This window comes from Streptomyces sp. NPDC055749 (assembly GCF_053617235.1).
On the sequence record NZ_JBSHFH010000015.1, the window covers coordinates 2,990 to 59,025 of the forward strand.

General features: G+C 71.6%; 52 protein-coding genes (1 of these 52 cut by a window edge). 23 read left to right on the top strand and 29 right to left on the bottom strand.

The genetic code is table 11. The features are described from left to right. Nucleotides 1–161 precede the first annotated feature (161 nt). The 3 genes from ACWGO0_RS13855 to ACWGO0_RS13865 form a co-directional block, all read right to left on the bottom strand. Nucleotides 162–1,013, bottom strand: a complete 852-nt coding sequence (locus tag ACWGO0_RS13855; protein WP_453532986.1) for a glutamate ABC transporter substrate-binding protein — start codon at nt 1,011–1,013, stop codon at nt 162–164. Between the two features lie 65 nt (nt 1,014–1,078). Then, on the bottom strand, nt 1,079–1,861 hold the full coding sequence (locus tag ACWGO0_RS13860) for an amino acid ABC transporter ATP-binding protein (RefSeq protein ID WP_453532989.1): 783 nt from the start codon (nt 1,859–1,861) through the stop codon (nt 1,079–1,081). 76 nt (nt 1,862–1,937) lie between these two features. Further along, nucleotides 1,938–2,915 carry a GlxA family transcriptional regulator gene (locus tag ACWGO0_RS13865; RefSeq protein WP_453533333.1) on the bottom strand — a complete coding sequence of 326 codons (978 nt, stop codon included), beginning with the start codon at nt 2,913–2,915 and terminating at the stop codon, nt 1,938–1,940. Between the two features lie 103 nt (nt 2,916–3,018). On the opposite strand from ACWGO0_RS13865, the gene ACWGO0_RS13870 reads away from it, so the two are divergent. Further along, nucleotides 3,019–3,951, top strand: coding sequence for an NADP-dependent oxidoreductase (locus ACWGO0_RS13870; RefSeq protein ID WP_453532992.1), 933 nt, complete (start codon nt 3,019–3,021; stop codon nt 3,949–3,951). A 24-nt stretch (nt 3,952–3,975) separates the two neighbouring features. On the opposite strand, the gene ACWGO0_RS13875 is transcribed toward ACWGO0_RS13870, so the two are convergent. From ACWGO0_RS13875 to ACWGO0_RS13930, 12 genes are all read right to left on the bottom strand, one after another. Next, nucleotides 3,976–4,272: a hypothetical protein gene (locus ACWGO0_RS13875; protein WP_453532995.1), complete on the bottom strand. Its 297-nt coding sequence runs from the start codon at nt 4,270–4,272 to the stop codon at nt 3,976–3,978. Between the two features lie 147 nt (nt 4,273–4,419). After that, nucleotides 4,420–6,174 carry an ABC transporter ATP-binding protein gene (locus ACWGO0_RS13880; RefSeq protein ID WP_453532998.1) on the bottom strand — a complete coding sequence of 585 codons (1,755 nt, stop codon included), beginning with the start codon at nt 6,172–6,174 and terminating at the stop codon, nt 4,420–4,422. Beyond that, a complete protein-coding gene (locus ACWGO0_RS13885; RefSeq protein ID WP_453533001.1) occupies nt 6,171–7,910 on the bottom strand; it encodes an ABC transporter ATP-binding protein/permease in 1,740 nt (579 codons plus the stop codon). Before ACWGO0_RS13885 ends, ACWGO0_RS13880 begins: the two co-directional genes overlap by 4 nt. After that, entirely contained in the window at nt 7,907–9,223 is a 1,317-nt protein-coding gene (locus tag ACWGO0_RS13890; protein ID WP_453533004.1) for a nitroreductase family protein, read from the bottom strand. The genes ACWGO0_RS13885 and ACWGO0_RS13890 overlap by 4 nt, the downstream gene beginning before the upstream one ends. Before the next feature lie 13 nt (nt 9,224–9,236). After that, nucleotides 9,237–10,628 (bottom strand): YcaO-like family protein, encoded by a 1,392-nt coding sequence (locus tag ACWGO0_RS13895; protein WP_453533336.1) that lies wholly within the window; start codon nt 10,626–10,628, stop codon nt 9,237–9,239. Beyond that, nucleotides 10,619–12,130 (bottom strand): CocE/NonD family hydrolase, encoded by a 1,512-nt coding sequence (locus ACWGO0_RS13900; RefSeq protein ID WP_453533007.1) that lies wholly within the window; start codon nt 12,128–12,130, stop codon nt 10,619–10,621. The genes ACWGO0_RS13895 and ACWGO0_RS13900 overlap by 10 nt, the downstream gene beginning before the upstream one ends. Then, on the bottom strand, nt 12,127–12,978 hold the full coding sequence (locus ACWGO0_RS13905) for a hypothetical protein (protein ID WP_453533010.1): 852 nt from the start codon (nt 12,976–12,978) through the stop codon (nt 12,127–12,129). Before ACWGO0_RS13905 ends, ACWGO0_RS13900 begins: the two co-directional genes overlap by 4 nt. 79 nt (nt 12,979–13,057) lie before the next feature. Next, nucleotides 13,058–13,195 carry a streptamidine family RiPP gene (gene amiA, locus ACWGO0_RS13910; protein ID WP_453533013.1) on the bottom strand — a complete coding sequence of 46 codons (138 nt, stop codon included), beginning with the start codon at nt 13,193–13,195 and terminating at the stop codon, nt 13,058–13,060. A 58-nt stretch (nt 13,196–13,253) separates the two neighbouring features. Next, on the bottom strand, nt 13,254–14,153 hold the full coding sequence (locus ACWGO0_RS13915) for an ABC transporter ATP-binding protein (RefSeq protein ID WP_453533016.1): 900 nt from the start codon (nt 14,151–14,153) through the stop codon (nt 13,254–13,256). 80 nt (nt 14,154–14,233) lie between these two features. After that, nucleotides 14,234–15,247, bottom strand: coding sequence for a FecCD family ABC transporter permease (locus ACWGO0_RS13920; protein ID WP_453533339.1), 1,014 nt, complete (start codon nt 15,245–15,247; stop codon nt 14,234–14,236). Between the two features lie 56 nt (nt 15,248–15,303). Continuing rightward, entirely contained in the window at nt 15,304–16,335 is a 1,032-nt protein-coding gene (locus ACWGO0_RS13925) for a FecCD family ABC transporter permease (RefSeq protein ID WP_453533342.1), read from the bottom strand. Next, entirely contained in the window at nt 16,335–17,315 is a 981-nt protein-coding gene (locus tag ACWGO0_RS13930; protein WP_453533018.1) for an ABC transporter substrate-binding protein, read from the bottom strand. Before ACWGO0_RS13930 ends, ACWGO0_RS13925 begins: the two co-directional genes overlap by 1 nt. A 150-nt stretch (nt 17,316–17,465) precedes the next feature. Here ACWGO0_RS13930 and ACWGO0_RS13935 point away from each other — a divergent pair, with 150 nt between their 5' ends. Next, nucleotides 17,466–18,713: a hypothetical protein gene (locus tag ACWGO0_RS13935; RefSeq protein WP_453533021.1), complete on the top strand. Its 1,248-nt coding sequence runs from the start codon at nt 17,466–17,468 to the stop codon at nt 18,711–18,713. A gap of 54 nt (nt 18,714–18,767) precedes the next feature. Here the strand turns inward: ACWGO0_RS13935 and rpsN are convergent, their stop codons facing one another. Then, nucleotides 18,768–19,073 (bottom strand): 30S ribosomal protein S14, encoded by a 306-nt coding sequence (rpsN, locus tag ACWGO0_RS13940; protein WP_453533024.1) that lies wholly within the window; start codon nt 19,071–19,073, stop codon nt 18,768–18,770. Continuing rightward, on the bottom strand, nt 19,073–19,309 hold the full coding sequence (gene rpmB, locus ACWGO0_RS13945; protein ID WP_453533026.1) for a 50S ribosomal protein L28: 237 nt from the start codon (nt 19,307–19,309) through the stop codon (nt 19,073–19,075). Before rpmB ends, rpsN begins: the two co-directional genes overlap by 1 nt. A 67-nt stretch (nt 19,310–19,376) precedes the next feature. Here rpmB and rpmG point away from each other — a divergent pair, with 67 nt between their 5' ends. The 9 genes from rpmG (at nt 19,377) to ACWGO0_RS13990 (ending at nt 27,274) form a co-directional block, all read left to right on the top strand. Further along, on the top strand, nt 19,377–19,541 hold the full coding sequence (gene rpmG, locus ACWGO0_RS13950; protein ID WP_453533029.1) for a 50S ribosomal protein L33: 165 nt from the start codon (nt 19,377–19,379) through the stop codon (nt 19,539–19,541). Between the two features lie 30 nt (nt 19,542–19,571). Then, nucleotides 19,572–19,829: a type B 50S ribosomal protein L31 gene (locus ACWGO0_RS13955; RefSeq protein ID WP_453533032.1), complete on the top strand. Its 258-nt coding sequence runs from the start codon at nt 19,572–19,574 to the stop codon at nt 19,827–19,829. Next, nucleotides 19,826–20,980 (top strand): CobW family GTP-binding protein, encoded by a 1,155-nt coding sequence (locus ACWGO0_RS13960; protein WP_453533035.1) that lies wholly within the window; start codon nt 19,826–19,828, stop codon nt 20,978–20,980. Before ACWGO0_RS13955 ends, ACWGO0_RS13960 begins: the two co-directional genes overlap by 4 nt. Before the next feature lie 11 nt (nt 20,981–20,991). Beyond that, entirely contained in the window at nt 20,992–21,228 is a 237-nt protein-coding gene (rpsR, locus tag ACWGO0_RS13965; RefSeq protein ID WP_453533038.1) for a 30S ribosomal protein S18, read from the top strand. A gap of 101 nt (nt 21,229–21,329) precedes the next feature. Then, nucleotides 21,330–22,226: a hypothetical protein gene (locus tag ACWGO0_RS13970; protein WP_453533041.1), complete on the top strand. Its 897-nt coding sequence runs from the start codon at nt 21,330–21,332 to the stop codon at nt 22,224–22,226. Nucleotides 22,227–22,306: 80 nt separating this feature from the next. After that, entirely contained in the window at nt 22,307–22,972 is a 666-nt protein-coding gene (locus ACWGO0_RS13975) for a response regulator transcription factor (RefSeq protein ID WP_453533345.1), read from the top strand. Nucleotides 22,973–23,001: 29 nt separating this feature from the next. Next, a complete protein-coding gene (locus ACWGO0_RS13980; protein ID WP_453533044.1) occupies nt 23,002–24,288 on the top strand; it encodes a sensor histidine kinase in 1,287 nt (428 codons plus the stop codon). A 107-nt stretch (nt 24,289–24,395) separates the two neighbouring features. Beyond that, the gene (locus tag ACWGO0_RS13985; RefSeq protein WP_453533047.1) at nt 24,396–26,087 is read left to right on the top strand and encodes an alpha/beta hydrolase; all 1,692 of its coding nucleotides are present in this window, start codon (nt 24,396–24,398) and stop codon (nt 26,085–26,087) included. 11 nt (nt 26,088–26,098) lie between these two features. Next, entirely contained in the window at nt 26,099–27,274 is a 1,176-nt protein-coding gene (locus ACWGO0_RS13990; RefSeq protein WP_453533050.1) for a metalloprotease, read from the top strand. A gap of 39 nt (nt 27,275–27,313) precedes the next feature. Here the strand turns inward: ACWGO0_RS13990 and ACWGO0_RS13995 are convergent, their stop codons facing one another. Then, nucleotides 27,314–27,910, bottom strand: coding sequence for a TetR/AcrR family transcriptional regulator (locus ACWGO0_RS13995; RefSeq protein WP_453533053.1), 597 nt, complete (start codon nt 27,908–27,910; stop codon nt 27,314–27,316). 48 nt (nt 27,911–27,958) lie between these two features. Here ACWGO0_RS13995 and ACWGO0_RS14000 point away from each other — a divergent pair, with 48 nt between their 5' ends. Next, on the top strand, nt 27,959–28,960 hold the full coding sequence (locus ACWGO0_RS14000; protein ID WP_453533056.1) for a GNAT family N-acetyltransferase: 1,002 nt from the start codon (nt 27,959–27,961) through the stop codon (nt 28,958–28,960). 10 nt (nt 28,961–28,970) lie between these two features. On the opposite strand, the gene ACWGO0_RS14005 is transcribed toward ACWGO0_RS14000, so the two are convergent. From ACWGO0_RS14005 to ACWGO0_RS14025, 5 genes are all read right to left on the bottom strand, one after another. Next, nucleotides 28,971–30,374: an alkaline phosphatase PhoX gene (locus ACWGO0_RS14005; RefSeq protein ID WP_453533060.1), complete on the bottom strand. Its 1,404-nt coding sequence runs from the start codon at nt 30,372–30,374 to the stop codon at nt 28,971–28,973. A 130-nt stretch (nt 30,375–30,504) separates the two neighbouring features. Next, a complete protein-coding gene (locus ACWGO0_RS14010; RefSeq protein ID WP_453533063.1) occupies nt 30,505–32,565 on the bottom strand; it encodes a SpoIIE family protein phosphatase in 2,061 nt (686 codons plus the stop codon). Between the two features lie 122 nt (nt 32,566–32,687). Then, entirely contained in the window at nt 32,688–34,112 is a 1,425-nt protein-coding gene (locus tag ACWGO0_RS14015; protein ID WP_453533066.1) for a S28 family serine protease, read from the bottom strand. 93 nt (nt 34,113–34,205) lie between these two features. After that, nucleotides 34,206–35,390 carry a sensor histidine kinase gene (locus ACWGO0_RS14020; protein ID WP_453533069.1) on the bottom strand — a complete coding sequence of 395 codons (1,185 nt, stop codon included), beginning with the start codon at nt 35,388–35,390 and terminating at the stop codon, nt 34,206–34,208. An 11-nt stretch (nt 35,391–35,401) separates the two neighbouring features. After that, nucleotides 35,402–36,148, bottom strand: coding sequence for a response regulator (locus ACWGO0_RS14025; protein WP_453533072.1), 747 nt, complete (start codon nt 36,146–36,148; stop codon nt 35,402–35,404). A gap of 471 nt (nt 36,149–36,619) precedes the next feature. Between ACWGO0_RS14025 and ACWGO0_RS14030 the strand changes: the two genes are divergently transcribed. The 4 genes from ACWGO0_RS14030 to ACWGO0_RS14045 all read left to right on the top strand — a co-directional run bounded on the left by ACWGO0_RS14030 (nt 36,620) and on the right by ACWGO0_RS14045 (nt 40,203). Beyond that, a complete protein-coding gene (locus ACWGO0_RS14030; RefSeq protein WP_453533075.1) occupies nt 36,620–37,510 on the top strand; it encodes a S1 family peptidase in 891 nt (296 codons plus the stop codon). Nucleotides 37,511–37,714: 204 nt separating this feature from the next. After that, nucleotides 37,715–38,482 (top strand): S1 family peptidase, encoded by a 768-nt coding sequence (locus ACWGO0_RS14035; protein WP_453533078.1) that lies wholly within the window; start codon nt 37,715–37,717, stop codon nt 38,480–38,482. Between the two features lie 207 nt (nt 38,483–38,689). Then, nucleotides 38,690–39,469, top strand: coding sequence for a helix-turn-helix domain-containing protein (locus ACWGO0_RS14040; RefSeq protein ID WP_453533081.1), 780 nt, complete (start codon nt 38,690–38,692; stop codon nt 39,467–39,469). 185 nt (nt 39,470–39,654) lie between these two features. Continuing rightward, on the top strand, nt 39,655–40,203 hold the full coding sequence (locus ACWGO0_RS14045) for a hypothetical protein (RefSeq protein WP_453533084.1): 549 nt from the start codon (nt 39,655–39,657) through the stop codon (nt 40,201–40,203). Nucleotides 40,204–40,478: 275 nt separating this feature from the next. Here ACWGO0_RS14045 and ACWGO0_RS14050 read toward each other — a convergent pair whose 3' ends face one another. After that, nucleotides 40,479–40,994 (bottom strand): MarR family winged helix-turn-helix transcriptional regulator, encoded by a 516-nt coding sequence (locus ACWGO0_RS14050; protein WP_453533087.1) that lies wholly within the window; start codon nt 40,992–40,994, stop codon nt 40,479–40,481. Between the two features lie 45 nt (nt 40,995–41,039). Here ACWGO0_RS14050 and ACWGO0_RS14055 point away from each other — a divergent pair, with 45 nt between their 5' ends. Continuing rightward, on the top strand, nt 41,040–42,329 hold the full coding sequence (locus ACWGO0_RS14055; protein ID WP_453533089.1) for a multidrug effflux MFS transporter: 1,290 nt from the start codon (nt 41,040–41,042) through the stop codon (nt 42,327–42,329). A gap of 45 nt (nt 42,330–42,374) precedes the next feature. On the opposite strand, the gene ACWGO0_RS14060 is transcribed toward ACWGO0_RS14055, so the two are convergent. Continuing rightward, nucleotides 42,375–43,088 carry a helix-turn-helix domain-containing protein gene (locus ACWGO0_RS14060; RefSeq protein ID WP_453533092.1) on the bottom strand — a complete coding sequence of 238 codons (714 nt, stop codon included), beginning with the start codon at nt 43,086–43,088 and terminating at the stop codon, nt 42,375–42,377. Between the two features lie 117 nt (nt 43,089–43,205). Between ACWGO0_RS14060 and ACWGO0_RS14065 the strand changes: the two genes are divergently transcribed. Further along, nucleotides 43,206–44,840 carry an amidohydrolase gene (locus ACWGO0_RS14065; protein WP_453533094.1) on the top strand — a complete coding sequence of 545 codons (1,635 nt, stop codon included), beginning with the start codon at nt 43,206–43,208 and terminating at the stop codon, nt 44,838–44,840. Between the two features lie 16 nt (nt 44,841–44,856). On the opposite strand, the gene ACWGO0_RS14070 is transcribed toward ACWGO0_RS14065, so the two are convergent. Beyond that, nucleotides 44,857–45,924 (bottom strand): LacI family DNA-binding transcriptional regulator, encoded by a 1,068-nt coding sequence (locus tag ACWGO0_RS14070; protein ID WP_453533097.1) that lies wholly within the window; start codon nt 45,922–45,924, stop codon nt 44,857–44,859. 130 nt (nt 45,925–46,054) lie between these two features. Here ACWGO0_RS14070 and ACWGO0_RS14075 point away from each other — a divergent pair, with 130 nt between their 5' ends. Genes ACWGO0_RS14075 through ACWGO0_RS14095 form a run of 5 tightly spaced genes read left to right on the top strand, consistent with a single transcriptional unit; the run spans nt 46,055 to nt 51,348 of the window. Next, a complete protein-coding gene (locus ACWGO0_RS14075; protein ID WP_453533100.1) occupies nt 46,055–47,692 on the top strand; it encodes an ABC transporter substrate-binding protein in 1,638 nt (545 codons plus the stop codon). Beyond that, nucleotides 47,689–48,642 carry an ABC transporter permease gene (locus ACWGO0_RS14080; protein WP_453533103.1) on the top strand — a complete coding sequence of 318 codons (954 nt, stop codon included), beginning with the start codon at nt 47,689–47,691 and terminating at the stop codon, nt 48,640–48,642. The genes ACWGO0_RS14075 and ACWGO0_RS14080 overlap by 4 nt, the downstream gene beginning before the upstream one ends. Beyond that, the gene (locus ACWGO0_RS14085) at nt 48,639–49,520 is read left to right on the top strand and encodes an ABC transporter permease (RefSeq protein ID WP_453533106.1); all 882 of its coding nucleotides are present in this window, start codon (nt 48,639–48,641) and stop codon (nt 49,518–49,520) included. Before ACWGO0_RS14080 ends, ACWGO0_RS14085 begins: the two co-directional genes overlap by 4 nt. Nucleotides 49,521–49,525: 5 nt before the next feature. Continuing rightward, nucleotides 49,526–50,539, top strand: a complete 1,014-nt coding sequence (locus ACWGO0_RS14090) for an ABC transporter ATP-binding protein (protein WP_453533109.1) — start codon at nt 49,526–49,528, stop codon at nt 50,537–50,539. Continuing rightward, nucleotides 50,536–51,348 (top strand): ABC transporter ATP-binding protein, encoded by an 813-nt coding sequence (locus tag ACWGO0_RS14095; RefSeq protein ID WP_453533111.1) that lies wholly within the window; start codon nt 50,536–50,538, stop codon nt 51,346–51,348. Before ACWGO0_RS14090 ends, ACWGO0_RS14095 begins: the two co-directional genes overlap by 4 nt. A 13-nt stretch (nt 51,349–51,361) precedes the next feature. Here the strand turns inward: ACWGO0_RS14095 and ACWGO0_RS14100 are convergent, their stop codons facing one another. The 3 genes from ACWGO0_RS14100 to ACWGO0_RS14110 all read right to left on the bottom strand — a co-directional run. Then, complete coding sequence (locus tag ACWGO0_RS14100) at nt 51,362–52,720, bottom strand: class I SAM-dependent RNA methyltransferase (RefSeq protein WP_453533114.1); 1,359 nt, start codon at nt 52,718–52,720, stop codon at nt 51,362–51,364. 107 nt (nt 52,721–52,827) lie between these two features. After that, nucleotides 52,828–54,876: an APC family permease gene (locus tag ACWGO0_RS14105; protein WP_453533117.1), complete on the bottom strand. Its 2,049-nt coding sequence runs from the start codon at nt 54,874–54,876 to the stop codon at nt 52,828–52,830. Between the two features lie 125 nt (nt 54,877–55,001). Next, nucleotides 55,002–56,036: the 3' portion of a 1-aminocyclopropane-1-carboxylate deaminase gene (locus ACWGO0_RS14110; RefSeq protein WP_453533120.1), read on the bottom strand. Its footprint extends 9 nt past the window's final position; 1,035 of the gene's 1,044 nt are visible here — the last part of the coding sequence; the start codon falls outside the window, past its right edge; it ends in the stop codon at nt 55,002–55,004.

Genomic DNA, 56,036 nt, shown 5'->3' on the forward strand with positions numbered 1-56,036 from the left:
TTGGTGGGGCCGCTCCCCCTCCACCCACACGCCCCCGCGCTGGAAATCGCATACACGTATCACCACCAGGTTGCCCGGCGTTTGGGGGTGGGGGGGGGCCCGGGCGCGCCCCCGGGGGCGCGCCCCACCTCAACGGCCCGGCTGCCGGACCGCGTACGGCCTCATTCGACGACGTTGCCGATCTTCGGCGCGGGCTCGTTCTGGTAGTTGGCCGGGCCGAAGTTCTTCTCCACGTACGCGTCCCAGGAGCCGTCGGAGACCATCTTCTCCAGGGCCGTGTTGATCTTGTCCTTGAGTTCGCTGCCGTTCTGGACACCGATGCCGTAGTTCTCGTTGCTCAGCTTGAAGCCGCCGAGCTTGAACTTGCCCTTGAACTCGTCCTGCGCCGCGTATCCGGCGAGGATCGAGTCATCGGTGGTCACCGCGTCGATGATCCCGTTCTCCAGGCCGGTGATGCACTCCGAGTAGCCGCCGTACTCCTGGAGTTGGGCCTCCGGCGCGAGCTCGTCCTTGACGTTCTGCGCGGAGGTCGAGCCGGTGACCGAGCAGAGCTTCTTGTTGTTCAGGTCCGCGGGCTTCTTGATGGTGTCGTCGTCCGCCCTGACCAGGATGTCCTGGTGCGCGAGCAGATACGGACCGGCGAAGTCGACCTTCTTCTCGCGCTCGTCGTTGATCGAGTACGACGCCGCGATGAAGTCGACGTCGCCGCGCTGGAGCAGCGTCTCGCGGTCGGCGCTCTTGGCTTCCTTCCACGTGATGTCGGCGGGCTCGTAGCCGAGCTCCTTGGCGATGTACGTCGCCACGTCCACGTCGAAGCCCGTGTACGTACCGTCCGGCGTCTTCAGGCCGACGCCCGGCTGGTCGTACTTGATGCCGATGGTGATCGTGTCCTGGCCGCTGCCCTCGCCGACGGTCTGGGCCCATGCGGAACCGCCGACCACGGCCGTCAGGGAGAGCGCGAGCGCGGCGGCTGCTGCCGCTGCGGATGTCCTGGGAACGTTCATGGTGATCATCCCTGGGGATCTCGGTGGGGGGATCTCGGTGGGGATCTCGACGAGTGCCGGTTCCCCGGGCCCGCTCAGTGGTGAAGGATCTTCGACAGGAAGTCTCTGGCCCGGTCGCTGCGCGGGTCGCTGAAGAACTGTGCGGGCGTCGCCTCCTCCACGATCCGCCCGTCCGACATGAAGACCACGCGGTTGGCGGCCGACCGCGCGAAGCCCATCTCGTGGGTGACGACGGCCATGGTCATGCCGTCCCTGGCGAGCTGCTGCATGACCTCGAGCACCTCGTTGATCATCTCCGGGTCGAGCGCCGACGTCGGCTCGTCGAAGAGCATGACCTTCGGGTCCATGGCCAGGGCCCTGGCGATCGCCACGCGCTGCTGCTGACCGCCGGAGAGCTGCGCGGGGTACTTGTCCGCCTGCGAGGTCACACCCACGCGTTCCAGGAGCGAGCGCGCCCGCTCCTCGGCCGCCTGCTTGTTCTTCTTACGGACCTTGAGCTGGCCCAGAGTGACGTTCTGCAGCACAGTTTTATGGGCGAAAAGGTTGAACGACTGAAACACCATGCCCACATCGGCGCGCAGCGCGGCCAGCTCGCGGCCCTCGGCGGGCAGCGCCTTGCCGTCGATGAAGATCTCGCCGGAGTCGATCGTCTCCAGCCGGTTGATCGCCCGGCAGAGCGTGGACTTCCCTCCTCCGGAGGGCCCGATGACGACGACCACCTCGCCCCTGCCGATCGTGAGGTCGATGTCCTGGAGCACGTGCAGCGCACCGAAGTGCTTGTTGACGTTGTTCAGCACGACCAGGCCATCGGTCCCGCCCGGCCCGTCGTGTCTCGTCGTGTCCGCTGAACGGCTCATCAGGTTCATCGTCCGCCGTCCACGCGCACGCCGCACTCCGGGAGGACTCCCGCCGGAGGGGGTGCCACGACTGGCGCTACGCGCCGACCCGTGCTGGGGCGCCGACGCGGAAGGTCTGGCGGTAGACCGAGGGCGGCACGCCGATGCCCGCGACCAGGTGCTGCCGGAGGGAGGCCGCGGTCCCGAATCCCGCCTCGTCGGCGACCCGGTCGACCGGCAGATCGGTCGTCTCCAGCAGCCGCCGCGCCCGCTCGACCCGCTGCTGCGTCAGCCACTGCCCGGGGGTCGCCCCCACCTCGTCACGGAAGCGGCGCGAGAACGTCCGTACGCTCATGCGCGCGTGGCCCGCGAGCTCGGCCAGCTGGATGGGGCGGTGGAGCTCGCCCAGCGCCCACGCCCGGGTCGCCGAAGTCGTGGCCGCCGAGGGTCCGGGAACCGGGCGCTCGATGAACTGGGCCTGCCCGCCGTCGCGCCACGGGGGTACGACGCAGAGCCGCGCCACCCGGTTGGCGATCTCGCTGCCGTGGTCGCGGCGCACGAGGTGCATGCACAGGTCCACCCCGGCGGCGACCCCGGCCGCGGTGAGTACGTCGCCGTCGTCGACGAACAGCACGTCCGGGTCGACCCGGACCAGGGGGAACATCCGCTGGAACTGCTCCGCCTCGTTCCAGTGGGTGGTCGCGGGGCGCCCGTCGAGCAGTCCCGCGGAAGCCAGGACGTACGAGGCGGTGCAGATCGACACGATCCGCGCACCCGGGCGGAGTTGGCGGAGCGCATCGGCCAGCGGCGCGGGCAGCCACTCGCGCGCCTCGTCGGGCCCGCAGTCGAACGGCGGGATCACCAGGGTGTCCGCCGTCGCGATCGCCTCGGCCCCGCGCTCGACACCGACGGTGAAGTCGGCGCTCGACCGGACCGGGCCACCGTCCAGACCGCAGGTGACCACCTCGTACAGCGGCTGCCCGTCGGCTCCGGCAGCGGTCCCGAAGATCCGCACCGGGATGCTCAGTTCGAACGGATAGACACCGTCAAGGGCGAGTACGACGACGCGATGCATGGCCAGATCCTTCCACATGATGGCCATCCGGACACTCGAAGCGGCTGGACCGCTGCCGCAGGGTTGGTCCCACAGCCACCACCACCCCTCAAGGGAGCAGCACATGCGCGCCATCGGTCAGGACTCACTCGGCGGACCCGAGGTGCTGAAGCTCACCGAGGTGGACCGCCCCGAACCCGGCCCCTCGGAGGTCCTCGTCCGCGTCCACGCGGCCGGCGTCAATCCGACGGACTGGTGGCACCGCGCAACCGGCGGACTCCTCGGCGTGCCCGTGCGACTGGGCTGGGACGTCTCGGGCACGGTCGAGGCCGTCGGCCTCGGAGTGACCATGTACCGGCCGGGCGACGAGGTCTACGGGATGCCGCGCCTCCCGCAGCCCGCGGGGACGTACGCGGAGTACGTCACCTCCCCCGCCCGGCATCTGGCCCGCAAGCCGCGCTCCCTCTCCCATGTGGAGGCCGCGGCGCTCCCGGTGGCCGCGCTCACCGGCCTGCAGTCCCTCGTGGACACCGCGGCCGTACGCCCCGGTCAGCGGGTCCTCGTCCACGCGGCGGCGGGCGGCGTGGGCCACCTCGCCGTCCAGATCGCGAAGTCCCTGGGCGCCCATGTCATCGGCACGGCCGGCGCCGCCAAGCACGATTTCGTCATGTCACTGGGCGCCGACGAGGTCATCGACTACAGGACGACCGACTTCGCGGCGGCGGCCCGGGACATCGACGTGGTGATCGACACCATCGGCGGGGAGTACGGCCCCCGCTCGCTGCGCACCCTGCGTCCGGGCGGCATGGTCGTCTCCCTCGCCTCACCGGAGGAGGCCCGACTCGCCGATGTGGCGGCCGAGTCGGGCCTGCGGGCGGGCTTCACCATCGTGGAGCCGGACCACGCCGGGCTGAAGACGCTCGCGGAACTCGCCGACGCGGGCGCGCTGCGGCCTCACATCGCGGCGGTACTGCCTCTGGCGGACGCGGCCAAGGCCCATGAGCTCGGCGAAACGGGCCGCACGACCGGCAAGCTCGTCCTCAGCGTCGTCGAGTGACCCCCGCGCGCGGCGGGCGCAGGGTCAGTGGTCGTCCCAGTGCCCGTCGTGCACGGCGTGCCGGTGGCCGTCGTGCACGTAGTCGGTGTGGCCGTCGTGCGGGACCGCGACATGACCGCAGCCCTCGCCGTGCTGGTGGGCGTGGTTCTCGTGGGCGGCGTGCCCGCCGGTCTCGCATTCGTCCGCGTGGCCTTCGTGGACCCGGTGGACGTGGCCGTCGTGCGCGTAGTCCACATGGTCACCGTGCGGGAAGGCGACGTGGCCGCAGCCCTCGCCGTGCTGATGGGTGTGGTCGGTGTGGGGAGCGTGTGCAGTGGTCATGGCTCTCTCCGCAGTGGTTCCGAGGTCAGCCGCACGCTGTTCATTTGCGCCACTGACTCATTTTCCTCCCCAACGAGCCGATCCGCAGTGGCGTCACGCGGGCGGCCACGCGGGAGGCCCTGGGTGCGGGAATCCCCCACGCCCGGCCTACCCAGCCGTCCCGGCCCGCTCCGGAACCACTGCTTCGGCAAAAGCGCCGCCCTGCTCCGCGAGTTGGTCCCAGCTTCCTTCCTGGACGATGCGACCCGCGTCGAGGACCGCGATGCGGTCGGCCCGGCGGATCGTCGCCGGGCGGTGGGCGATCCAGATCGTCGTACGGGTGCCGGACGCCGCCGCGAGTGCGGCGGCGAGCTCCGCGTCCCCGGCCGTGTCGAGGTGGGCGGTGGTCTCGTCCAGGACCAGGACCCGGGGGTCGGCCAGCAGGGCGCGCGCCAGGGAGATCCGGGCGCGCTGGCCGCCGGAGAGCGTCGTGCCGCGTTCCGCGACATGCAGGTCCACGCTCTCCACGAACCGGTCGATGCCGCAGCGGCGCACCACTTCGGCCACCTCGCTGTCGCTCGCGTCGGGCGCGCCCAGGCGGAGGTTGTCCGCGAGGGTGCCGTGGAAGAGCGGCGCCTCCTGCCCGACCACGGCGACCGCACCCCGTAGCTCCGCTTCGGCCAGATCCCGCAGGTCGACCGGTACGGAGCCGTCGGCGGGCAGCAGTTCGACCGTGCCGGCCGAGGGGTCCCAGAAGCGTGCGAGCAGATGGGCGCAGGTCGACTTTCCCGCCCCGGAGACGCCCACGAGGGCCAGGGTCTCCCCGGCCCGTACGGTCAGATCGACGCCGTCGAGGACACTCCGCCCGCCGTAGTCGAACCGCACGTCACGCAGCCGTACGCCGAGCGGGCCGTCGGGGACGGGCTTCGGCGAGCCGGGTTCCGCCGCGCCAGCCGGTGCCCTGACGGCCGCCCCGACCCGGGCGGCGGCCGGTCGCAGCCCACCGGCCTGGCCAAGCGCCGCCGCCGCTTCGGCGGCGGGCGCGAGCGTGCCGAGCGCCAGCGCCATGGCGGCCGGGGCCCAGGCCCCGTCGAGCCGCCCGGCCATGACCGCCTGCGCCGCGATCCCCACGACCCCCGCCACGGCCGTGACCACCAGCGCGTCGCGGACAGCCGCCGCTGCCGCCTCCCAGGACTGCTCGGCCCGCTGTGCACCGGCGAGGCTCCGGCCGGCCGAGGCCAGTCGTGCGCGCCTGGCGCGCAGGGCGCCGAAGCCGAGCAGTTCACGCAGCCCGTCCACGGTCTGCACGGCCTCCGCCGAGAGTTCGGCGGCTGCGGTACGGGTCCGGGCTCCCCGCCGCGTCCTGCCCGGCCCCTCCAGGAGCGGCGCGAGGACGAGAAGCGCCGCGACGGGGAGCACCGCGATCAGCATCCGGGGCTCGACGACCGCCAGCGTGGCGGTGCCGGCGCCGAAGACGGCCGCCGATGCCATGAGCTGGGCGATCGCGTGGGCGTAGAAGAACTCCAGGGCCTCGACGTCCCCCATCGCCGTCGCCGCCAGGTCGCCGCTGCGTCGGCCCCCGATCCGGGCCGGTGCGCTCCGGGCGAGCCCGTCGAATATTCGTACCCGCAAGGCGGCCAGGACCCGGTAGGCGAGATCGTGGCTCAGGTCCATCTCCCGCCAGGTGGCGAGTGCCTTGACGAGGACGAGGGCGATCAGCGCCGCCACGGTGACGCCGGCGGGGGGTTGCCTCTCCATCACGGCGGCGCCGACCGTGTGGGCGGCGAGTGTCACCAGGGCGACGAGTGCGGCCTGGTCGGTGAGCGCGGCGGCGCAGGTGCGCGCCACCATGAGGCGGTGCGCGCGGAGTGCGGGCAGGAGCGCCCGGAGGGACCCGCGCTCCTCGGTACGGAGGATCGTCATGCCGCTCGTCCCGCTTCCTTCGTCCGTCCGGCCTCGACCAGTGACGCGTAGAGGCCGTTCTCGGCCATGAGCGTGCTGTGGTCGCCGATGGCCCGTACCCGTCCGCCGTCGAGGACGACGATGCGGTCCGCGTGGCGTACGGCGTCCAGGCGGTGCGCGATCACGAGGCAGGTACGTCCACGTGCGGCCTCCTCCAGGGCCTTGCCGATCCGGGCTTCTCCGCGCTCGTCCACCGCGCTGGTCGCCTCGTCGAGGACGAGGACGCGTGCGTCGGCGAGCAGGGCGCGGGCGAGTGCCAGGCGCTGGCGCTGGCCGCCGGACAGGGTGGCGCCCCGCTCGCCCAGGACGGTCAGATATCCGTCAGGCATGGCGGCGATCTCCTCGTGGATTCCGGCGGCGCGTGTCGCGGACCGCAGGTCGTCGTCGGTGGCGCCGGGGCTGGCCAGGCGGAGGTTGTCGGCGATGGTGGCGTGGAAGAGGTAGGTCTCCTGCGAGACGACGGCGATGCCGCGTCGGAGGGAGTCGAGGGTGTAGTGCTCGATCGGTGTGCCGCTCGCCAGCACCGCGCCGTGTTCGGGGTCGTTGTGGCGCACCAGGAGGGACAGGAGCGTCGACTTTCCCGCGCCGGAGGGGCCGATCAGGGCGGTGGTGCGTCCGGCCTCGGCGGTGAAGGTGACGCTGTCCAGGACGGGGCGCTCGGCGCCGGGGTAATGAAATGTCACATGGTCAAATGCAATGTCAGGCGCGACGGACCACTCCGCCCTCTCCCGCCCCTCGTCCGGCACCCCGCCCCGCGCGGTGCGCAGGGCGGCTATCCCGTCGGCGGCCGAGACCCCCAGATATCCGGCGTGCCACTCCCTGGAGAGGTCGCGCACCGGTCGGAAGCACTCCGAGGCGAGCATCAGCAGCAGATAGGTGCCGGTGGCCGTCGTGCTCCCGGAAGCGGCGGAGGCGCAGGCCACCAGGGCTGCGGCCGCCGTACCGCCCTGGATCGCCAGGTCGGTGAGGCCCGTGTCGACGAGGGAGACGCGCAGCTTGGCAACGGTGGCCCGGTGCAGGGCGGCCGAGCGTCGTTCCAGCCGCCCACGGGTCCGTCCGACCGCCCCGGCCGCGCGCAGGGCGGGCATGCCCTGAAGGGCTTCGAGATAGTCGGCGGCCAGCGTCTCGTACGTCTCCCAGTGCTCACGCCCACGACGTTCGAGCAGCCGGTCCCACCAGCGGGGGGCGAGCAGGGCAAGCAGCAGCGCGGGCACGAGGGCCAGGAGTGCGTACGGCGCGAGGGCGGCGACGGCGATCAGCAGCAGCGGCGGGACGACGCAGGTGATCAGGAGTTGGGGCAGATAGCGCGAGACGTAGGCGTCCACTCCTTCGACACCGTCGACGAGGGTGGCGCGTACGGCGCCGGCGCGTGCGCCCTGGATGTGGCCGGGGCCCAGCCGGCCCAGGTGTTCCAGCAGCGCGTCGCGCAGACCGACGCGGACGCGTGACCCGGCGTTCACGGCGGTGCGCCGCTGCCACCAGCTCAGGCCCGCGCGCACCACGACGGCCGCCAGCACCCCGGCCAGAGTCGCGGGGAGGTGACGGGTGTCGCCGCGCGCGATCGCGGAGAGCGCGACGGCGAGAAGCACCGCCTGGGCGAGGTGGGTGAGAGCCACCGCACCGAGCAGGGCGGTGGCGCCGAGCAACGCGCCGCGCGCCGTGCGGGCGGCGCGTGTCAGCTCCGGGTGAAGCATCACGGCTGATCCCCTCTTCCCAGGGCGAGTCCATGGACGATCCGCTCACGGCCGGGTGGGCCGCCGAGCGCAGCACCGAGGTCGGCCTGCTGCCAGGAACCGATCGGACGTGACAACAGATTTCTTGTGGTAGCGACGAGTTGGGCAAGTCCCACGGCGAATCCGGCGCCCAGATGGTCGCGGCGAATCCGTTGCGCGTCCGCGTCGTCGGGGCATCCGTACGCGAGGAGCACGGCCCCCGCATCGGCGATCCAGCCCTGGCCGGCGGCCCAGGCCGCCAGGGTCGGTCCGGCCTCGCCGGATGCCAGCGGGCGGAGCGACGGCCCGTCGGCGTTTCCGGCCTCCCCGGGTGCGAGCCGGAACAGTGCGGATTGCGGCCCCCCGGTGGCGACGCACCATCGGGGCCCTGCGGGCAGTGCCCCGGCCGCGCGGGCGAGGACCTGGGCGAGGTCCTCGGGCGATGGTGTGCCGGCCGGCGGCGGCGGAGCGCTGCGCCGGGACAGCAGCGCCCTCTCGGGGACGCGTACGGACAGCGTCGTCCACTCCCCCGGCCCGGCGTCCGAAGCGGCGACGGCGTCCAGGGCGCGCCAGGTCTCCTCCAGCGCGGGGGATGCCTCCCCGGCTCCGGGTTCCGGCTGCGGGGCGACCCCGGGAGGACAGCTCGCCCACCGTTCTAGAGCACCCGCAGGATCCTCGGCCGCCGGGCCGAAGGCCACTGCGGCGAGCGGGTGTTGGGGTGTGGTTCCCGGCCAGGTCCGCTGCCACCGGGTGGGGCCCGGCAGGCCCGCCGCTGCCGCGAGGAGGTCACCGTCCGCGTCCAGGCTCATCCCCTCCGCACCGGCCGACGCCAGTGCGGCGACGGCGTGACCGGTGTCCAGGAGCAGCAGCGGCAGTGCGCGGTGCCCGTAGTGGGAGACGGTGCGCCGGGCGGTCACCGTGAGGACGACGAGAGTGCCGTCCGGCGCGTCCGCCGGTGCGGGGCCGCGCCGGTGCACCCGGTGACGTACCGCGTCGTAGGCGTAGCGTCCGGGAGGCAGCGGCCCTGGGCCGCCCACCAGGAGATGGGCGTCGACGGGGTACAGCCCGCCCGCGGAAGGCACGGGTCTCAGGCGCCCGCCGGGCACCCCTGCGGTGACGGCGAGTGAGTGGCGCAGGGCGTGGTCGAGGTCCGGTGCGGTCCGGGCGGTGAGCGGGGTCGGCCGCCCGGTCCAGCGGGGGAAGGGTCCGGCCGGGGTGTCGGGGCCGGGTGCGGTGCGGGACCGGGCCAGCGCGAGAGCTGTGCGGGCCGTGTCGTCCGTGGTGATGGGTACGGGCACGTCGCGGCTCCTCTTACATGTGTGGCGGCGGTGTGAGGGTGAAGTCCCGGGGTCCGGTCGGCTCCGTCGACCGCCATCCCCTGGACAGGGCGGCGTGGGCGAATCGCGGGCTGCCGAAGTAGCCGAACGCGGCAGGGGCGTTGGGTACGAGGCCGGAGACGAGGACACGTGCCACCCGCAGCGGCGTCGCCCTGACGTCCTCGGTGGTCAGGTCGAAGGTGATCACCCGGTGGCCACCTGCCGCGAGACGGCTGTCGAGGGCCTTGCGGCTGCCTGACTCGACGTCCCCGACGCCGACGACTCCGTGAGCCGGGTCGGTGAACCGGGTGGCCAGTGGGGTGACACGCTCGTCGAGCCACACCTGGACGTGCGCGCCGAGGTCACGAACGGCGGAGAAGTCGGTCCCGCAGTCGTCGAGGTAGCGCCGGTCTGCGCGGTGTTCCAGATACAGACCGGGGGCGAACATCCCGGCGTCGACCGCCTTGAAGACCCAGCCGTCGCGTTCGACCGCGCCCTGGGTGAAGACCCAGGTGTGTACGGCTTCGAGCACGGCCTTACGGGCCGCCTCCGCCGGGTCGTAGCGGCAGGCGAAGCCCGCGGCGTGGATACCGCGGTGCGGGTCGTGGACGAGCGCTGCCATGCAGGGGGCGAACTCCGACGGCATCTCGACGATCCGGACGTCGAGATCGCAGCCGTCCAGATCGGCGGTCAGCCCGGGGACACTGGCCGGGTCGATGCCCCGGGTGGGTCCGTCGAGGTGCCACCACAGTTCCAGGGCGTCCCGCTCGACCACCTCCAGCAGACCTCGCTCCACGGCGTCGTCGAAACCCTGGCCGGTGGCTATGCCCGCGTAATTGAGATGGTGGGTGCGGGGCAGTGAACGCAGCTCGCCCTGGCGCCAGTTGAGGTGGGTCAGCGCGACCGGCGCCCAGCACTCCGCGCCGTCCTCCTCGCCGACGGCCCACAGTGCGGGGATGTCCACGTCGAACGGCCGGTAGGGGAAGTCCAGGCGCCCGTACTGCCAGGGCGCGTACCGGGGAAGGTCGCCAGGGCCGTACAAACGCTTCCCCTCGTCGAGGAGTTGGCGCGCCGTCGCGTGCCGTGGAGCCCCGAAGTGTCCGGGCGGCGGGAGGCGGTTGCCGCAGTAGCGTTCGACCGCTTCCGCGACGGCCGCGATCCGGGCGCCCTCCGGGTCTCCGAAGGTCGTCCCCAGTGCGACCCGGTCGGCGGGCCAGGCCCCGAATCTCCGGGCGTCGGAGACCTCGGCGGTCATGGCGGTGTAGCGGGGCGGAGCCCCCGCCGGGTGCTCGACGGGTTCCACCCCGCGGATCAGCCCGCAGACGGGGTCCACGAGATCGTCGAGGGAGAGACGGGCGGACGGAACGCTGTTGCTGGTCAACGGCAGATCTCCTGGGCGGGATTGACGCGCGCGGCTCGGTGCCGGGCGGCGACGACGGGCAGGGCGAGCGCACTGCCCTCGAACCGCACGGACCGGCGCGAGGACCGCAGCCGGGTCGCGATGACCGGGTCGTCCCCGGAGTGCGGATTGCGGGCGTGCGCGGGGAAGTGGTGACCGCCGACTTCGACACGCAGGCGGGTTCCGGCGGGCAGGCGCCGGGAGAGGTGGCCGAGCGGCACCGAGAACCGTGCGGCCTCGTGGGCCGGGTCGGTGCGCCGTACGACGCCGGTCGCCAGGTGGTCGGCGACGCCCCGCGGATCGAGGGCGACGACGCGTACGACCCAGTCGGCGGTGGGCGTGTCCGCGACCGCGAGCAGCCGGGCCTCGGCCCGGCCCAGCAGGTCGAGCGGTCTGGGGAGGGGCGGTGTGACCAGCAGGCAGCGGTCGGTGCGACCGCTCGTCGGTACGTTCAAGTGGTCGGAGCGCAGAGGAAGTTCGGGGTCGGCCTCGAAGGTGCTCCCGCCGAGCGGGCGCAGCGCGGTCCCGAAGGGGTACGGGGTGGGTGGCGGCCCGTCCGTCATGGTCGCCCACCAGCCGCTGCCGCCGAGCGCGGTGACACCGCGCCGCCCCGGGGCGAGGTCTCCGGCGAGTGCGATCTCGGCCCAGCGGGCGTACAGCCGGCCGAGGCCGATGCGGTGCTCGGGCCGGGCCTCGGGCCCGGGGGACGCGGTGAGCGCATGCCCCCACGGCCCCATCAGCAGCCGGGCGGGGCCGCCCCAGTGCCGCCACAGCCCCACCGTGTCCTCGCGAAAGGGGTCGCGCGTGCCGCCCACGGCCAGCAGCGGGACAGCGGCAGCAGCCGCGCGCGCGAACAGGCCGGAATCGCGTTCCGCCTGCCACAGGTGCGGCCAGGAGGGCAGGTCCCGCCGCAGCCTGAACGGAAGCTCGGCCAGGGGGAGATGTTCGAGCAGAAGGGGGTCCCGTGCGAGGGCGTCCGCCAGGGCGGTGTCGTCGGACGTACGGCGGTCGCCGTGCGCGGCCCACCAGCCGGCGCGGGCCAGCAGCCTTTCGGGGCCGCCCGGTTCGCGCGCCGTCTCGGCGGCTCCCAGCGCGGGCACGGCCGCGACGACGGCGTCCGGGCGGTCGTCCACTGACGCACCGAGCGCGACCGCCAGCGCGCAGTGCGCGCCGTACGAACTGCCGTGGGCCACTACCTTCCCGCTGCTCCACGGCTGCCCGCGCAGCCAGCGCACGGTGGCGGCGCCGTCCGCCTCCTCACTCCGGTAGGGGTGCCACTGCCCCTCGGACGCGTGCCGCCCCCGTACGTCCTGCGCCATGGCGGCGAAGCCCGACGCCGCCCAGGCGCGCAGTTCGGCGCGGTGTCGGCGGCGGTCGTACGGCGTACGGATCAGGACCGCCGGGAACGGCCCTTCGCCTGTGGGGAGGCACAGGTCCGCGGTCAGCCGGGCGCCGTCGGCCGTATCGACCAGCACCGTGGCGGCGTTCATCGGGGCGTGCCCCGGGTGGGAGTCGGGGCCACAGCGGGCACCGGCAGGACAGGATGCTCGCCGACGGTCAGGTCACGCAGATCCACGCGGCGCAGCCTGCGACGCGCGGGCAGGCGGCCCGTTGTGGGCCTGCCGCCGGCCCAGGTGATCAGGTCGGCGGTGAGCAGTTCCACGACGAGCGCCGCCGATGCCTCGGTGCTCCGCCCCTGGCTCGCACCCGTCCGGTGCCCCGCCCAGTACGCTGCGAGTTCGCGGTGGGCCGGGGAAGCGGCGAGCCGTCTCAGGCGCACGTCGGCGGCGGTGACGTCTCCGGGCCTGGCGGCGAGGGGTTCGATCCACGCCTGGAATCCCTCGCGGTGACAGCGCAGCCAGCCGATGCCCCGGGCGGGCAGGCGGTCGGCGGCGTCCCAAAGTCCCTCGGGAACAGGCGAGTCGAGGCACCAGACCACCACGGCCGGCTTCCCGTGCGGGAGTCCGGCTCCTTCCTCGGCCAGCGCGGCGACCTCGTCGGGGCCGGGGCGCGTGACCTCGGCGCCCTCCGCGGCTGCACGGCGCGCAAGGCCGCCGGCCAGCGGTTCGTCGCCCAGGACGAGGACCGCCCGTCCTTCCAGCGGTCGCGCCCGGTGCTCCCCCGCGTATCCGGCGTATCCGGCGTCCTCGAACGCCTTCACGAGCTTCTCCAGTTCCGGGCTTCCTTCCTGCCCGTCCGCGAACCTCGCCACCAGTTCCCCCGCCGCCACCTGTCCGGTGTCGACGCGCAGGAACTCCCCGTCCTGCGTGCGCACCGCGAGGCCCTGTCCGGGCACGGTGACGAGCTCGACGCCTGGTGCGAGTCTGCTGACGGTCACGAGTGGGCTCCTAGGTGTGGGTGGGCTGAGAAGACGGAGCGGGCCCGCCCAACATGTGGGCGGGCCCGCTCACTTGGTGTTACTTGTCGCTGTCGCCGGTGGCGGCGGACTCGGCGTCGTCGAAGGGGTTCTCGACGAGGGCGTTGGAGTGGGTCGCCGACAGGTGGGCGAGCTGACCCTGCTCGGCGATCGGGCTGAACACCTTGTTCTGCTCCATGAGGAATCTCCATTCGCTTGTGTGACCGCGACGCCTGGTCGGCGACGCACCACAGACACTAATGAATACGATTATCGTTTCGCAATAGCTCTTCGGCGGGCAGAGGGTGATCTGGGTAACACACCGGCCAGCCGCCGACCGGGTCCCGGCCCACCCGCCCTGCTACGCCCAGCACTTCGGCGAGCAGGCCGGGGGTGACGATGCGTCCGGGCGGGCCGTCGGCGGCCACACGGCCGCCCCGCAGGGCGACGATGCGGTCCGCGAAGCGCGCCGCGTGGCCCAGGTCGTGCAGCACCATGACGACGGTCAGGGAACGTTCCTCCCGCAGCCTCACCACCGTTTGCAGCACTTCGAGTTGATGGCGCAGGTCGAGGTAGGTGGTGGGCTCGTCGAGGAGCAGTACGCCCGTGTCCTGAGCGAGGGACATGGCGAGGCGGACCCGCTGGCGCTCACCGCCCGAGAGGGAATCGACCATCCTGTCCGACCAGTCGGCGACCCCGACATCGGCCAGCGCCCGCGCGCACACCTCGTCGTCGCCCTCCCTGAGCATGCCGAGAGGGCCACGGGCCGCATACCGTCCCTGTTTGACCAGTTGACGTACCGTCATGCCTGGTACCGAGGGCGAGGACTGATGGAGCAGCGCGACCCGTCTGGCGGTGGCTCTCCGGGAGAGGCGTGCCACGTCGTCACCGGCCAGCAGCACGCGGCCGGCCGACGGGCGCAACAGCCCGGCGACGAGCCGGAGCAAGGTGCTCTTCCCGCAGCCGTTGAGGCCGACCAGGGCCACCGACTCGCCCGGTGCGATTCGCAGCCGGATGTCCGAGAGGACCGTACGTCCCGGATACCCGAAGCCGACTCCGTCCACGGATATGGCGTCGTGCGCGGGTGCGGCGGCGCCCGCGGGTTCTGCCGCGCCCGCCTCGCGTACTCCCGTCTGCGAGGTCTGTGGGGTGGTCATCCGTCCTCCTGAACGCACTGAAGTGTTCCGAACGCACTGAGGTTTTTCTGAATGCAGTGAGGTGTCACGTGGCACACCGTTCACAGCTGCCCCGATCCATGGCGTCGCGCCACCGCGAGCAGGAGCACAGCTCCCACGCACGTCGTCAACGCCCCCGCGGGAACGGTCATCCGCTCGGCGCCCAGCCCCTCCACCAGTACCCGGGAGAGCAACTGGGCCCCGGCGTCCGCGCCGCACACCACGACCGCGCCGATCAGAGCGGCGCCCGGCAGAGTCGCCCGCAGGTCGGCGCCGAATACCGCGAGCGCCAGATGCGGCACCAGCAGTCCTACGAAGCCGAGCGCACCCACGGCGGAGACCGCGCCGGCCGTCAGCGCGACGGCGCACACGAGCGCCGCTCCCCGCACCCGCCCGGCCGCGAGGCCCGCCGCAGTCGCCTGCTCGTCGCCGCACCGCAGCAGCGTCAGCGGCGCGGCCAGAGCGCAGGACGCGACGCCCCACACCAGAAGCCAGGGCCACAGCAGCGTCCAGTGCTGCCAGACCCGCCCCTCGGTCGACCCGATCAGCCACTGCACGACGCTCCCCAGCTCCCCGGGCGCGACCAGCAGCACCATCGAGGTGAGCCCGGCGAGTACGGCGGACACCAGCACCCCGTACACCGCCGTCTCCTCCGGATCGCCCTTGCGGCGCCCGGCGAGCAGCCACAGGAGTCCGGCTCCGGTGAAGCCGCCCAGGCACGCGGCGACGACCACCGCCGTCGGGGACTCCCAGCCCGCCAGCCCCAGCCCGGTCGCCGTCACCGCGCCGAGCACCGCGCCGGGGGTGACGCCCGTGACCTCCGGTCCGGCCAGCGGGTTGCGCAGCGCCGACTGGAGCAGAAGTCCTGCCAGTCCGAGGGCCGCCCCGGCGCCCAGTGCGACGAGTGCGCGCGGCACCCGCAGCTGAAGCACGATGTGACGGGCGGTGGGGTCGCCCGTACCGGTCAGGACCTCCCACACCTCGCCCGCGGACGGGCTGCGCCCCGCGAACAGGCAGGCGCAGAACCCGACGGCCACGAGTCCCGCCAGCAGGGAGAGTTTCGCGCCCGCCCCCAGCGTGAACGGCCTGCGCGACTTCTCGGGGACTCGCGTCCGCACAGCGGTCGGAACGCTCACCGGTCTCCTCCTCCCACCACGAGTTCACGCCCCGTCGGGGCCTTCGACCCCGACGGTCCCGGCCGCCCGGTACGCCGGATCCTCAGCAGCGCGACGCCCGCCGGAACCCCGAGCAGCGCGGTCCACGCGCCGACCGGTGTCTCGATCGGCGCCAGCGCGAGCCGGGCCGGCTGGTCGGCCAGCAGCACGACGAGCGCACCGCAGAGCGCGGACCACAGCAGCAGGTTCAGCGCGTCCGCGCCCGGGCGGAGCCGCCGCGCCAACTGCGGCGCGAGGAAGCCGACCCAGGCGACAGGACCGCAGACCGCCACGACGGGGGCGATCAGCACGATGGCGAGGCCGAGCGCACCGAACCGGGCCCATCGGACCCGTACCCCCAGCGCACGGGCGTCGTCGTCCCCGAGCCGCAGCACTCCGAGAACCGGAGCGCACAGCACGAGCGCGGGCACCGCGACCAGCAGCCAGGGGCCGAGGCCGGTCACGTCGTCCCAGGTGCGGGCCGACAGACTGCCCAGCAGATAGCGGTAGATCAGCTGGAGATCCAGTTGATCGGCCAGCACCATCAGCACCAGGAGTCCGGCCTGCAGGGCCGCCGACACGGCGGCCCCGGTGAGGAGCACGGCGGAGGGGCTGCGCCCGAACCCGGCGGCCACGAGGGTGAGGACACCGCCGAAGACCGCACCGCCGAGCGCGAGCAGGGGCTGCACCGCCACTGGGACCGACAACGCCAGCACCAGCGGGGCGGCGACGCCGAGGGCGGCGCCCGATGAGACGCCGATCATCTCCGGCACCGCGAGCGGATTGCGCAGCGCCTCCTGGAGTACGAGGCCCGCGGCGCCCAGACAGGCTCCGGCGGCGAGTGCGAGTACCAGCCGCGGAAGCCGCAGCTCGGTGAGGATCACCGCCTCCAGACCGTCCCCGGTCAGTGCCGCGGGCAGCCGTTGGGGTGCCACGTACGGCGTACCCAGGCACAGCGCGACACCGGCGGCAACCACCAGGAGGGCGAGGGCGCCCGCCAGTTGGCGTATCACCGCAGCGCGGCCATGGCCTCGTCGAGGACGATGCCGAGCGAACGGGTCCCCCGCCCCTTGGCCCAGACCTCGGAGTTCACCTCGACGACCTTGTCGTTCCTGACGGCCGGGATGCGGGACCAGAGCGGGTTCTTGGCCAGCTTCGTGGAGAGCTTCCCGTCCGGCTCACCGAAGGACAGCGTCTCGACGAAGAGCACATCGACATCGCGGGCGAGGATCTCCTCAAGGCTGTAGCTGCCCTCGACCCCACGCCCCTCCCACGGATACGAGGAGATCTTCGGGAGGAGTCCGGCGGCCACGTCGTTCTTCGGCGTCGCGACACCGAAGTTCTCGTCACTGCCGAAGATGATCAGAGCGGTCTTGTCGCTCTTCTTCTCCTCGGCCCGGGCGAGCTTGGTACGCAGTCGCTTCTCGGCCGCCTCCGCCTGCTCCGTACGCCCAGTGAGCGCCCCCAGGTTCCGCAGATAGCCGACGCTGTCCTCCCAGGTGGAGGGCTGGACCGGCCAGAAAGTGGTCGCGCCCTTCAGTGCGGGGGCGAGCTTGCCGTGCGTGTCCTCCAGGCCGATGACGAGGTCCGGCTCGTGCGACAGGACGGCCTCGGCCTCCGGGCTGAGGAATCCGCCGGGAATCACCGGAATCCGGCCCGCCCGCTCCGGCCCGAGGAACGCCGGGTGGGCGAGCAGCGCGGAGTTGGTGGCCGTCGGGGTCATGCCGAGCTCCGCGAGCATGTCGTCGCACAACGCGACGAGGCAGACCACGCGCTTCGGCGGCTTCTCGGCGGTGACGGTGACGCCCTGGGCGTCGGTGATCGTGCCGGCCGCCTCGACAGGCCGGACGTCCACGGTGGTTCTCGGGCCGGCGTCATCCGCTGCGCCCTTCCCCTGCGCGGACTCCCCCGCGCCGCCGCACCCCGCCAGGAACGACCCCATCACGATGACCGCCGCCCAGCGGCGGATTCCTCTCACTGTGCGCGACATGACGTGCCCTCTGTTCTGTGATGTCCGGGTACGACGAATCGGTGTCGAGGGGGGCCGCCCCGGACCGGGCCTCTCCTCACCGAGATTTAGACATGATAATCATTGTCAAAGCAAGTCCCTGTCCAGCCGCCCCTGCCCCGGAGACCACCCATGCACCTCGGACCGCGCCTGATCGTCGCCGACCAAGTAGCCGGAAACGTAAGGGTTGTTGACCTGCGCGACGGACGTACGACAGCCCAGCTCGACGGACGGCATCTCGCCGAGCACGCGGGCTTCCTCGCGCTTCCGCACGACCGTGTCGCATGCGTCGACGACCGAGCCGGTGAGCTGCTGGTCCTCGATCCGTACGGCCCGGAATCGGGACGCCCCGTCGTCGCCCACCGCATACCGGTGGCGGTGCCCGCCGAACATCTGGCCGCCGACGCCACCGGCCGGCGGATCGCCGTCACCACCGGCCTCGGCCGCAACTGGTCAGCCTGGTCGGACCTGTTGACGGCCGTCGACCTGGCGGCCGAGGGAGGCCCCGACGCGGTTCGCGTACGGACCCGTGCCGGTGAACCGGGCGTCACCGTCGCCGGTCCGCCCGAGGACCCCATGGTCGTGCTGCGCCATCGGGAGCCCGGCGAACTGACGGCCTACCGCCACTCCGTACTCATGAAATCCGCCCCCTCGTGCCCGCCCGCCGAACCCGCGTCGGCGCTCCCTCTCGCCGACGACGACGGGCACGGCGACGCCTACGACCCGTTGACGGGCTGGGTGTTCGCGGCTGCCGGATCAGGGGTTCACCGGGCCCGCCCGGAGGGCGACGCACTCAGGGCCGGTACGACGCTTCCGTGGACGGCCGGCGGGCGGAGCGGGGGCCGCGGTTACTACCTGCGGCTCGATGCCGCGCGCCGGACGCTCTGGTCCTGCGTACGGAGCGGCCCGGAAGCCCCCGAGAGCTGGCCCGACTGGGCCAACGACGCCTGGTGGCACCACCTGGACACGGCCGACGCGGGCCGCCTGGACCTCGGCCCCGGCCTGGTCTTCCGCCTGGCGGTGACCAGGGACCACGTCGCCTTCAGCCGCGTACACCCCGAGGGCGACGAACTCGTCCTCGTCTCCACGGGGGGCGGCGCACCGGCCGTGACCGCGCGGCTGCCTCTGCCGGCCATGGCCGGAGCGCCCCGCCGGGGCGGCACGCCGTGGGACGGGGTCCAGCGGCGGGCCGTCGCGGCCTCGCCCGGCGGGTCCCTGGTCGCCGTCTCGCGCGGGGGCCACGGGGAGGTCCACGTCTTCGACGCGGCAACGGCGCGGCAGACGGCGCTCGTCACCGTGCCGACGGCGCTCGACGAGGGCGGACTCCTCGCGCTGGTGGAGCCCGGCGACGAGGCCCACCTCGATCCGGTCGGCCGCTGACACAGGACCGTGCGGCCCGCGCCTCTTCGGCAGGGGCGCGGGCCGCCGGTTCCTTCACCAGGACGACTTGGTGACCCCGGGCAGGAATCCGGCGTGCGCCTGTTCGCGCATCCGGACCCGGGAGAGCCCGAACTTCCGCAGGTGCCCGCGGGGCCTGCCGTCCACACTGTCCCGGTTGCGGACCCTGGTAGCGCTCGCGTTACGCGGCTGGGCACGCAACTCCGCGACAGCGGACGCCCGTTCGGCCTCCGTCGAGGCGGGACGCCGGATGATCTCCTTCAGCTCGGCCCGCCGGGCCGCGTACCGCGCGACGACCGTCTTGCGCTTCTCGTTCTGCGCGATCTTGCTCTTCTTGGCCATCAGACCTTCACTCCCCGTGCGCGGATACGGGCCACCGCGGCCTCGATCCCGATGGTGTCGATGGCCTTGATGGCCCTGGCGCTGAGGGTCAGGCGCACATGGCGGCCCTCACTCGGCAGCCAGTAGCGCTTGCGCTGGATGTTCGGGTCGAAGCGGCGCGAAGTACGCCGGTGCGAGTGGGAGATGCGGTTGCCGAATCCCGGCTGGGCGCCGGTCAGTTGGCAGTGGGCGGACATGGGAGTTACCTGCTCTCTTCGATCGGGGGCTTTTTGGTAATGGAAACCATTGTCATATACTAGCGCCATGGCACGCAACGAACTGCGCCCGATCATCAAGCTCCGCTCCACCGCGGGCACGGGCTACACCTACGTCACCCGCAAGAACCGCAGGAACGATCCCGACCGCATGACCATGCGCAAGTACGACCCGGTGGCCCGCCGCCACGTCGACTTCCGCGAAGAGCGCTGACCCCACCTCACCGGCCACAAGGACCCCGCCATGAAGCCTGGAATCCACCCCGCCTACGGCCCCGTCGTCTTCCGCGACAAGGCCGCCGACTTCGCCTTCCTCACACGGTCGACCCTGACCAGCAGCAAGACAGTCGAGTGGGAGGACGGCAACACCTACCCCGTCGTGGACGTCGAGATCTCCTCGGCGAGCCACCCCTTCTACACCGGCACCGCCCGGGTCATGGACACCGCGGGCCGGGTCGAGCGCTTCGAGCGCCGGTACGCGCTGCGCGGAGCGAACGGATGACGGACAGGACCCGGATGCCCGTCGTCATCGTCGGCGGGCTCCACTCCGACGCCCGCAAGCAGGTCGTGGACCGTCTGCTGCGGGCCGTGCCGGGCAGCGTCGCGCTCCATCACGATCTGGCCACCGCCGCACAGGGCACCGTGCGGCGTGTGATGAGGGACGCCTCCGGCGAGCTGTCCCACGGTGACGCGCCGCTCGTCAACGACTGCGCCTGCTGTGCGCTGCGCGAGGACCTCGTCCCCGAGCTCGAACGGCTCGCCCACAGCGGTCTGACCCGGCTGGCCGTCGTCGAGCTCTGGGACTCGGTCGAGCCCCGGGCCATGGCGGAGGTCGTCGCCGGGCACGGAGCCGACGTACTCGAACTCACCGGGGTGATGACCGCGGTCGACCCCGCACTCGTACTCCCCTACCTCGCCAACGGGGACGACCTCTCGGAGGCCGGTCTCGCGGCGGCCACCACCGATCAGCGGACCGTCGGGGACACCTGGGCGAGGCAGCTGGAGTACGCCCCCGTCCTCGCGCTCGTCGACAGCGAGGCCGCCGACGACGAGGACCGCGCCCTGCTCTCCCAGCTGCATCCGACCGCGCGCCAGGTGTCCGCCCGTTCCGGCGAACTCGCCGAGCTGGCGTTCGCCGGATTCGACGTGGAGAGCGCGGCCGCCGCGCAGCATCCGGCCTGCGCGCTGCTGCCGCAGGACGCCGACGAGGCGGGAGTCACCACCCTCGTCTGGCACCGGAGCAGGCCCTTCCACCCCGAACGGCTCTTCGACGCCCTGGAGGACCTGTGCTGCGCCGCGGCGCGCAGCCGGGGCCGCTTCTGGCTCGCCGACCGCCCCGACACCCTGCTGTCCTGGGACGCCGCGGGCGGCGCGCTCTGCGTCGAGAACACGGGCCCCTGGCTGGCCTCCCTGCCGGACGCCGCCTGGGAGATGGTGCCGCCGATACGCCGGGCGGCGGCGTCCCTCGACTGGCACCCCGAACACGGGGACTGCTGCCAGCACCTGGTCTTCACCTCTCCCGGCCTGGACCGGGAGGGGCTGGAGCACCTCCTCGAATCCTGCCTGCTCACCGACGCCGAATACGCCTCGGGGCGCGAGGCGTGGAAGAGGCTTCCGGCCGCCTTCGACTCGCTCCTCGACCCCGTCTCCTGAAAGGAACCCCCATGCCCCGCCGACAGGACCCGCACAAGCCGCTCAAGCCCCGCCCCAATCCGCTGGACGCGGCGAAGATCACCTACATCGACTACAAGGACACCGACCTGCTGCGGAAGTTCATCTCCGACCGCGGGAAGATCCGCAGCCGTCGCGTCACCCGGATCACGGCGCGGCAGCAGAGGCGTATGGCCGCGGCCATCAAGAACGCCCGCGAGATGGCGCTGCTGCCGTATGTGAGCCGCTGACCGGTCCTTCTGTGATGGTTCGCGTGGAATGTACGTCGGCGTGCCCGGCGCTCGAACGCTGTTGTACAGTCCGCGCCCTGCCGTGACACAAGGAAGAGGCCATGCGAACCCGCTCCAGCTCCCGTTCCAGGCGCACTGCCGCGCTCGTTCTCCCGCTCGCGCTCTCTCTGGCCGCCTGCGGCGCGGGCGACGAAGGGCCCGCCGAGTCAGCCGGAACGAAGACCCCCGAGGCGAAGCGGGTCTCCGAGCCGCCCGCGGCGGCGCCCCAGGCGGCGCCCGAGTCCCCGGAGGACTTCCTCGACCTCGCCGAGAAGGCCATGGCGGCGGAGAGCGCCTGGTCCTTCACCGTGAAGGGCCAGGAGGGGCTGACGGTCCAGGGGCGGAAGAGCGCCGCCACCTATGGGGCCACGGTGCGGCGCGGCATGGAGCCGGCGGCGCTGCGGTCGCAGGGTGTCAGCACCAGCAGCAAGGGGACGACGAAGAAGGAGGAGGTCTACGTCGTCGAAGGCACCGCCCACGTCAAGGAGGACGGCGCGGACTGGCGGACCGCGCCCGCCACCGACCCCGAGATGCGGAACAAGGTCGAGGACGCGGTCGCGGCCATCGAGGAGTTCCGGGCGTACGCACAGGCCGCCGGCGACGACGTGAAGGTGACCGAGGCGAACGGCACGGTCGAACTCCGCGTGGGCAGCGGCAAGCAGCCGCTGACCGCCGTCCGGGACCGGGCCTGGGCGAAGAAGGCCCAGCGGGAGTTCGACCCCACCGCCGAACAGCTCCGCGGGGCCGGAGTCCCGGTGGACGACGCCCGGTTGACCTTGTCCGGCCTGGAGGAGGTCCTGGTCCTGGACGCGAAGACGTACCAGGTCACGAGCCACCGGTTCGCGTTCGGCTTCCTCGTCCCGAACGGGGGCCAGGACATCGCGTACGAGCAGGACGTACGGCAGGACAACCAGGGCACGTTCGCGGGGAGGATCGAGCTTCCCGCCGACGCTCGATGACGGCTTGCCGGGGCGTACGACCCCAGGAACGGGCGACGAGGGTCTGAATGCGCAGGTCGGGCTAGTGTGACGGCGTGCGAGTGCTACTGGTCGAGGACGACGACAATCTGCGGTTCGGGGTGGCAGCCGCCCTGCGTGCCGCGGGGCTCGCCGTCGACGAAGCCGCCGACCTGCCCCAGGCCGACGAGGCGCTGTTCGTCACCGCGTACGACTGTGCCGTCTTCGACCGGATGCTTCCGTCCGGCGACGCCGCCTCGTACGTGGAGGAGATGCGCCGCGGCGGCCGGGCGGTGCCCGTGCTCTTCCTCACCGCCCGCGACTCGGTCGCCGACCGCGTCGAGGGCTTCGCCAGCGGCGGTGACGACTATCTGATCAAGCCGTTCGCCGTCCCTGAGCTGGTCGCCCGGGTGCGCAGTCTCTGCCGGCGATCCGCCGTCGTCCGCCCGCCCGTCCATCAGCTCGGCGACCTGGAGATCGACACCGCCCGTCGGCGCGTCCGGCGTGCCGGTGTGCTGCTCACGCTGACGGGCCGGGAGTTCGCCGTCCTCGAAATGCTGGCCGCGCGCGGCGACCAGGCGGTGTCCCGGGCGGACCTGCTGGAAGGCTGCTGGGACGAGATGGCGGAGCCCCAGTCCAATGTCCTGGACGTCCTGATCTCCCAGCTCCGCCGCAAGCTCGGCGATCCGCCGCTCATCCACACGGTCCGTGGCGTCGGTTATCGCCTGGCGCCGGACGGCGAGCGATGAAGCCGCCCGCCCGCCTTCGCAGGTCACGCATGCTCACTCCGACCGCGAGGGTACGTCGGCTGCGGCGGCGCATCACCGCTCTGTTCGCGCTCACCAGCGCGGTGGGGCTCGTGATCATGGCTGTGTTCGCGGTACGCAGCGACGACGCGCGATGGCGCGAGCAGCTGGACCGGACGCTGAACGTGGACAGCAGCTGGGCCGTCGGTCTGCTGGAGACCGCGGAGGACGACCGGCTGGACACCAGCACACTCGTCGACGAGCTGGGCACCGGCTGCCCGCCCCTCGCGGTGCTGTCCGTGACGCCGTCGAAGGACCGCGCCGAGGACCCAGGTCTGGTCGTCGAGCACGCCCCGGACCGCCCCTGCCTCACCGTCCGTGAGGGGGACGTACGGGCGGCGGCGACCGCGGCCGTGCTCCGCGACGAAGCGGTGACGTTCGACCGGCGGACGACGGACGACGAACCCGTCCGGGTGCTCGCCATGCCCTTCTACCACCCGGACGCCGTCGAAGGGGACCGGCCGCAGGGCGTCATCGTCACCTCGGCGGCGACGTCCAAGCAACTGGCCGACCACCGAAGGCTGGTGTGGCTGGTGACGGGCGGCTGTGCGCTGCTGGTGCTCGTTTCGGCCGCCGTCGGTCATCTGCTGTCCGGGCGGGCCGTCCGGCCGGCACTGTCCGTACTCGGCCAACAGGAGGCGTTCCTCGCCGATGCCGCGCACGATCTGCGGACACCGGCCGCGTCGCTGCGTACGCTCGCCGAGACGGCACTGCGGGGCGAGACGGACAGCACCGACGTACTGAAGCGCACGCTGCGGCTGGCGGAGGGCATGGGCGGTCTGGTCGACGGGCTGCTCACCCGGGCCAGGCTCATGTCCGGTACGGCGACGCTCGCGCGGGAGCCGCTGCGTCTGGACCAGCTGGTGGAGGCGGTCGTCGCGGACGCCCAGGCCGGGGAAGACCGTGTGACGGTCCGGACCGAGGAGAGCGTCGTGAACGCCGATCCCGATCTGGTGCGCCGGGCCGTGGCCAATCTCTTGGGCAACGCCCTTGCCCACGGGCACCTTCCGGGGCAGCCCGCCGATGTCCGGATCGGCGTCGGGCGGGACGGATCCGTGACGGTCGACGACGCGGGGCCGGGGCTGCCGCCGCAGGTGGCGGGCGCTCTGTTCGAGCGGTTCCGCAGTGGGGCGGGGTCCACCGGCCTCGGGCTGTCCATCGTCGCCTGGGTGGCTCACGCGCACGGCGGCACCCTGACCGCCGACCGCGGTGACCGCGGCGGCGCCCGCTTCGTCCTGCGCCTGCCCACCGGCACCTGACCGACCCCGCGGGCCGCACCTGCGGCGCCGCTTCCCCGCTCGTCCTCATCAAATCCTCAGCATCGGCCCGGCAGGCTCCCAGACGAACCGAACATGGGAGCACCACGTTGATCCGCGCTGTCCGCCGTCCCGCTCTGTCCCTCGTCCTGGCCGTCGTCGGCGCCACCACCATCGCCGCCTGCACCACGGCTCCGGAGCCCGCCCGGGACGGGCCGAAGGCGGCAGAAGTCCGTATCGACCCAGCGGCCCGGCCCGAGCTGAAGGCCTTCTACCAGCAGAAACTGCGGTGGACCGGCTGCGGGGACCACCAGTGCGCCGAGCTCACCGTCCCCATGGACTACGCACACCCCGAGAACGGGAAGACGTTCGTCCTGCCGGTGGCGCGAGCGGTCACGGCCGAGCCCGGCGAGCGGATCGGTTCGGTCATCGCGAACCCCGGCGGACCCGGCGTCTCCGGGGTGACGTCCCTCCTGGAGGAGGGCATGGCCGAGTCCTTCACCCCCGAGGCGCGTGCCCGCTTCGACATCGTCTCCTTCGACCCTCGTGGTGTGGGTGGCAGCTCGCCCGCCCTGACCTGCGGGGAAGGCGAGGAGGCCGCTGACGATACGACCGAGGAGACGACGGAGCCGGCGCAGGAGGAGCCGGCCCCGGAGAGCGGTGCCACCGATCCGTTCTTCCCGAGGACCGAGACCGAGCGCGCCGACCTCGTCTCGGCCGCCGAGCAGGAGGCGGACGCCTGTGTGAAGCACAGCGCCGCCATCGTGCGCCATGTCGGCACACAGGACGTCGCCCGGGACGTTGACGTACTGCGTGCGGCCCTCGGGGAGTCCCGGATCACGTACTTCGGCTGGTCGTACGGGACGAGCCTGGGAACCGCGTACGCCGAACAGTTCCCGCGCCGCGTCCGCGCCATGGTCCTCGACGGCGCCGTCGACCCCTCCCTCGACTGGTCGAAACGTGCCGTGAGCCAGGGCGTCGGCTTCCAGCGGGCCGTCGACGACTACGCCACGTACTGCGCCGACTTCGCCGGGGACAGCTGCCCCGGCAGCACTACCGAAGAGATACACGAACTGATCGACGGGCTGTTCGAGCAGACCGCGCACGAACCGCTGCCGGTCGACGGCGACGAGTGGGGCCTCGACTCGAACGCGCTGCTCAATGCGCTCGTCATGTCGATGTACACGCCGGAGGCCCAGTGGGAGGACCTCTCGGAAGCCCTGGCCGACGCGGCGCGCGGCGACGGTACGAAGCTGGCCGGGCTCGCGGAGTACGAGGAGCCCGACCCGGCGGCCGACGACTCCGATGGCGCCGAGTCCGGCACGGAGGTGCCGTACGACAGCGAGGAGCCTGCCGACGAGGAGGAGCCCTCCGACCGCGACGTGCCTTCCGACAACAGTGACGCGGCGCTCCTGGCCGTCAACTGCTTCGACATCCCGCACCCGCGCGACACACAGGCGTACTGGAAGGCCCTCGCCCCCGCCGAGAAGGCCGCGGGCCGCTACGGCACCTCGAACGTGACCACGTCGCTCACCTGCAAGGACTGGCCCACGACCACGCACAAGCCGCACCGCGTACGCGCCGACGGCGTCCCGCCCGTCCTGGTGGTGGGCACCACAGGTGACGCCGCCACCCCCTACGAGGAGGCGGCGAGCCTCGCCTCCCAGTTCCCCGGCGGAGCACTCCTGACGTACGAGGGCCTGGGCCACACCGCCTACGGCCGTAGCAACTCCTGTGTCACGCAGCACGTCGACGACTACCTCATCGAGCCGAGGACGGTCCCCGCCGGGACCGTCTGCTGAAGGAGAGCGCAGTGTCCGCACCCCTCATCACCCACCGTCGGCGCGGAACCGGCGCGATCGCCCTCATCTCCCTGTTCGGGCTGCTGCTGCCGATCGCGGCGTGCGCCGGACAGAACGAGCCGCGCGCCCGGACCTGTGTGAGCGGCACCCTGACCTACGACTACAAGGACGCCGAGGCGGGCAGGAAGAAGCCCCTGGTCACCGCTCCGGCCCGTAATGCCAACTGGGAGCTGTGGGGCAAGACGTCGGCGAAGGCCTCGGCCCGCAGGCTCGCCTCGGGGATCACCAACAGCAGCGACGGCACATTCAAGGCGTGTTACAAGGCGGCCGGCACCCTGCCGGAGGTCCACATGAAGTTCCGCTCCAGCAGTACCAATATGTGGCGGGTCGTCAGGGACCGTAACTCGCAGAGGGAGTTCAGCTTCGACTCGGCCTCCCGCTTCGACGTCTCCACCGGCCAGAACCTCGGCACCGTGAAGGTGCCTGCCGGGATCCAGAACGCCTGGCACGTCGTCGACACCCTCAACCTCCTCTACTGGAAGCGCGGCAATCCCGAATCGGGCTGCTGGACCAGTCACCAGAAGACCGGGCAGTGCGACCGGCTCACGTTCGTGTGGGAGCCGGTCAAGAACCCGGACTCGGGGTACTGGAACCACGCGGATCCGCAGGACGAGGCCGAAGACGCGAACGCCGTGATCGTCTCCGGGAACATGACCGACTCCAAGCACCTGATACTCCACGAGGCAGGTCACTGGTGGCAGTGGCAGCTCTACGACCGCCGGTTCCCGGAGGTGACGGACTGCTCCTCGCACTACGTCGACAAGCACAGCTCCACGACCTGCGCGTGGAGCGAGGGCTTCGCCGACGCCGTGGCCGCCTACGTCCTGGACGACTACCGCTACGTGGACGAGGACGGCGGCGAGACCGGTTTCGAGAACAGCGGCGACACCCCCGGCTGGGACGCCGGCGACACCGTCCAGGGACGCGTGGGCAGTTCGCTGCTCGACCTGTGGGCGCAGGACGGACCCGACGGAGGCGACTGGGACGGCACCGTGCGACTGATGACGCGGGAGATGAGCGACGACTTCCGCGAGTACGTCACGGAGGACCGGCCCAAGGCGTCTCCGCCGCTCAGCACCGGCGAGGAGGTCATGGACATCCTCGCCCGCCACACCATCGTCTATTAGACCGACTGATGGATCGGCCAATGGCGGCCGGCACCGCCGTCAGGCCTGGGCGGTGACCGAAGCGAGGAAGTCGTCGAGCATGGCGGTCTGTACGTCCACGGGGAACCGGACGGGGTCGAACAGGGCCTGGACGACCAGTCCGTGGACGAACGCGACCGCCGTGGCGGCGAGCCGCTCCGGGTCGCCCGCCGCGGGCAGCTCGCCCAGGCCGCGGGCGTCTTCGAAGTGCGGGCGGATCGCCGAGCGCAGCCGGGTGTAGCGGTCGGCCTGTTCCGCTCCCAGCGCGCCGTCGGCCAGGGCGAGGTCCCAGGAGCTCACCCAGATGCGGTTACGGGCGGTGTCGTCCGCGGTCAGCGGCAGGATGTCCAGCAGCATCGCCCTCAGGGCCGCGAGGCCCGCGGTGGGCCGTTCGCGCCGTGGCCGTTCCGCGGTGCGCTTCTCCAACAGGTCCAGGGCGTGTGCGACCAGGGCCCGTTTGGTCGGGAAGTAGTGCATGAGCATGCCCGTCGAGACGCCCATCGCGGTGGCGACGGCACGCAGCGTCAGCCCGCCGAACCCCTTGTCGGCCAGTACGTTCCACACCGCCTGGGACACGTCGTCGCGGCGGGCTTCACGGTCTCCGGGTGCGGGCGGCATACTGTCACCCTACATACCGAACGCTCGTTACGTACCTGGAGGACGTCCGTGTTCGCACTGCCGCTCGGCGACGACGCGCAGCTTCGCCCGCTGGAGCCCTGGAACGCGCGGGAGTTCCTCGCCCATATCGACCGCGCCCGCCCCTATGTGGACCCGTGGATACCCTGGGCGACGTTCAGCTCCGACCTCCCCTCCGCCACGGCCGTCCTCCAGCGGTACGCGGACCGGCAGGCCGAGGACGCCCGCCGGATCTACGGGATCTGGCTGGAGGGCACGCTGGTCGGCGGAGTGATGTTCACGAGCTTCGACGCCGCCTCGGGAGTCTGCGAGATCGGCTGCTGGCTGGAGGCGGACGGGGCGGGCCGCGGGCTCGTGACGCGGGCGTGCCGTGTGCTGATCGACTGGGCCTTCGAGGAGCGCGGGATGACTCGCGTCGAATGGTGGGCCGCGTCGGGCAACACCCGCAGTATCGAAGCCGCGCGCCGGCTCGGGATGACCTGTGACGGTGTACTCCGACAACGCTCCCTCGACCGCGGCACACGGCGCGACATCGAGGTCTGGTCGGTCCTCTCCGAGGAGTGGCCGCCCGCGGCAGGGTCACCCGTGTCCGACGTCAAGGCCGAGCTCGACCGGCTGATGCGCGTCTTCCTCGGCGCGTTCACCAACACCGGCGGCAGCCGGCCGGACGTCGACATCATCCGCGAGGTGTTCGTCCCTCAAGGAATGATCACCGCGAACGTCGGGGACGAGCCCGTGATCTACGGCCTCGACGCGTTCATCGAGCCCCGGCAGAAGATGCTCACCGACGGAACGCTGACGGAGTTCTCCGAATGGGAGGTCTCCGAGCGGACCGACGTCTTCGGGTCGGTCGCGCACCGGTTCAGCGAGTACCGCAAGTCCGGTTGTCTGCGCGGCGAGTGGTTCGAGGGCTCCGGCCGCAAGACCACCCAGTTCCTCAGGACTCCCGCCGGCTGGAGGATGAGCTCGCTGGCCTGGGAGGACGACGTACAGGACGCTGCTCCCACGCGGCTCCGACGGCAGGAGTCCTGACGGGCCCGCCCTACTGCCAGGGGCCGGTGACCGCGAACGTGGTTCCGGGCGCGTAGCAGTTGACGTACATCGTCGTGCCGTCGGGCGAGAACGTGACCCCGGCGAACTCGCCGTACTCAGGCGAGTCGGCGGAGCCGCCCGCTGCGGCGGCAGCAGATGTCATCGCCTGCGCGTTGCGGGCCACCGGGTAGACCTCGCCCTCCAGGGTCAGCCCGTACACGTACTGCTCGCCGCCGCCGTCCTCGCAGACCATGAGGCCGCCGCCGGGGGCCAGGCAGATGTTGTCCGGAGACTCGCCGGGCATGTCGATGTCCGTGTCGGGGCCGAAGACCACGACCAGGGTGAGTTGCCGCGCCGACGGCTCGTACCGCCACACCTGACCGTAGTGGTCCGCCCCGGAGCCGTCCTTGGCGCGGGCGAAGCTGGAGACGAAGTACACGGAGTCCTCGCCCCAGTAACAGCCCTCCAGCTTCTGTGCGTGCGTGACGCCCTGGGGGCCGAAGCCCTGGAGCCGGATGGGCGTCCGCTTCGCCAGGGGGTCGGGTACGGGAATCCACTCCACCCCGTCGAAGCTCGCGCCCGGCTCGTCGATCACCGAGAGGTCGGGGACTCCCGGCACCCGCATCGCCTCAAGGGTTCCGCCGGCACGCAGTGAACCGGTTCCGCCCAGCGGCTGGTTGGGCAGGAACCGGTAGAACAGCCCGAACGGGTGCTTGAAGGCGTCCTCGGTCTCGTACACGATTCCGCTGTCCGGATCGACGGCGATCGCCTCGTGCGCGAAGCGTCCCATCGCGGTGAGCGGGGTGGCTCCGGTGCGGTACGGGTCCACGGGGTCGACCTCGAAGATGAAGCCGTGGTCCTTGGTGTAGCCGTTCGTTCCCGCCCTGTCCTCCGTCTCCTCGCAGGTGAGCCAGGTGCCCCAAGGGGTGGGCCCGCCCGCGCAGTTGACCGCCGTGCCGGCGATTGCGACGCGCTCGCCGAGCACGTTGTTCCGGCCGTCGAGCTCGATGACCGTGCAGCCGCCCTTGCCTCCCAGGTCGTAGGTGAGTCCCTCGACGGCCGGGACGGGGCCGCCGGCGGATGCGTGGTTCTCGTGGTTGCGTACGAGATGGGTGCGCCTGGCGCGTCCGCCCTCGCCGCCGAACGCGCCCATGCCGTCGTGGTTGCCCGGGACGAGGCCCTCGCCGCTCAGCAACTCGTCGCCCTCGCGGGAGAGCACCTGGTACGAGAAACCCTCCGGCAGATCGAGCAGTCCGTCCGGATCGGGCACCAGCGGCCCGTACCCGGCCCCTTCCCCCAGCCCCGGGGCGGCAGAGGCCTTACCGGCGAAGACTTCGTACAGCGAACCGGCGAAGGCGATTCCCGCCCCGACAGCGCCTGTACGTGCGAGGACCTGGCGTCGAGTTACATCCATGAGGGGACACTCCGTAGTGCGTGCCGACAACGTCGCGCTGTGTGTATCACCGGGCGACACCCCACCTGAACGGCTGCTACCGGCCTCCACCCACGTGGGTGGAACAACGCGCCGACCGGGTACCGGGGCGTCACTCCCCGCCGATCGGCTGCTCGGTCCAGATGGTCTTGCCCGAGACGCCGTACCTGCTCCCCCATCGGCTGCTGAGCTGAGCGACGAGGAACAGCCCCCGCCCGCCCTCGTCGGTCGTCCGGGCATGGCGCAGCCGCGGCTGGGTGTTGCTCGCGTCGGACACCTCGCACACCAGCACCCGGTCACGGATCAGCCGGAGCGTGACTCCGCTGTTGGCGTGGCGGATGGCGTTGGTGACCAGCTCGCTGACGATCAGTTCGGTGGAGAACACCAGGTCGTCCAGGCCCCAGGAGGCGAGGTGGCCGGTGACCGCCTTGCGGGCCAGGGACACCGCGGCCAGGTCGGCCGGGAAGCTCCAGGTGACGGTGTCCGCCGCCGGCACGGCACGGAGGCGGGCCAGCAGGACGGTCACGTCGTCACGCCGCGGGGACGTGCCCGGGACGGTGTGCACCAGGTCGTGGCTGATGTCGGTGAGTGAGCGCGCCGGGCGGCAGGCGGCCGTGAGGTGGCGCAGCAGGTCGGCCGGCTCCTGGTCCCGTCCGGTCAGGCCGTCCGTGTAGAGGGCCAGGGTGCTGCCGGGCGGCAGCTGGACCTCGGTCACCTCGAAGGGCATCCCGCCGACCCCGAGGAGGGGGCCGGGTTCGAGGTCGAGGTAGTGGGCCGTCGCGTCGGGGTGCACCACGGCGGGCGGTGGGTGCCCTGCGGCGGCCAGCAGACAGCGCCCGGTGACCGGGTCATGGACGGCGTACAGACAGGACGCGCCGATGACATCCGGGTGATCGGCCTCCGCGGCGACCCGGTGCACCAGGTCGTCGAGCCGGAGCAGGACCTCGTCGGGCGGGAGGTCGAGGTCGGAGAGGGTCTGCACGGCCGCACGCAGGCGCGCCATGGTCGCGGTGGCCTGGAGGCCGTGTCCGATCACGTCGCCGACGACGAGAGCGACACGCATCGAGGACAGCGGGATCACGTCGAACCAGTCCCCGCCGACGCTGACGGTGCCCTCGGTCCCCTCGGCCGCCAGGTAGGCGCCGGCCGTCTCGGCCGACGCGGTGTCCGTTTTCGCCGGTGGCAGCAGGCTGCGCTGGAGGGTGACGGCCGTACGGTGCTCGCGGGTGAAGCGGCGCGCGTTGTCCACCGCGAGCCCCGCCCGGGTGGCGACCTCGCGCATGAGCCACTTGTCGCCCTCGCCGAACGGCCGCGTGTCACGGGTGCGGGCCACCACCACATAGCCCACGGCCACCCCGCGGGCGAGCAGCGATGCCCCGAGGGACTGCCTCATACCGGGGGCCACGAGCATGGCGATCAGCCGGGGATCATGACCGAGAAGGGCGGCCACCTGCTCCGGGGAGCGCCAGACGACGACCTCGCCGTCGAACAGCGCGGGGAGCTCCGGAATCTCCGGGAGGGGCGGCATCGCCTCACCGACCTGCACCATTCTGGGCGGACGGGGGCCGTGCGCGTGCTTGGCGGCCACGAGGCGTCGCCGCTCGCTCGGGTCGTAGACGGGGAGCGGCTCGTCCCCGGCGAGAACGGACTCGGTCAGTGTCACGCTGCCCATGTCGCCGAGCGCCGGAACCAGGACGTCGATCAGGTCCTGCGCCGTCCCAACGACGTCGAGGGAGCTGCCGATCCGGGAGGCCGCCTCGCGCACCACCCCGAGGGTCGTGCCCCGTCCGACGTTCTCGGCGGCGGGGGCCGGACGCGTCGCGCACGTACTGGCCGTCCCCACGGGGAGGGCCAGCACGTGCGTCGCCTCGCTCCCCGCCATGGGCAGCGCCACCATGGCGGCCTCCAGCCGGGTGCCGTCCCGGTGGCGCAGGACCGTACGTGTCTCCCCCGGAAGCTCACGCGCCTGCGTCAGGATGACGGGCCAGTCGGCCGGGGTGGCGCAGAGGACGGAAGCGGGCAGGCCGACGGCGTCGCCCGCGGAGTAGCCGAGGAGGTCCTCGGCCGCCTCCGACCAGGCCATGATCTCCCCGGTGTCGCTGAGCAACAGGGACGCCAGGCGGGCCCATGGCAGGGTCTCGCCGTCGGTGACAGGGTCGGAGCCAGAGGTCATGCGCGCACTCCCGGTGATCGGGTCCCTGCTCTGCGCGGGCAGGCCCGAAGGAGATCTTGCTCCCAGTATCGCCCGGTATGACACGGCTGCCCTGTTCATCACGCGGAAGCGTGACGGGTGACCTACGGGAGCAGTGTCTGCTGACGCCCGGCATCACGGCGGTCGAGCCGTGCGTCGGCCTCGGCCAGCGGTCGGGCCTTCGCCGGGTCCCGCCGGACGGCGGCTGTGGCGACACCGGCCCACTTCAGGATCGAGGCAGTGGCGGCGGCCCTCTGCCCGGCGGGCAGCAGGGCGACCTCGGCGCCGTGGTTGGCACCGGGAGCGGTGTGGACGTAGCTGTCGCGTGCGCCCTTGCCGAGGCGGAAGGGTTCGGCGCTCCACGGATCGTTCCGGCCGTTGACGAACATCATCCGCCGGGCGTTGTGGCGCACCCAGGCGTCGATGTCCTTCATCACCGCGGGCTTGAAGTGCATCGGAATGTCACGTGGCACCAGGTTCCGCGGCGGGATGGCGCCATAGCGGCGCAGTCCGTCCAGGTGGGGCTGGACGACGTCGGGCGAGCCGAGTTCGGTGCCCGCCTGGTAGAAGTACGGCGTGTAACCCGCGAGGTCACGGTCGTCGTAGCCCGCGAAGGGGACGACCTTGTCGATGGTGTCGAAGAGCTTCCGGTCGGTCGCCCTGGCGGCGGCCGGGATCCGGGCGCAGTCGGTCAGCAGGCTGTACTGCCAGAACGCCCACTCGAAGTCGGTCACCGTGCCTTCGTACGCCTTGTCGGGGCCGCCGACCGTCTTGAAGGTGAGTCCCTTCGCGGCGGCGTGCTTCTTGAGGATCGGCAGCATCGAGGCCCGGCGGATCAGCGCCTCGCGCTGCACGGCACGCAGTTTCTCCCGGCACGCCCTGCTGCCGACGTGTCCGAAGAAGCGGTCGTACGCCGAGTCCTCGTCGTCGTGCACGTTGTTGGGGGCGACGTAGGCGACGACACCGTCCATGTCGTTCGGGTGGAAGCGCTCGTAGTACGTGGCGGTCATGCCGCCCTTGGAGCCGCCGGTGGCGATCCACTTCCTGTCGTAGATCTTCTTCAGGACCGTGAAGACGCGGTGCTGGTCGGCGGCGGCCTGCCGGATGTCGAGCTTGGACCAGTCGGCCGGCTGCGGCCTGGAGGGCGTGAAGTAGCGGTATTCCAGGGAGACCTGGTTGCCGTCGACGATGGTCGTCGGTTCGCTGCGGTTCGGTTCGGCATACAGGTCGTAGCCGGAGGTGAAGAAGACAGTGGGGCGTGTCGTGTCCTTGTGAAGCAGCGTCAGCCGCTGTTCGAAGGTGCCCTTGCCCGGGTTTCGGTGGTCGACCGGCTGGGTGTAGTTCAGGACGAAGAACCGGTAGCCCGGATGGCTCTTCTCCTCGATGAGACTCATGCCCGGAACGGCCAGGATCCGGTCCTTGATGTCCGTGGCCGGTGCTGCCGCGGCCGTCCCGGCCGTTGTGCCGGACGTGGTCGCGGTGCCTATGAGCACGGCGAGCGGCAGCAGGCATCTGAGCGCCTTGCGCATGCGTTCTCTCCTTGGGAAAGCTCCATTGCTGCGTGAGGTCGAGGCAGTGTCGCCGGAGGAACCTGAGGATTTGATGAAGCACCAGGGCCCGTCCTAGCTCAGCGGCACCTCGGCCCGTACGGAGAAGCCCCCGTCACCGGTGGGCGCGGCCGTCAGCGTGCCCCCGAGCAGCGCGGCGCGTTCCCGCAGGCCCAGGATGCCGTGCCCTCCGCCGGGCAGGTCCGGGCGCGGAGCCCCGTCGACGGGAGCGCTGTTGCGGACGGCGATCCGCAGGGTCTCCCCGCCGATGTCCACCGTGACGGAAGTCGTCGCGCCCGGTGCGTGCTTGCGGACGTTGGTGAGTGCTTCCTGAACGGTCCGGTAGACCATGCGTTCCACCGCCTCCGGCACGCAGTGGTCCTCGGTGCCCGTCACCCGGAGACCGACGTCCAGGCCCGCTCCTTCCACCAGCGCGGGCAGGTCGCTCAGTCTGGGCTGCGGGCGCAGCCCGGTGGGGCCCGCACCGGCGGCCCGGAGCACCACGATCATGCCGCGCAGTTCCTCCAGCGTGCCGGTGGCCAGCTTGCGCAGTGTCGCCGCAGCCTCCTTGACCTGAGGGTCCCTGGTGGTGACCTCCAGGGCGCCGGCCTGGACCGCCATCAGGCCGGCCTGGTGGGACACGACGTCGTGCATCTCGCGTGCCAGCCGGGCGTGTTCGCGGGCGATGACCGTACGGGCGTGCAGTTCGCGTTCGTGGTCCCGGACCGTTGCCAGCTCCGCGATCCGCTCGGACAGGTCCTGCCGGGTCTGGATGAGGAGTCCGATGACGGTCGGGCCGATGCCCAGCAGCAGCGCGTAGAAGAGGGTCTGTACGAGCTCGTCCCTCGGTGTCCCGGTGACGAGGGCGACCGGCCAGGGCAGGAAGCTGCCCGTGACCACAGCGACGACGGCGAGTTCGACCTGCCAGTCGAAGCGGCGCCGGTGGGCGAGCGTGCCCAGGGCCACGACGGCGGCGAAGAGCGCGGCGCCCGCGTAGAGGCCGGGGAGCGTCAGCACGAGGGTCAGGCGCGGCAGGCGGCGGCGCACCAGGAGCGCCGCGACAGCCAGGAACGACACCACGGTCTGCCACGGCTGCGGGGTGGGCATCGAGAAGGCGACGTCCAGGGCGGCGAGCCCTGCAAGGGCGACGTCGGCAAGAGCTCCCGGCCGTCGACCTGCGACACCGGGGACAAGACTCCGTCCGCCCGGGAGTCGCCGGCGTATCCGGGTGAGGGCCGTCCTGGACACCGATTCACGCATGGCTTCACCGCTCACCCGCACTCGTTCCGCGCTCCGTAACCGGCTCCGGATCCCATGCCTTTCCCGGCCTCGGGGCGTGCCGCGCCCTGCGCGACAAGCAGGCCGGCGCGTTCGGCGACCACCGCCGCCTGGACCCGGTTGGACACCCCGAGCTTCGCCAGCACGCCGCTGACGTCGTCCTTCGCCGTGGCCACGGAGAAGAACATGCGGGCGCCGATCTCCCCGTTGGAGAGTCCAAGTCCGATGTAGACGAGCACCTGGCGTTCGCGCTCCGACAGTCCCGCCACCACCCGGGTCGCGGACAGTGCCTCCCCGTCGGCCGCCTTGGCTCCGCCGAGCCGCCGCACGACGGAGGGCGACAGGCATCCGGCGCCCGTCGCCATCGCGCGGACCGAACGGATCAGCATCTCCGGTTCGGTGTCCTTGAGCAGGAAGCCGCCCGCACCGAGCGCGAGCGCCTCCCCGAGGTACTCGTCGGTGTCGAAGGTGGTGAGCATCGCCACCTGCGGGGGCTCGGGCAGGGCGCGGATCCGGCGGAGCAGTGTCAGCCCGTCGATGTCCGGCATCCGGATGTCCAGCAGCACGACGTCCGGGGCGTGTTCCCGTACGGCTGCCAGGGCGGCCGCACCCTCGCAGGAGGCCACCACGTCGATGCCGTCCGCACTGCCGAGTATCAGGGTGAGGCCGGACCGGATCAGCGCTTCGTCGTCCACGACGAGGAGCCTCAGCCGGGGGGCGGATTCCGGGTGGGTGGGCACGGGCTTCCTCCGGCATACGGACGGCTTGCTTCGGACTTCGAACACCTTCGGACTGCGAACACAGTGCGGGAGGAGTGCTGGTGGGGGCCACCCGCTGTAGTGGATGTCACATGTGACCCGACAGTCTGATGTCCGCACCTTCCCGCGTGAACCCCCACCCGGCTGCCGTCTCACCGCCGGTCGGAGGGTCGCACCCGCCTGCCGGATGGGACCGCTGCGCGCGAAGGCGGAGATGCGGACGAAAGGGCTGTTGCCGCCGGACACCCGCGCCCCAGGCTTCCCCCTGACCACAAGCTCGCAGAGGTGAGCGCATCGACGCCTATCTCCTGGAAGGCGTCGTCGAGGCCGGCGAAACCACCTGCGCGCCGCACGCGGCGCCGGTGCCGCAGTAGCCGAGGCGACCGCGGAAGCGACGTCTTCGGCAACACCCCATCAGAAAACATCACGCATCAGAAAAGGAGCTCAACTCCCATGAGAATCTTCCAGTCCGGTCCCCGCACCCGACGGACGGCATCCCTCGGTCTGGCATCGGGCGCGGCACTCGCGCTCGTCGCCTCGGCCTTCGTCGCGGCGCCGGCTCAGGCGGCGTCCGCCGACGACCGGATCAGGCCGGTCCGCCCCATTATCGGCGGCGGTGCGCAGAAGGACGGCGCGCACCCGTTCATGGCGGCCCTGCTCGAGAAGGGTTCCGACAGCGCGAACAAGCGCCAGTTCTGCGGCGGCAGTCTGATCGACAGCCAGGTCGTCCTGACGGCCGCCCACTGCGTCATGGACGCCCCGGCCGAGGCCCTGGAAGTCGCTGTCGGCCGGACCGTGCTGTCCGACAAGCGCCAGGGCCAGGTTCGCAACGTCCAGCAGATCGTCGTACACCCCCGCTACCTCAAGGGCAACGCGGCGTACGACATGGCGTTCGTGATGCTCAAGAAGCCGGTCACCGGCACAGCCCCCGTCAAGATGCCGACCGCGGGCACCGACGCCCTGCTGCGCCCCGGCGCCAAGGCCACGGTCATCGGCTGGGGCAACACCGACACAGAGCTGCCGAATTTCCCCGACCGGCTGCGCGGTGTGCGGGTGCCCCTGCTCGCGCATGCCGAGTGCACGGCGACCTACCCGGAGTACGACAAGGGCGTCAACGTCTGTGCGGGCGTCGAGGCCAAGGACTCCTGCCAGGGCGACAGCGGCGGCCCGCTGTTCCGCAAGGTGTCCGGACGTACGTACCAGATCGGCATCGTCTCGTACGGCGAAGGCTGCGGCGAGCAGGGCGCCCCCGGCGTCTACACCTCCACCAGCTCGGCCAAGCTGTGGAACACCCTCAACGAGTCCCCCGAGGGCAAGGCCGTCAAGAAGCGCCTCCGGCGCTGACACCATGCCAGAGCCGCGCCCGGGGAAACCCGGGCGCGGCCCTTCAGTAACAACGGTGTTGTTGATTAAGCCAGTTGGCGGGTTTGACCGTCCGACAGGCCACCGCGGGCCGCATGCCATTGTCGGATGACATGCCTGCTTCAAGAATTCGGGGCTGTCACATCCCCTCACCGTCCGGACCGGGTTCCGGAACTGGAGTGCCCCGTGTACAAGTCATCCCCGCTCAAGACCCTGGGCGCGACCGCCGCCGCGAGCGTGCTCATCCTCGTCGGCTCGACGGCGGCGTCCGCCGGCAGCACCCCCGGCCCCGTCTCGCCGTACATCGTGGGCGGCGGCCAGGCGTCCGAGGAGTACGCGTTCATGACGTCGCTCCACGCGAACGACGGGTTCCAGTGCGGCGCCTCGCTGGTCGCGCCCCAGTTGGCCGTGACCGCCGCCCATTGCGTCGAGGACGACGCCGAGTACACCGTGCGGGCCGGGTCCGCCGACCGGTCCTCCGGCGGAGAGACCAGCGCCGTCGAAGAGGTCGTCGTCCACCCCGAGTACGACTTCGCGGTCCTCCGGCTGACCGAGCCGGTGGAGGCCCAGCCGATCGCCATCGCCGACGAGGCACCCGTGGGCACTCCCACCCGGCTCCTCGGCTGGGGCCAGGTCACACCGGAGAGGGGCGCGGACGAAGGCTCGGAGTCGCTCAAGGAACTCGACACCACGCTCGTGGACTCCGGCTGCACCGGCATCAGCCCCGCGGGCGAGCTGTGCGTCGACAGCCCGCTCGACGAGAACGGCGTACCGCAGGGCGCGTGTTACGGAGACTCCGGAGGCCCCGCGATAGTCCGGGCCGGAGACGAGTGGCAGCTGATCGGCGCCACAAGCCGCGGCGGGGGCGACAGCCTGACCTGCGCCGAGGCGCCGTCGATCTACACGGACGTCACCGCACTCAGGGACTTCGTCGAGTCGGCCCTGAACGGCTGATCCGAACCGCCCGACGGACGTAACTCCGCACCAGAACCCGCCGGCCGGCACGGAAAGCACCGCCGGCCGGCGGGCAGGCGCCCAGCGCTGGCATCCTGGGTATCGTCACCACGACCGAGGGGAGGCCCGATCCAGGTGCCGGAAGCCGGGATCACGGTTGGGCGGGTTGGCGACAAATGGCGGGCGACCCGGCCATGGCCTTCCGGGTTGCGTCCGTACCTGCACAGCTATGCCGGCTACTGGGATGCGGCGGAGCCCGTTCCTTACCAGGTCCGGCTGGTTCCCACCGGCCGGGCGGTGGTGCTGATCAACCTGGGTAAGCCGTTCGACGAGGTCCGCCGGCTGCGGAAAGCGGGGCCTGCCGACGGTGCGGTCGGTTCGCTGATCGCCGGACTCGAGGACGGGCCGCGGATGCTCGTCCATCCCGGTGGCCAGGAGGCCATACGCCTGGAGTTGACGCCGCTGGGCGCGTACCGGCTGTTCGCCGTACCGATGCGGGAGTTGACCAACCAGGTGGTCGAGCTGGACGACGTGCTCGGGCCGGGCGCCCACGGTCTGGTGGAACGCCTGGCGAACACCGACGGCTGGGGGCCCCGATTCGATCTGCTGGACTCCGCTCTGCTGTCCCGGCTCATGGCGGGCCCCGATCCCGCACCCGAGGTGAACCACGCCTGGCGGCTGCTGGCCGGTGCGGGTGGGGCGATGCGAGTCGGCAGGATCGCGGCCGAGGTGGGCTGGAGCCAGGGCTATCTGGCGCGCAGGTTCACCGAACAGATCGGCCTCTCACCGAAGACGGCCGCCCGCGTGCTGCGCTTTCATCGCGCCGTGGGGATGCTCACGGCTGGGGGCGCGGACCCCATCGCGGTGGCGGAAGCGTGCGGTTTCTACGACCAGGCCCACCTCAACCGCGAGTTCCGGGCCCTGGCCGAGACCACCCCCGGCCATGTGGCGGCCAACCGCTGGGCGGAGGGGGCACTGGCCCCGTGAGCCCGGTGAGGGGCCAGGTCGGATTCGTCCAAGACAGGCCGTCGGCACGTCGGTACGGTCCCCGGAAGTGATCCTCATGCGACGGGGAGGGCCCGGCACCGGCGAAGAGCACGGCGCCGGGCCCGGGATCACACGTCCTGATGGGCCTGTCGTCAGGCCATGCCGAGCCAAGGGGGAAATCCACGATGTCGTACCCGAATCCCGCACCAGCCGGACAGCCCGCGCGCCGACGCGCGCGCTGGGAACGCTACAAGCTGACACGGCCGTTCTCCGGACAGGACCTGGCCGGCCTGTGGGGGTCGATCGCGGGCGTCGTGGCACTCGCCCTGCTGCTGGGGTGGGCGCTCGACATGAAGGGTGGCGTCGTGATCGTCGCCGCGATCCCGTTCATCTCGTCCTGGTTCGACTCCAAGCGCATCCTGTTCCAGTTCGACGCGGCCGGCGTGCGCGTCGACACCGTCGTCCTGCCCTGGACCGACGTCACCCAGTTCGTCGTGGCCGCGCCGTCCAACGGCGAGCAGTCCCTGATCGGGGCACGGCTCCGCGACGGCGCGGCGCTGCCGGCCGGAGCGCAGCTCCCGCCGCCCGACCCGGCCATGCCCGCACCGCTGTATGTGGCCGTCCCACGGCACAAGTTCGACTTGGAGAAGATGGCCTCCAAGGCGCGTAAGTACGCCCCGCCCCACATCCAGATCGTGGTCGCCGAGCCTTCCGGGGAGCGCGTCGCGTCCTAGGGCCGCGATGCGTACGCTGCGACCGGCCCGGGGATGCCCCGGGCCGGTCGTGTCGCGTCCCGGGGAGAATCCCCTCTCACTCCACGTCCCACAGCCACACCGTGTCGTCACTCCCGGAGCTGCTGCCGCCGCACCCCGCGGCCAGGGTCTTCCCGTTTCAACCATGATCCGCAGCACAGGGGGCCTGGATCGCGATCTCCTCACGCACCCGAGACGTATGGACCTCAAGGGGCCCCGGAGGAACGGGGCCGAGAGCCGCGAGGCGACGCGCCCGCTCACTCCCCCGCCGGCCCCCTCGACGCCGTCGCGAGCCTCGACTCCATCGATCGCACCAGCAGGTTCAGCGCGTCCAGAACCTTGGCCCGGTCGTCGCCGAGCGCGGAGAGCAGGGTCGACTCCACCGCCAACTGGCGCGGAAAGAGAGCATCGACGGCCCTCTCCCCCTCCGGCGTGACGGTGATCAGGGCGACCCGCTTGTCGGTGGCGCTCGGGGTACGGGAGATGAATCCGCGACGGTCCAGCTTGGCGAGTGTCTTGCTCACCGCCGCCCGCGACAGTCCGTGGTGCTCCGCGATGCGCCGGGCGATGACAGGAGCCGTCGCGTACCGCAGCGGGATCAGCAGATCCACTTCGGGAGCGGTGAGCGGGGCCCCCTCGTAGACGGACTCGACGGCGGTGGACACCAGCGCGGCGGCCCGCTTGAGCAGCTCGACCACCTCCATCGATCCGGCGTCCAGCCCGGGATGAGCGGCGGACCACTGCGCACGGACGACATCGGGGGACGGCAGCATCGAAACTCCTTTGTTAACCAGTGAACTACCTGTTACCTTTATTTCATGGCATCTGCAACTACGCAACGGGCCAAAGCGCCCGCGACCGTATCCCACTCCCCCGGAAACCCCGTAAACAGGGCAGCCTCGCTGGTCGCGATCCTGGCCGTGCTCACCGCGGCCGGCCCGCTCGCGATCGACATGTACGTGCCCGGGTTCCCCGAGATGAAGGAGTCACTGCACGCCACCAGCTCCGCCGTCCAGCTGACCATGACCGCCGTCCTGGCTGGCCTCGTGGTCGGGCAGCTGATCATCGGCCCCATCAGCGACAGCATCGGGCGGCGCAAACTCCTCATCGGTGGCGTGATCGGCTACACCGTGATGTCCCTGGTCTGCGCCCTGGCCCCCAGTACCGGCATCCTCACAGCGGGCCGCTTCCTCCAGGGTGTCGCGGGCGCGGCCGGAATGGTGCTGGCGCGCGCGATCCTCACGGACTGCTTCCAGGGGCGGGACCTTCCCCGGTACTTCGCGCTGCTGGCCCAGATCCTCGGAGCGGCGCCCGTGGTGGCCCCGATCGTGGGCGGAGCCGTCCTCGCCGTGTCCGGCTGGCGCATGGTGTTCATGGTCCTGGCGGTCATCGGTGCGGTGCTCGCGGTCGTCGTCGCGATCAGGGTCCCCGAGACGCTTCCCCCGGAGCGTCGGCACAAGGGCGGCCTCGGCGGCACGTTCCGTTCGATGGGCCGGCTGACCCGTCACCGCGCCTTCATCGGGTACGTACTGGTCCTCGGCTTCGCCTCGGCGGCCCTGTTCGCCTATGTCAGCGGCTCGGCCTTCGTCTTCGAGAGCCTCCACGGCTTCTCCGCGACCTCGTACGCACTGGTCTTCGCGGTCAACGCCGTCGGCATGCTGCTGGCCGGCGCGGTCTTCGGCAAGGTGGCCCACCGCGTACCGCTGAACAATCTGCTCCTCGCGGGCGTCGGCGTCGCGGTGGCCGGAGCGCTGGCCCAGGTACTGCTGGTCGCCACGGCGGGCGAGAGCGTCGTGGGCACCTGGATCAGCCTGTTCGTAGTGACCACCGGGATCGGCATGATCTTCCCGGCCTCCATGAGCCTGGGGCAGGCCCTGGGCCGGGCCACTCCGGGTGCGGCATCGGCGCTGATGGGGGGCCTGCAGTTCCTGCTCGGAGCCGTGGCATCCCCGCTGGTCGGGCTCTTCGGCGAGTCCACCTCGATGCCGATGGCCGTCATCATGCTCGTCTCGCTGGCCCTGAGCGGCGTTGCCCTCCTCGTCCTCTCCCGCCCGTGGCTGCGTCAGGGTGAAGCGGACCACGACCATGCCGCGGTGCCCGCACGTTGAGTCTCGCGGCAGAGGACGGCTCGGCCGGCATGGGCCGGGCCGTCCTCACTTCCTGCTCCGACCCGCCGGGCGGAGCGCCGCCACCGCGCCCAGCATCAGCTCCAGGGCGAAGGGGTATCCGCTGCCGCGCATGTCGTCGGCGAGCAGCGGGAACGTCGCGGCGATGTTCGGGTGGGTGTCGGGCGAAAGCCTGCCGTACACCGCGTGCCAGACCTCCTCCTCCGCCTCCTGGGCCGCCCTCGGGAGGGCGAGCGCGGCTGCGTCCTGGGCGGCGAAGGCAAGCGCCTGGTCGACGAAGGCGTGGTAGATCCGCACGGCCAGGGCATCCGGGAAACCTGCGGAACGCAGGACTCCGAGGATCGTCTCGACGGCCCGGGTCTCGTGGGGGCGCCCTGTCGTACGGTGCGCCGCGAGAACGGCCGCCTGCGGGTTGGACTGGTAGGAGGCGTGAATGCGCAGCCCGATCGCGCGAAGGTCGGCCCGCCACTCGCCGGTGGCCTCCCAGCCGTCCTGCGCACGCCCGACGAGCTCGTCCGCGAGGGCGAGGAGCAGCGCGTCGGTGTTGCGGAAGTAGCGATAGAGAGCGCTGGGGTCCGCGCCGAGCGCGGCACCCAGTCTCCGTACGGAGAGCGCCTCGGCGCCGTGCTGCGCGACCAGGCGCAGCGCGGTCTCGACGATCAGCCGTTCCGAGAGGACGGCCCCGTGCTTGGTCGGTCTGCGGCGCTGACGTCCGCCTGCGGGAATCACGCGTTCGGCCATGGCCGGACGTTACGTCAACACCATTGACGTGTAAACGGTCACCCCGCTTCCATGAGGTCCGCCGGACCCGTCACCGGACCCGCCATCGACCCGCCACCTCATGATCTGGAGCGTCACATGACCACGGCTGACCTGGTCTTCACCCGCGGCCCCGTCCTCACCATGGATCCCGCGCGTTCCCGGGCGACCTCGCTCGCCGTCGTCGGCGACCGGATCACGGCCGTCGGCCACGACGAGGTGCGGGAGCTCATCGGCCCCCGCACCGAGGTCGTCGACCTGACCGGGAAGCTGCTTCTCCCCGGGTTCCAGGACTCCCACATCCACGCCGTCTACGGCGGGACGGAGCTGGCCGAGTGCGATCTGACCGGGACCGTGGGCGTCGAGGACTACCTGGCACGCATACGTACGTACGCCGATGCCCACCCGGACCACGAATGGATCACCGGCGGCGGCTGGTCGATGGAGAGCTTCGACGGCGGGCTGCCCACCCGGCACCTGCTCGACTCCGTCGTCCCGGACCGCCCGGTCCTGCTGGTGAACCGGGACCACCACGGCGCCTGGGCCAACACCTGCGCGCTCGAACGCGCGGGAATCACCGCGGCCACCACGGATCCCGTCGACGGACGGATCGAACGGGAGCCGGACGGCACGCCCAGCGGCATGCTCCAGGAGGGCGCCACGTCGCTGGTCTCCCGGCTGGTGCCGGCGAGTACGCCCGCGGACCGGCTGGCCGGCCTCCTCCGCGCCCAGGAACTGCTGCACTCCCTCGGTATCACCGCCTGGCAGGACGCACTGCTCGGTGTGTTCGGCGGAAAGCCCGATCCGTCGGACGCCTATGTGACGGCCGCCCGCGACGGTTCGCTCACCGCCCGGGTGACCGGCGCCCTCTGGTGGGACCGTGAGCGGGGGGCCGAGCAGATCGACGAACTGCTCGCACTGCGCGAGAAGCTGAGCCACGGGCGGTTCCGGGCGGGCTCCGTGAAGATCATGCAGGACGGCATCGCGGAGAACTTCACGGCCGCCATGACCACCCCGTACCTCGACGGGTGCGGCTGCTCCACCGCCAACAGCGGCCTCAGCTTCGTCGACCCCGAGGCGCTGCGTGGATACGTCACCCGGCTCGACGCCGCCGACTTCCAGGTCCACTTCCACGCCCTCGGCGACCGCGCCGTCCGTGAGGCCCTCGACGCCGTCGAGGCGGCCGTGGCCGCCAACGGCCACCGCGGCAACCGCCACCACCTCGCCCACCTCCAGGTCGTCCACCCGGACGACCTCCCCCGCTTCGCACGCCTCGGCGCCGTCGCCAACATCCAGCCCCTGTGGGCCGCCCACGAACCCCAGATGGACGAGCTGACGATTCCCTTCCTCGGCCCGGAACGCGCCGCCTGGCAGTACCCGTTCGGCGGTCTGCTGCGGGCCGGGGCCACCCTGGCGGCCGGCAGCGACTGGCCCGTCAGCAGCCCGGCCCCCCTCGAAGGCATCCATGTCGCCGTCAACCGCAGGGACCCCGCGGCCACCGACGACCGCGTCTTCCTCCCCGAGCAGCGCCTCGACCTCACCACAGCCCTGGCCGCCTACACGGCCGGCTCCGCCCATGTGAACGGCCTCGACGACACGGGCAGTCTGCGCCCCGGTCACCTCGCCGACCTGGTCGTACTGGACAAGGACATCCTCACCGCGCCTCCGGAGGAGATCGCCGATGCCAGGGTGGAGCGGACGTATGTCGGCGGCAGACTTGTGCACTCCGCCTGACCCCCCGCCGCGGGGATCAGGCGGGGTCCGCCCGCAGCGAGGACGCCCGTACTTCGAGGCGGGTCGGTACCAGCACCCCGGCCGACTCGCGCAGGCCGTGCTCCAGGACGGCCACGAGGTGCTCGATGCCGGCCTGCGCGATCTCCTCGGGGCTCAGGCTCAACGTCGTCACGGGCGGCTCGGTGTGCTCGGCCGTCACGTCCTCGCTCACACAGACGAGGAGCAGATCGCCGGGCACGTCGCGGCCGTGGCGGCGCGCCGCGTCCAGGACGAGGGGCGGGCTCGCCTCGGCCACGACGAGCAGCGCGTCGGTCCGCTCGCCGTCGTCCTCCGCGTCAGCCGCCAACGCGGTCTCGACGGCGCGTACGACCGGTCCGTTGCCGGCCGCCTCGACCCGTACGACCCGGTCCGGCAGACCGTGGCCGGTGCACCAGTCGCGGTAGGCGGCGAGCACCTCCGTATGAAACCGCGTGGTGTTGTCGGGCAGGACGAGCGCGGGCCGCCGTGCACCCTGCTCCCAGAGGTGGCGCAGGGTCTCGCGCACCGCCGCGCCCGCGTCGACGTCCACCCAGTGCGCTCCCGGCCGTCCTTCGACGGAACGGTCGCTGAACACCGGGATCCCGGCGGCGAGCAAGTCGTCCACAATCCGGTCGTCGTCGACGGGGTCGGCCACGACCACCGCGTCGAGCGGCAGCTCGGCCCACTCGCTCTGCAGGGAGCCCGCGGGCAGCAGCACCAGGGCGTAGCCGCGCTCCAGCGCCGTCGCCGCGGTGGCGCCGGTCAGCCTGGCGAAGTACGGGGACTCCAGGAAGGTCCAGGGGGCGTCGGCGAACTCCCCCACCACGTATCCGATCAACCGGGCTCGCCCCGCGCGCAGTTGCCGCGCGGTGGCGTTGGGCCGGTAGCCCATTCTGCGCGCGGTCTCGCGGGCCTTCTCCCGTACGGCGGGAGAGAGTCTTCCGGTGCCGTTGAGCGCCGCCGAGACCGTCGTCTTGGACAGGCCCGCCTCGCGGGCCACGTCGACGAGCCGGACGCGCGGGACGGTCGGCGAGGGCTGCCCGCCGTGCCGTGAAGGTGCAGTCATGGGAGCGATGCTGCCACCTCTGTGACCTCAGCAAAACCGTTCCCGCAGAGTCTTGTGCGGGAACGTTCCCGCATCAATACTCGCTCCATCCCTCGCACCCGTCACTACACCCGCAAAGGGGTGGGTCCGCATGCGCACGCCCAGAACCATCGCGATTCTCGCCTGTACCGTCTCACTCGCGGCCGGCGCCACCGCCTGCTCAGGCGCCACCACCCCCCGGACCCCGAGCGGTGGCGTAGGCCACCGGATCACGCCGACCTCGCCGCCCGCGCAGGGCCCGCTGGACTCCTTCACCTGGTCCCTGTACGCCGAGCCGTACACGCTCGACTACTCGCTCGCGTACGACTACCCGCCGAACACCGTGCTCGCCAACGTGTGCGAGCAGCTCCTGCGGGTCACGCCCGACATGCGGATCGAGCCGGGTCTCGCCGTCAAGTACACCCGGCCCGACCCGCGCACGCTGGTCTACACCCTGCGTTCCGGGGTGAAGTTCCATGACGGCACGACGATGACGGCGGACGACGTGGTCGCCTCTCTCGGGCGCCACACGAACCCTGCGGTGGGCTCCCCCTGGGGCTCCGTATTCAAGAACGTCGACACCATCGAGAAGACCGGTCCGCTGGAGGTGACCCTTCGCCTCGGCAAGCCCGACATCCTGCTCAACGAGCTGATGGCCGCCTCCCCCGGCACCATCGAGAGCGCCGCCTTCCTCGCGAAGGCCGGCAAGGACTACGGAACCCCCAAGGGCAAGGTCAACTGCACCGGCCCGTACGCCCTCGACCGCTGGGACCAGGGCGACAGCATCACGCTCAGGAAGCACGCGGCGTACTGGGACCCGGAGCTCGCCCCCAAGTCCGCCGCCGTGAAGTTCACCTTCATCGAGGACGCGGCGGCCCGTACCAACGCCTTCATGTCCGGTACGGCCGACGGCGGTTACATGGTGCCCTCGTCCTCACTCGCGCAACTGCGCACCAGCGGCAAGGGAACGGTCCTCTTCGGCCCCAACACCGCCGCGGCCAACCTCGCCGTCCTGGACTTCGAGGGCCCGCTCGGCGACCTCAAGGTCCGCAAGGCCCTCTCCCTGGCCCTGGACCGGAAGAACATCATCAAGGCGGCGGCAGGCGGCATCGGCGTCCCCGCCAAGGCCCCCGCCGCACGCGGCGCCTGGGCGCTGGCCCCCGAGACGACCATCGCGCTCCACGACAGCCTCCCCGAGCCGGTGTACGACGTCGCGGCGGCCAAGAAGCTCATCGCGGAGGCCGGTGCGACCGGCCGCAGGATCACCCTGGTCACCAGCTCGCTGGCGCCCGAGATCAGCGTCGTCGCCAACGCCGTCCAGGCCGCCGGCCGGCAGATCGGCCTCGACGTCGAGCTCAAGGCCGTCGCCCCGGAGGCGTACAGCAGCATCTTCGTCGACCCGAACGCGCGCGCCGGTCTCGACCTGGTCATCACCAACGGATACGACAACACGCCCGACCCGCTGGAGTTCTACCAGTACCTGCGCACCGGCGACTTCGGCAACTACGGCAAGTGGTCGAACGCCGAGTACGACGCCGCCTTCGACGTCGCCAACGCGGAGCCCGACGCCGCCGCGCGCGCGGAGCTGACCGCTGATCTCCAGCAGATCGCGCTGCGCGAGCTGCCGGTCATCCCCGTGTACGAGGCGCCCTACTCGGTCTTCCTCGGCAAGCGGGTGACCGGCGCGCCGACCGGGATCGCCCAGCTGTACTACCCGTGGGCCGCGACGATCGGGGCTCCGAAGCGATGACCCGCTACCTCGTCGGACGGCTCATCGGCCTGGTGACGGTGCTGTTCGTGACCTCGCTCGTGGTCTTCGGCACCATCCACCTGGCCCCGGGCGACCCGGTGTCGTTCCTGCTCCACGGCCGCCCCGCGACCCCCGAGGCGGTGGCGGCGCTGCGCACCCAGTACCACCTGGACGACCCGCTGCCCGTGCAGTACGCGAAGTGGCTCGGCGGTGTCCTGCAGGGTGACTTCGGCCGCTCGGCCCAGTTCCACCAGGACGTCGCCGGCCTCATCAGTTCACGGCTGCCCGGCACCGCCCTGCTCGTCGGCTACGCGGCTCTTCTCGTCGTTCTCCTCGGCGTTGCGGCCGGTGTCCTCGCCGCACTGCGTCCCGGCCCTCTGGACCGCGCGGTCCTCGTGGGCACCGGCGTGGCCACGGCGACACCCTCCTTCGTCACAGCCATCGCCCTCGTGTCGCTCTTCTCCGTACAACTGGGCTGGTTCCCGGGGCCCGGCGGCACTCCCACGGGCTTCTCGGACCGGCTGTACCACCTGACGCTGCCCGCCTTCGCCCTGGCGCTGACCTTCGCGGGTCTGCTCGCCCGGGTGACCCGCTCGGCGATGCTCGACGAACTGGGCCGCGAACACGTCGAGGTGGCGAGCGCCCGCGGTGTCGCCCGGCGGACCGTGATCCGCAGGCACGTGCTGCGCAACGGGCTCGGCCCGGTCGTCACCGTCGGCGGCACGATGCTCGCCGGACTCCTCATCAGCACCTCGATCGTCGAGACCGCCTTCGACGTGCCCGGACTCGGTTCCCTGCTCGTGCAGTCGGTGACCGCCAAGGACTTCGCCGTCGTCCAGGCGATCACGCTGCTCAGCGTGGCGGCCTTCGTCCTCGTGAACCTCGCGGTCGATCTGCTCGCCCCCCTCATCGACCCCCGGCTGTCCCTCCACGGGGAAGGGTCCTCATGACCGTCACCGCACCCACCACCACCGCCGCCGCCCTGCGCCGCCGGCCCGGCCTGCGTGGTCTGCGCGTCCTCGGCGCGGGCCCGCTGTTCACCGCCTCGCTCGCGGTGCTCGCCGCGCTCGTCCTGGCCGCCGTTCTCGCCCCCCTCCTCGCTCCGTACGATCCCGAGGCCGTCGATCTCTCGGCCAGCCTGTCCGGGACCAGTAGCACGCACCTGCTGGGCACCGACCAGTCCGGGCGGGACATCCTGTCCCGCCTGCTCCACGGCGCAGGGACCGGTCTGCTCGGGCCCCTGCTCGTCGTCGGGTTCTCCACCCTCCTCGGCACCCTGCTCGGAGTGGTGGCGGCCTGGCGGGGCGGCTGGGCCGACGCGGTGCTGTCCCGCTCCATGGACATGGCTTTCGCGATCCCCGGGCTGCTGCTCGCGATCCTGCTCGTGGGCGTCGTGGGCCCCGGCATGACCGCGCCCGTGATCGCGATGGCGGTGGCCTACACCCCGTACGTGGGCCGCCTGGTGCGCGGGATCGCGCGCCAGGAGAAGGCCCGGCCCTACATCGAGTCCTACCGCGTACAGGGCTGGTCCGGCTGGACCGTCTGCGTACGTCATCTGCTGCCGAACATCGCGCCGACGGTCTTCGCCCAGTCGGCGATGAACTTCGGTTACGCGCTGATGGACCTGGCGGCCCTGTCCTTCCTCGGGTTCGGTGTGCAGCCGCCGACCGCCGACTGGGGCGCCATGATCAACGAGGGCCAGTCGGCCATCCAGCAGGGGGCGATGCTGCCCGCCCTCGCGCCGTCGGCGTGCATCGTGCTCGCCGTGGTGGCGTTCGGCATCGTCGGCGAGGGACTCGCCGACCGGATCGCGAGGCGGGAGCGGTGAGCCACATGACCGAGAAGAACACGCCGGTGCACAGCACCGGGGCCACCGGCGGTCCGCCGGTTCTGGAGATCGAAGGGCTCGGGGTCCGCCTGACGGACGGCAGGGCGACCCGGCCGATCCTGGACGGGGTGAGTCTCAGGGTGCTGCCCGGGGAAACGGTCGGTCTGGTCGGCGAGTCCGGCTCCGGCAAGTCGGTGGCCTGCCGCAGCGTCCTCGGCCTGCTGCCCGCCGGCGCGCACACCAGCGGACAGGTGCGGGTCTCCGGCCGGGACGTGCTCACCATGAACCGCACCGAGCTGGCCGCGCTGCGGGCCCGGCAGGTCTCGATGGTCTTCCAGGACCCGCGCGCCTCCGTCAACCCCCTGCGCCGCGTGGGCGACTTCCTCACCGAAGGACTGCGCGCGGCGGGAACCCCCGCAGCGGCGGCCACCGCCAGGGCCGAGGAACTCCTCGGCACGGTCGGCATCCGCGACCCGCGGGGCGCCCTGCGCCGCTACCCGCACCAGTTCTCCGGCGGCATGCTCCAGCGGGTGGTCATCGCCGCGGCTCTCGCGGCCGAACCCGCTTTGCTGGTCGCCGACGAGCCCACCACCGCCCTGGACGTCACCACCCAGGCGGAGATCATCGCGATCCTCACCCGGCTGCGGGCCGAGCGCGGCACGGGTCTGCTCTTCGTGACCCACGACCTCGAACTGGCATCGGCCATCTGCGACCGCGTCTACGTGATGTACGCGGGGCGGATCGTCGAAACCCGGGGCACCGACGAGCTGTTCGACCAACCACGCCACCCGTACACGGCGGGTCTGCTCGCCTGCACCCCGCGCATCGATCGGGGCGCACCGGCCCCCCGGCCGATCCCGGGCCGCCCCGTCTCCCTCTCCGAGACACCACCGGGGTGTGCCTTCGCCGCGCGGTGCGTCCACGCGCTGCCGCGCTGCTCCGACGAGGCACCCGCGCTCGCACGATTCGGCGACGGCTTCGCCGCCTGCCACCGCGCCGACGAAGGGATCACGCTGTGACCGCCACCCGGAAGGAACTCGCGGTCCAGGGGCTGTGCAAGCGGTACGGGAACCACACGGCCGTGGACGACGTGTCGTTCACGCTGACACCGGGAGCCTCCCTCGCCCTGGTCGGGGAGTCCGGAAGCGGCAAGACCACAACGGTCCGCATGCTCGTCGGCCTGGAACGCCCGGACGCCGGGACCGTCCGCCTGGGCGGCCGGGACCGGTCGGCGCGGGCCCGCAACAGAGCCGAACGGCTGGCCAGGGCCAGGGAGATCCAGATGGTCTTCCAGGACCCGTACCTCTCACTGGACCCTCGCGTGACGGTGACCGGCTGCATGGACGAGGTGCTCCGGCTCCACACCGAACTGGACGCCGCCGCCCGGCGGACCCGGGTCGCCGAGCTCCTGGAACAGGTCGGTCTCGGCGAGCGCGAGAGCGCGGCACTGCCCCGGCACCTCTCCGGCGGGCAGCGCCAGCGCGTCGCCATCGCGCGGGCTCTGGCGGTGCGGCCCCAGGTACTCGTCCTCGACGAGGCGGTCGCGGCGCTCGACGTGTCCATCCAGGCGCAGATACTCGAACTGCTCGCCACGATCCGGCGCGAGGCGGGCATCGGCTACCTCTTCGTCACCCACGACCTGGCCGTGGTCCGGCACATCGCGGACGAGGTGCTGGTGCTCAGGTCGGGAAGGGTCGTGGAGGCGGGCCCGACCGCCGCCGTCCTGGACACCCCGCAACACCCCTACACGCGCCTGCTTCTCGACTCCGTACCCCGCCGCGGCTGGAACCCGGGCCTCGCGGTGTCGGGGCGCCGGGCGCTCGACTGAGCAAACCCGCCGATCAGGCGTCCTTCTTCACCGGCTCCAGAATCGCCACGCACTCCACGTGCGAGGTCATCGGGAACAGGTCGAACGCCCGCAGCGTCCGCACCTTGTAGCCGCCCTCGCTGAAGTACGCCAGGTCGCGGGCCAGGGCCGCCGGGTCGCAGGCCACGTACGCGATGCGGCGGGCGCCCAGCGCGACCAGCTGCTTCACCGTCTGCTTGCCCGCGCCCGCGCGGGGCGGGTCGAGGACGATCAGGTCGGCCTCCGTGATGCCCGTGCGCGGCAGGACCTGGTCGACCTTGCCGTGCTCGATGCGGACCCGGTCGAGGTCCTTCAGGTTGTGGCGGGCGTCCTCGACGGCACGCTTGCCGGACTCGATGCCGAGCACTGCGCCCTTCTCACCGATGCGCTGGCCGATGGCGCCGGCGAAGAGGCCGACACCGCAGTAGAGGTCGAGGGCCGTGTCGTTCTTGCGGGGCAGCAGTCCCTGCATGACGGCGCGGACGAGGGTGTCGGCCGCCTGCGGGTGGACCTGCCAGAAGCCGCCGGAGCCGACGCGGTACGTCCGGTCGTCGGCGCGCTCGCGGACGAAGGCGCGGCCGTGGACGCGGTGGACGCCGCCGTCGTGCTCCTCGACGCGGAGTACGGAGACCGGCTTGTCCAGCTCCACGAGGGGCAGTCGGCCGCCGGGCTTCGGCGTGAGGATGACCTGGCGGTCGTGCGAGCCGGTGGCGGCGATGGCCTCCACCGCGGCCAGCGTCGGCCATTCGCGCTTCTCGATGCCCAGCTCGGTGACGCCGGGGGCGGCGATCATGCAGTGGTCGATCGGCTGGACCTCGTGCGAGCGGTGCTTGCGCAGTCCGGCCCGGCCCTCGGCGTCGATCGTGTACTGGACGCGGGTGCGCCACGCGGGCACCTGGCCCTGCGGGAGCTTGTCGCCCTCGGCCGGCATGACCGTGCCGTCCCAGCCGGCCTCCTCGGGGGTCAGGCCCGCGAGGCGCTTGAGCTGCTCGGCGATGACCTCGCCCTTGAGGCGGCGCTGGGCGCCGGGCTTGGCGTGCTGCCAGTCGCAGCCGCCGCACATGCCGGGGCCCGCGTACTTGCAGGGGGCCTCGACGCGGTCCTTGGACGCCTCGATGATCTTGACGGCGTCGGCGCGCAGGAAGCGGGAGCCGGTCTCGCCGTCGGTGACCCGGGCGACGATCTTCTCGCCGGGGAGCGTGTGCCGTACGAAGAGGACCTGGCCCTCCGAGGTACGGGCGATGCAGTGGCCGCCGTGCGCGACGGGGCCGACCTCGACCTCGTACTCCTCCCCGACCAGCGAGTCCCCGGCCTGCGATTCCCCGGCCTGCGGCGGAGTGGATTCGTTCTGCATGAGGGGGTGGCTCCAGAGATCAAGGGGAAGCGGAAAACGGCCGGACAACGACCCACCAGTCTACGTGGGTGGTTGTCCGGCCGCTTACCACGAACCCGCTCCGCCGGTCAGCCCTTGTTGCTGGGCTCTTTCTGCTTCCGCTCCACCGGGCCCCGGCGCACCGATCCCGGAGCGTTCCATTCGGCACGCTTCCTGGCGCGCTTCTTCGCGACCTCGGACGACTCCAGCTGGTACGGCACGGACGTCACCATGACGCCAGGCGTGAACAGCAGCCGGCCCTTCAGCCGCAGGGCGCTCTGGTTGTGCAGCAGGTGCTCGTACCAGTGCCCGACGACGTACTCCGGGATGTAGACGCTGACCACGTCGCGCGGGCTCTCCCGGCGCAGGCCCTTCACGTAGTCGATGACCGGGCGGGTCACCTCGCGGTAGGGCGAGTCCAGGATCTTCAGCGGCACGTTGATACCGCGCCGCTCCCAGTCGTCCTTGAGCGTCTTCGTCTCGTCCGCGTCGACGCTGATGGTGAGCGCCTCCAGCCGGTCGGAGCGGATGAGCTTGGCGTACGCGAGGGCGCGCAGTGTGGGCCGGTGGAGCTTGGAGACCAGGACGATCGAGTGGACCCTGGACGGCCGGACGGTCTCGTCGGACGGGGTCTCGTCGGCGGCGATCTCCGCGGCGACACGGTCGTAGTGCCTGCGGATCGCGCTCATCGTCCCGTAGAAGATCACCATGCCGAGCAGCGCGACCCAGGCGCCGTGGGTGAACTTGGTGGCGAGGACGACCACCAGCACGAGGCCGGTGAAGAAGGCGCCGAAGGTGTTGATCGCGCGGGAGCGGATCATGTGGCGGCGCGTGGCCGGGTCCTTCTCCGTGCGCAGATGGCGGTTCCAGTGCCGCACCATGCCGATCTGGCTGAGCGTGAAGGAGACGAAGACGCCGACGATGTAGAGCTGGATCAGCTTGGTCGAGTCCGCTCCGTAGATCCAGACCAGCAGGATCGCCGCACCCGCCAGCAGCACGATGCCGTTGGAGAACGCGAGCCGGTCGCCGCGGGTGTGCAGCTGGCGCGGCAGGTAGCGGTCCTGGGCGAGGATCGAGCCGAGCAGCGGGAAGCCGTTGTACGCGGTGTTGGCCGCCAGGAAGAGCACGAGCGCGGTGGCCGTGGCGAGGACCACGAAGAGGAAGGTCCCGTCACCGAAGACCGCGGCCGCGACCTGCGAGATCACGGGGTCCTGGACGAAGCTCTCGCCGACCGCTGCGCCGTCGCGGATCAGGTCCTTCGCCGGGTTCTCGGCCATCTTCACATCGGTGGCCATGGCCAGCCCGATGATTCCGCAGAACATGGTGACGGCCAGCAGGCCCATCATCGCGAGGGTGGTCGCGGCGTTCTTGCTCTTCGGCTTGCGGAAGGCGGGCACACCGTTGCTGATCGCCTCGACGCCGGTGAGCGCGGCGCAGCCGGAGGAGAAGGCCCGCAGGAGCAGGAAGACCAGCGCGAAGCCGGCCAGTCCCTCGTGTTCGGCCTTGATCTCGAGGTCGGAGGTCGGGGCGTGCATGGAATCGCCGAGTACCAGTCCCCGGAACGCGCCCCAGGCGATCATCAGGAAGACGCCGACCACGAAGAGGTACGTGGGAATGGCGAAGAGCTTGCCGGATTCCTTGACGCCCCGCAGGTTCATCAGCGTCAGCAGCACGATCGCCCCGATGGCGACGGGCACCTTGTGCTCCACGACGAACGGGATCGCCGAGCCGAGGTTCTCCACACCGGAGGAGATCGACACGGCGACGGTCAGGACGTAGTCGACCAGCAGAGCGCTGGCGACCGTCAGTCCCGCCTTGGGGCCGAGGTTGGTGTTGGCGACCTCGTAGTCGCCGCCGCCGCTCGGGTACGCACGCACGTTCTGCCGGTACGAGGCGACGACCGTGAACATCAGCACCACGACGGCGAGCGCGATCCACGGGCTGAAGTGATAGGCCGACACACCCGCGATGGAGAGCACGAGGAGGACTTCTCCGGGTGCGTACGCCACCGAGGACAGCGGGTCGGATGCGAAGACGGGGAGCGCGATGCGTTTCGGGAGGAGCGTTTCTCCCAGATTGTCGCTACGCAGCGCCCTGCCGATCAGGATCCGTTTGGGGATGTCGGTCAGTTTGGACACGCAGAGGATCGTATGCGTTCCATATGGAAGCCGCGGAGCCACCACCCCATCAAAGCCGGGCAATCTCTACTATTTTCCGGCTCCGGGCACAGAACTTCGCTCAATCTTTAACGTCTTCCTTGCGCTCACCCTTCCGCGAAGAGCGCGCTGTATCCGTTGAGTGCGGGCTGACCGCCGAGGTGGGCGTAGAGAACGGTGGCGTCGCCTGCGATCTCGCCGCGCGCCACCAGGTCGGCCATGCCCGCCATCGACTTCCACTCGTACACCGGGTCGGTGACCATTCCCTCGGTACGCGCGGCCAGCCGCATCGCGTCGAGCGTGGCCTCGTCGGGAATGCCGTACGTACCTCCGTGGTAGCGCTCGTCGAGCTCGACGTCCGCCACGGTGAGCTCGCGCCGCCCACCGATCAGCGCGGCGGTGGCGCGGGCGATCCTGGCGATCTGCTCACGGGTCCTCGCCGGTTCCGCGGAGGCGTCGATGCCCAGCACGCGCCGGGGCCGGCCGCCCGCCTCCTCGATGGCGGCGAAGCCCGCGACCATGCCTGCCTGGGTGGAGCCGGTGACCGAGCAGACGACGACGGTGTCGAGGAAGACGCCGAGCGCCGCCTCCTGCTCGGCGACCTCGTACGCCCAGTTGGCGAAGCCGAGGCCGCCGAGCGGATGGTCGGAGGCGCCGGCCGGAATGGCGTACGGGCGTCCGCCCCCGTCCTCGACCTCACGCAGCGCCTGCTCCCAGCTCTCCTTGACACCGATCCCGAAGCCGGCGCGCACGAGGCGGACATCGGCACCGGCCAGCCGGCTGATGAGGATGTTGCCGATCTTGTCGTAGCCGGGGTCGGACCAGTCCACCCAGCTCTCCTGGATGAGCACGCACTTCAGACCCGCGCGGGCCGCGACCGCCGCCACCTGGCGGGTGTGGTTGGACTGGACGCCGCCGATGGACACGAGGGTGTCGCAGCCCTTGGCCAGCGCGTCGGCGACGAGGTATTCGAGCTTGCGGGTCTTGTTGCCGCCGTAGGCGATGCCGGAGTTGCAGTCCTCGCGCTTGGCCCAGAGCGCGGCGCCGCCCAGGTGCTCGGTGAGCCGGTCCAGACGGTGCACGGGCGAGGGTCCGAAGAGGAGGGGATAGCGCGCGTACGAGGAGAGGGCGGCCGGCAGGGT

Excerpts from the sequence above, each read along its gene's own strand:
- ACWGO0_RS13955 (WP_453533032.1), top strand. The coding sequence starts at position 19,572 with ATGAAGCCTGGAATCCACCCCGCCTACGGCCCCGTCGTCTTCCGCGAC.
- ACWGO0_RS13995 (WP_453533053.1), bottom strand. The coding sequence starts at position 27,910 with ATGCCGCCCGCACCCGGAGACCGTGAAGCCCGCCGCGACGACGTGTCC.
- ACWGO0_RS14060 (WP_453533092.1), bottom strand. The coding sequence starts at position 43,088 with ATGGCCGAACGCGTGATTCCCGCAGGCGGACGTCAGCGCCGCAGACCG.
- ACWGO0_RS13875 (WP_453532995.1), bottom strand. The coding sequence starts at position 4,272 with ATGACCACTGCACACGCTCCCCACACCGACCACACCCATCAGCACGGC.
- ACWGO0_RS14085 (WP_453533106.1), top strand. The coding sequence starts at position 48,639 with ATGACCGTCACCGCACCCACCACCACCGCCGCCGCCCTGCGCCGCCGG.
- ACWGO0_RS13930 (WP_453533018.1), bottom strand. The coding sequence starts at position 17,315 with ATGTCGCGCACAGTGAGAGGAATCCGCCGCTGGGCGGCGGTCATCGTG.
- ACWGO0_RS13880 (WP_453532998.1), bottom strand. The coding sequence starts at position 6,174 with ATGACGATCCTCCGTACCGAGGAGCGCGGGTCCCTCCGGGCGCTCCTG.
- ACWGO0_RS13870 (WP_453532992.1), top strand. The coding sequence starts at position 3,019 with ATGCGCGCCATCGGTCAGGACTCACTCGGCGGACCCGAGGTGCTGAAG.
- ACWGO0_RS14075 (WP_453533100.1), top strand. The coding sequence starts at position 46,055 with ATGCGCACGCCCAGAACCATCGCGATTCTCGCCTGTACCGTCTCACTC.
- amiA (WP_453533013.1), bottom strand. The coding sequence starts at position 13,195 with ATGGAGCAGAACAAGGTGTTCAGCCCGATCGCCGAGCAGGGTCAGCTC.
- ACWGO0_RS13900 (WP_453533007.1), bottom strand. The coding sequence starts at position 12,130 with ATGAACGCCGCCACGGTGCTGGTCGATACGGCCGACGGCGCCCGGCTG.
- ACWGO0_RS14070 (WP_453533097.1), bottom strand. The coding sequence starts at position 45,924 with ATGACTGCACCTTCACGGCACGGCGGGCAGCCCTCGCCGACCGTCCCG.
- rpsR (WP_453533038.1), top strand. The coding sequence starts at position 20,992 with ATGCCCCGCCGACAGGACCCGCACAAGCCGCTCAAGCCCCGCCCCAAT.
- rpsN (WP_453533024.1), bottom strand. The coding sequence starts at position 19,073 with ATGGCCAAGAAGAGCAAGATCGCGCAGAACGAGAAGCGCAAGACGGTC.
- ACWGO0_RS14050 (WP_453533087.1), bottom strand. The coding sequence starts at position 40,994 with ATGCTGCCGTCCCCCGATGTCGTCCGTGCGCAGTGGTCCGCCGCTCAT.
- ACWGO0_RS14010 (WP_453533063.1), bottom strand. The coding sequence starts at position 32,565 with ATGACCTCTGGCTCCGACCCTGTCACCGACGGCGAGACCCTGCCATGG.
- ACWGO0_RS13970 (WP_453533041.1), top strand. The coding sequence starts at position 21,330 with ATGCGAACCCGCTCCAGCTCCCGTTCCAGGCGCACTGCCGCGCTCGTT.
- ACWGO0_RS13860 (WP_453532989.1), bottom strand. The coding sequence starts at position 1,861 with ATGAGCCGTTCAGCGGACACGACGAGACACGACGGGCCGGGCGGGACC.
- ACWGO0_RS13855 (WP_453532986.1), bottom strand. The coding sequence starts at position 1,013 with ATGATCACCATGAACGTTCCCAGGACATCCGCAGCGGCAGCAGCCGCC.
- ACWGO0_RS13980 (WP_453533044.1), top strand. The coding sequence starts at position 23,002 with ATGCTCACTCCGACCGCGAGGGTACGTCGGCTGCGGCGGCGCATCACC.
- ACWGO0_RS14100 (WP_453533114.1), bottom strand. The coding sequence starts at position 52,720 with ATGCAGAACGAATCCACTCCGCCGCAGGCCGGGGAATCGCAGGCCGGG.
- ACWGO0_RS14090 (WP_453533109.1), top strand. The coding sequence starts at position 49,526 with ATGACCGAGAAGAACACGCCGGTGCACAGCACCGGGGCCACCGGCGGT.
- ACWGO0_RS14005 (WP_453533060.1), bottom strand. The coding sequence starts at position 30,374 with ATGGATGTAACTCGACGCCAGGTCCTCGCACGTACAGGCGCTGTCGGG.
- ACWGO0_RS14045 (WP_453533084.1), top strand. The coding sequence starts at position 39,655 with ATGTCGTACCCGAATCCCGCACCAGCCGGACAGCCCGCGCGCCGACGC.
- ACWGO0_RS14020 (WP_453533069.1), bottom strand. The coding sequence starts at position 35,390 with ATGCGTGAATCGGTGTCCAGGACGGCCCTCACCCGGATACGCCGGCGA.
- ACWGO0_RS14015 (WP_453533066.1), bottom strand. The coding sequence starts at position 34,112 with ATGCGCAAGGCGCTCAGATGCCTGCTGCCGCTCGCCGTGCTCATAGGC.
- rpmB (WP_453533026.1), bottom strand. The coding sequence starts at position 19,309 with ATGTCCGCCCACTGCCAACTGACCGGCGCCCAGCCGGGATTCGGCAAC.
- ACWGO0_RS13960 (WP_453533035.1), top strand. The coding sequence starts at position 19,826 with ATGACGGACAGGACCCGGATGCCCGTCGTCATCGTCGGCGGGCTCCAC.
- ACWGO0_RS14030 (WP_453533075.1), top strand. The coding sequence starts at position 36,620 with ATGAGAATCTTCCAGTCCGGTCCCCGCACCCGACGGACGGCATCCCTC.
- ACWGO0_RS13865 (WP_453533333.1), bottom strand. The coding sequence starts at position 2,915 with ATGCATCGCGTCGTCGTACTCGCCCTTGACGGTGTCTATCCGTTCGAA.
- rpmG (WP_453533029.1), top strand. The coding sequence starts at position 19,377 with ATGGCACGCAACGAACTGCGCCCGATCATCAAGCTCCGCTCCACCGCG.
- ACWGO0_RS14080 (WP_453533103.1), top strand. The coding sequence starts at position 47,689 with ATGACCCGCTACCTCGTCGGACGGCTCATCGGCCTGGTGACGGTGCTG.
- ACWGO0_RS13915 (WP_453533016.1), bottom strand. The coding sequence starts at position 14,153 with ATGACCACCCCACAGACCTCGCAGACGGGAGTACGCGAGGCGGGCGCG.
- ACWGO0_RS14055 (WP_453533089.1), top strand. The coding sequence starts at position 41,040 with ATGGCATCTGCAACTACGCAACGGGCCAAAGCGCCCGCGACCGTATCC.
- ACWGO0_RS13935 (WP_453533021.1), top strand. The coding sequence starts at position 17,466 with ATGCACCTCGGACCGCGCCTGATCGTCGCCGACCAAGTAGCCGGAAAC.
- ACWGO0_RS14065 (WP_453533094.1), top strand. The coding sequence starts at position 43,206 with ATGACCACGGCTGACCTGGTCTTCACCCGCGGCCCCGTCCTCACCATG.